This window comes from Curtobacterium sp. NPDC089991 (genome assembly GCF_044748425.1).
GTDB lineage: Bacteria > Actinomycetota > Actinomycetes > Actinomycetales > Microbacteriaceae > Curtobacterium.
Map to the genome: position 1 here is coordinate 115,344 of NZ_JBIVGB010000002.1, position 56,598 is coordinate 171,941.

The 56,598-nt window shown below is 70.9% G+C and carries 52 protein-coding genes and 1 pseudogene (2 of these 53 running past the window's edge); 22 read left to right on the plus strand and 31 right to left on the minus strand.

Features of this window, described 5'->3' with window-relative positions; genetic code table 11:
- Nucleotides 1-42: the beginning of a biotin--[acetyl-CoA-carboxylase] ligase gene (locus ACIPV1_RS05665; RefSeq protein WP_402725919.1), read on the minus strand. The gene continues 759 nt to the left of window position 1, outside the view; only the first 42 of its 801 coding nucleotides appear in the window; the start codon lies at nt 40-42; its stop codon lies off the left edge, out of view.
- A gap of 74 nt (nt 43-116) precedes the next feature.
- On the opposite strand from ACIPV1_RS05665, the gene ACIPV1_RS05670 reads away from it, so the two are divergent.
- Nucleotides 117-1,712 carry an acyl-CoA carboxylase subunit beta gene (locus ACIPV1_RS05670; RefSeq protein WP_123292198.1) on the plus strand — a complete coding sequence of 532 codons (1,596 nt, stop codon included), beginning with the start codon at nt 117-119 and terminating at the stop codon, nt 1,710-1,712.
- A gap of 13 nt (nt 1,713-1,725) precedes the next feature.
- The gene (locus tag ACIPV1_RS05675; RefSeq protein WP_123292197.1) at nt 1,726-1,980 is read left to right on the plus strand and encodes an acyl-CoA carboxylase subunit epsilon; all 255 of its coding nucleotides are present in this window, start codon (nt 1,726-1,728) and stop codon (nt 1,978-1,980) included.
- Between the two features lie 588 nt (nt 1,981-2,568).
- On the opposite strand, the gene ACIPV1_RS05680 is transcribed toward ACIPV1_RS05675, so the two are convergent.
- The 4 genes from ACIPV1_RS05680 to ACIPV1_RS05695 all read right to left on the minus strand — a co-directional run bounded on the left by ACIPV1_RS05680 (nt 2,569) and on the right by ACIPV1_RS05695 (nt 7,140).
- On the minus strand, nt 2,569-3,618 hold the full coding sequence (locus tag ACIPV1_RS05680) for a hypothetical protein (RefSeq protein ID WP_123292196.1): 1,050 nt from the start codon (nt 3,616-3,618) through the stop codon (nt 2,569-2,571).
- Nucleotides 3,615-4,790: a sensor histidine kinase gene (locus ACIPV1_RS05685; RefSeq protein ID WP_402725920.1), complete on the minus strand. Its 1,176-nt coding sequence runs from the start codon at nt 4,788-4,790 to the stop codon at nt 3,615-3,617. Before ACIPV1_RS05685 ends, ACIPV1_RS05680 begins: the two co-directional genes overlap by 4 nt.
- 242 nt (nt 4,791-5,032) lie before the next feature.
- The gene (locus tag ACIPV1_RS05690; RefSeq protein WP_111086608.1) at nt 5,033-5,749 is read right to left on the minus strand and encodes a response regulator transcription factor; all 717 of its coding nucleotides are present in this window, start codon (nt 5,747-5,749) and stop codon (nt 5,033-5,035) included.
- A gap of 131 nt (nt 5,750-5,880) precedes the next feature.
- On the minus strand, nt 5,881-7,140 hold the full coding sequence (locus ACIPV1_RS05695; RefSeq protein ID WP_131845634.1) for a class I SAM-dependent RNA methyltransferase: 1,260 nt from the start codon (nt 7,138-7,140) through the stop codon (nt 5,881-5,883).
- A 14-nt stretch (nt 7,141-7,154) separates the two neighbouring features.
- Between ACIPV1_RS05695 and ACIPV1_RS05700 the strand changes: the two genes are divergently transcribed.
- Both ACIPV1_RS05700 and ACIPV1_RS05705 read left to right on the plus strand, forming a co-directional pair.
- Nucleotides 7,155-7,949 (plus strand): Maf family protein, encoded by a 795-nt coding sequence (locus ACIPV1_RS05700; protein ID WP_402725921.1) that lies wholly within the window; start codon nt 7,155-7,157, stop codon nt 7,947-7,949.
- A gap of 79 nt (nt 7,950-8,028) precedes the next feature.
- Nucleotides 8,029-9,813 (plus strand): biotin carboxylase N-terminal domain-containing protein, encoded by a 1,785-nt coding sequence (locus ACIPV1_RS05705; protein WP_111086611.1) that lies wholly within the window; start codon nt 8,029-8,031, stop codon nt 9,811-9,813.
- An 81-nt stretch (nt 9,814-9,894) separates the two neighbouring features.
- On the opposite strand, the gene ACIPV1_RS05710 is transcribed toward ACIPV1_RS05705, so the two are convergent.
- From ACIPV1_RS05710 to ACIPV1_RS05770, 13 genes are all read right to left on the minus strand, one after another.
- Complete coding sequence (locus ACIPV1_RS05710) at nt 9,895-10,848, minus strand: hypothetical protein (RefSeq protein WP_402725922.1); 954 nt, start codon at nt 10,846-10,848, stop codon at nt 9,895-9,897.
- A gap of 194 nt (nt 10,849-11,042) precedes the next feature.
- Nucleotides 11,043-12,719 carry a phospho-sugar mutase gene (locus ACIPV1_RS05715; protein WP_402725923.1) on the minus strand — a complete coding sequence of 559 codons (1,677 nt, stop codon included), beginning with the start codon at nt 12,717-12,719 and terminating at the stop codon, nt 11,043-11,045.
- Nucleotides 12,716-13,558, minus strand: coding sequence for a purine-nucleoside phosphorylase (locus ACIPV1_RS05720; RefSeq protein ID WP_123938689.1), 843 nt, complete (start codon nt 13,556-13,558; stop codon nt 12,716-12,718). The genes ACIPV1_RS05715 and ACIPV1_RS05720 overlap by 4 nt, the downstream gene beginning before the upstream one ends.
- A 53-nt stretch (nt 13,559-13,611) precedes the next feature.
- Complete coding sequence (locus ACIPV1_RS05725; protein WP_123292189.1) at nt 13,612-13,890, minus strand: PTS sugar transporter subunit IIB; 279 nt, start codon at nt 13,888-13,890, stop codon at nt 13,612-13,614.
- Complete coding sequence (locus ACIPV1_RS05730) at nt 13,887-14,333, minus strand: PTS sugar transporter subunit IIA (RefSeq protein ID WP_123938688.1); 447 nt, start codon at nt 14,331-14,333, stop codon at nt 13,887-13,889. Before ACIPV1_RS05730 ends, ACIPV1_RS05725 begins: the two co-directional genes overlap by 4 nt.
- A gap of 3 nt (nt 14,334-14,336) precedes the next feature.
- Nucleotides 14,337-15,449: an adenosine deaminase gene (locus tag ACIPV1_RS05735; RefSeq protein WP_123938687.1), complete on the minus strand. Its 1,113-nt coding sequence runs from the start codon at nt 15,447-15,449 to the stop codon at nt 14,337-14,339.
- Nucleotides 15,450-15,627: 178 nt separating this feature from the next.
- On the minus strand, nt 15,628-16,926 hold the full coding sequence (locus ACIPV1_RS05740) for a thymidine phosphorylase (RefSeq protein ID WP_402725924.1): 1,299 nt from the start codon (nt 16,924-16,926) through the stop codon (nt 15,628-15,630).
- A gap of 5 nt (nt 16,927-16,931) precedes the next feature.
- The gene (locus ACIPV1_RS05745) at nt 16,932-17,330 is read right to left on the minus strand and encodes a cytidine deaminase (protein ID WP_123339066.1); all 399 of its coding nucleotides are present in this window, start codon (nt 17,328-17,330) and stop codon (nt 16,932-16,934) included.
- Between the two features lie 166 nt (nt 17,331-17,496).
- Nucleotides 17,497-18,786: an ABC transporter permease gene (locus ACIPV1_RS05750; protein WP_123338926.1), complete on the minus strand. Its 1,290-nt coding sequence runs from the start codon at nt 18,784-18,786 to the stop codon at nt 17,497-17,499.
- Nucleotides 18,783-20,144 carry an ABC transporter permease gene (locus tag ACIPV1_RS05755; RefSeq protein ID WP_173169379.1) on the minus strand — a complete coding sequence of 454 codons (1,362 nt, stop codon included), beginning with the start codon at nt 20,142-20,144 and terminating at the stop codon, nt 18,783-18,785. The genes ACIPV1_RS05750 and ACIPV1_RS05755 overlap by 4 nt, the downstream gene beginning before the upstream one ends.
- Nucleotides 20,145-20,199: 55 nt before the next feature.
- Nucleotides 20,200-21,720 carry an ABC transporter ATP-binding protein gene (locus ACIPV1_RS05760; RefSeq protein WP_123292184.1) on the minus strand — a complete coding sequence of 507 codons (1,521 nt, stop codon included), beginning with the start codon at nt 21,718-21,720 and terminating at the stop codon, nt 20,200-20,202.
- Between the two features lie 87 nt (nt 21,721-21,807).
- A complete protein-coding gene (locus ACIPV1_RS05765; RefSeq protein ID WP_123292183.1) occupies nt 21,808-22,872 on the minus strand; it encodes a BMP family protein in 1,065 nt (354 codons plus the stop codon).
- Nucleotides 22,873-23,070: 198 nt separating this feature from the next.
- Complete coding sequence (locus tag ACIPV1_RS05770; protein WP_123672266.1) at nt 23,071-24,186, minus strand: mannose-1-phosphate guanylyltransferase; 1,116 nt, start codon at nt 24,184-24,186, stop codon at nt 23,071-23,073.
- Between the two features lie 187 nt (nt 24,187-24,373).
- Between ACIPV1_RS05770 and ACIPV1_RS05775 the strand changes: the two genes are divergently transcribed.
- From ACIPV1_RS05775 to ACIPV1_RS05800, 6 genes are all read left to right on the plus strand, one after another.
- Nucleotides 24,374-25,609: a glycosyltransferase family 1 protein gene (locus ACIPV1_RS05775; RefSeq protein WP_235035928.1), complete on the plus strand. Its 1,236-nt coding sequence runs from the start codon at nt 24,374-24,376 to the stop codon at nt 25,607-25,609.
- A gap of 78 nt (nt 25,610-25,687) precedes the next feature.
- Nucleotides 25,688-26,137: a succinate dehydrogenase, cytochrome b556 subunit gene (gene sdhC, locus ACIPV1_RS05780; RefSeq protein ID WP_131881384.1), complete on the plus strand. Its 450-nt coding sequence runs from the start codon at nt 25,688-25,690 to the stop codon at nt 26,135-26,137.
- A gap of 11 nt (nt 26,138-26,148) precedes the next feature.
- Nucleotides 26,149-26,595: a succinate dehydrogenase, hydrophobic membrane anchor protein gene (sdhD, locus tag ACIPV1_RS05785; RefSeq protein WP_111086628.1), complete on the plus strand. Its 447-nt coding sequence runs from the start codon at nt 26,149-26,151 to the stop codon at nt 26,593-26,595.
- A gap of 49 nt (nt 26,596-26,644) precedes the next feature.
- The gene (gene sdhA / locus ACIPV1_RS05790; protein WP_123338916.1) at nt 26,645-28,438 is read left to right on the plus strand and encodes a succinate dehydrogenase flavoprotein subunit; all 1,794 of its coding nucleotides are present in this window, start codon (nt 26,645-26,647) and stop codon (nt 28,436-28,438) included.
- 1 nt (nt 28,439) lies between these two features.
- Nucleotides 28,440-29,210, plus strand: coding sequence for a succinate dehydrogenase iron-sulfur subunit (locus ACIPV1_RS05795; RefSeq protein ID WP_123292177.1), 771 nt, complete (start codon nt 28,440-28,442; stop codon nt 29,208-29,210).
- A 52-nt stretch (nt 29,211-29,262) separates the two neighbouring features.
- Nucleotides 29,263-29,907, plus strand: a complete 645-nt coding sequence (locus tag ACIPV1_RS05800; protein WP_111086631.1) for a TNT domain-containing protein — start codon at nt 29,263-29,265, stop codon at nt 29,905-29,907.
- Nucleotides 29,908-29,977: 70 nt separating this feature from the next.
- Here the strand turns inward: ACIPV1_RS05800 and ACIPV1_RS05805 are convergent, their stop codons facing one another.
- The 5 genes from ACIPV1_RS05805 to ACIPV1_RS05825 all read right to left on the minus strand — a co-directional run bounded on the left by ACIPV1_RS05805 (nt 29,978) and on the right by ACIPV1_RS05825 (nt 34,226).
- Nucleotides 29,978-30,727, minus strand: a complete 750-nt coding sequence (locus ACIPV1_RS05805) for a DUF805 domain-containing protein (protein WP_402725925.1) — start codon at nt 30,725-30,727, stop codon at nt 29,978-29,980.
- On the minus strand, nt 30,724-31,302 hold the full coding sequence (locus ACIPV1_RS05810; protein WP_123292176.1) for a DUF805 domain-containing protein: 579 nt from the start codon (nt 31,300-31,302) through the stop codon (nt 30,724-30,726). The genes ACIPV1_RS05805 and ACIPV1_RS05810 overlap by 4 nt, the downstream gene beginning before the upstream one ends.
- Before the next feature lie 70 nt (nt 31,303-31,372).
- Complete coding sequence (locus ACIPV1_RS05815) at nt 31,373-31,897, minus strand: DUF805 domain-containing protein (protein ID WP_123338914.1); 525 nt, start codon at nt 31,895-31,897, stop codon at nt 31,373-31,375.
- 120 nt (nt 31,898-32,017) lie between these two features.
- Nucleotides 32,018-32,950 carry an NADP-dependent oxidoreductase gene (locus ACIPV1_RS05820; RefSeq protein ID WP_131845643.1) on the minus strand — a complete coding sequence of 311 codons (933 nt, stop codon included), beginning with the start codon at nt 32,948-32,950 and terminating at the stop codon, nt 32,018-32,020.
- Nucleotides 32,951-32,960: 10 nt separating this feature from the next.
- Complete coding sequence (locus ACIPV1_RS05825) at nt 32,961-34,226, minus strand: ice-binding family protein (protein ID WP_402725926.1); 1,266 nt, start codon at nt 34,224-34,226, stop codon at nt 32,961-32,963.
- Between the two features lie 186 nt (nt 34,227-34,412).
- On the opposite strand from ACIPV1_RS05825, the gene ACIPV1_RS05830 reads away from it, so the two are divergent.
- Complete coding sequence (locus ACIPV1_RS05830; RefSeq protein WP_402725927.1) at nt 34,413-35,372, plus strand: diacylglycerol/lipid kinase family protein; 960 nt, start codon at nt 34,413-34,415, stop codon at nt 35,370-35,372.
- 72 nt (nt 35,373-35,444) lie between these two features.
- Here ACIPV1_RS05830 and ACIPV1_RS05835 read toward each other — a convergent pair whose 3' ends face one another.
- The 4 genes from ACIPV1_RS05835 to ptsP form a co-directional block, all read right to left on the minus strand.
- Nucleotides 35,445-36,611 carry a mannitol-1-phosphate 5-dehydrogenase gene (locus ACIPV1_RS05835; protein WP_123938677.1) on the minus strand — a complete coding sequence of 389 codons (1,167 nt, stop codon included), beginning with the start codon at nt 36,609-36,611 and terminating at the stop codon, nt 35,445-35,447.
- Nucleotides 36,608-37,045, minus strand: coding sequence for a PTS sugar transporter subunit IIA (locus ACIPV1_RS05840; RefSeq protein ID WP_027466426.1), 438 nt, complete (start codon nt 37,043-37,045; stop codon nt 36,608-36,610). Before ACIPV1_RS05840 ends, ACIPV1_RS05835 begins: the two co-directional genes overlap by 4 nt.
- Before the next feature lie 90 nt (nt 37,046-37,135).
- The gene (locus ACIPV1_RS05845) at nt 37,136-38,674 is read right to left on the minus strand and encodes a PTS mannitol transporter subunit IICB (RefSeq protein WP_165903544.1); all 1,539 of its coding nucleotides are present in this window, start codon (nt 38,672-38,674) and stop codon (nt 37,136-37,138) included.
- A gap of 65 nt (nt 38,675-38,739) precedes the next feature.
- The gene (gene ptsP / locus ACIPV1_RS05850; RefSeq protein WP_173169371.1) at nt 38,740-40,395 is read right to left on the minus strand and encodes a phosphoenolpyruvate--protein phosphotransferase; all 1,656 of its coding nucleotides are present in this window, start codon (nt 40,393-40,395) and stop codon (nt 38,740-38,742) included.
- 252 nt (nt 40,396-40,647) lie between these two features.
- On the opposite strand from ptsP, the gene ACIPV1_RS05855 reads away from it, so the two are divergent.
- The 10 genes and pseudogenes from ACIPV1_RS05855 to ACIPV1_RS05900 all read left to right on the plus strand — a co-directional run bounded on the left by ACIPV1_RS05855 (nt 40,648) and on the right by ACIPV1_RS05900 (nt 50,157).
- Nucleotides 40,648-41,418: a DeoR/GlpR family DNA-binding transcription regulator gene (locus tag ACIPV1_RS05855; protein ID WP_111086639.1), complete on the plus strand. Its 771-nt coding sequence runs from the start codon at nt 40,648-40,650 to the stop codon at nt 41,416-41,418.
- A gap of 69 nt (nt 41,419-41,487) precedes the next feature.
- Nucleotides 41,488-41,760 carry an HPr family phosphocarrier protein gene (locus ACIPV1_RS05860; protein ID WP_111086640.1) on the plus strand — a complete coding sequence of 91 codons (273 nt, stop codon included), beginning with the start codon at nt 41,488-41,490 and terminating at the stop codon, nt 41,758-41,760.
- Nucleotides 41,761-42,018: 258 nt separating this feature from the next.
- Entirely contained in the window at nt 42,019-42,861 is an 843-nt protein-coding gene (locus ACIPV1_RS05865; protein ID WP_402725928.1) for an exodeoxyribonuclease III, read from the plus strand.
- A gap of 42 nt (nt 42,862-42,903) precedes the next feature.
- Nucleotides 42,904-43,914 carry a tryptophan--tRNA ligase gene (gene trpS / locus ACIPV1_RS05870; RefSeq protein WP_111084195.1) on the plus strand — a complete coding sequence of 337 codons (1,011 nt, stop codon included), beginning with the start codon at nt 42,904-42,906 and terminating at the stop codon, nt 43,912-43,914.
- A gap of 2 nt (nt 43,915-43,916) precedes the next feature.
- Nucleotides 43,917-44,474 carry a GNAT family N-acetyltransferase gene (locus ACIPV1_RS05875; protein ID WP_402725929.1) on the plus strand — a complete coding sequence of 186 codons (558 nt, stop codon included), beginning with the start codon at nt 43,917-43,919 and terminating at the stop codon, nt 44,472-44,474.
- A gap of 150 nt (nt 44,475-44,624) precedes the next feature.
- The gene (ribD, locus tag ACIPV1_RS05880; protein WP_402726242.1) at nt 44,625-45,689 is read left to right on the plus strand and encodes a bifunctional diaminohydroxyphosphoribosylaminopyrimidine deaminase/5-amino-6-(5-phosphoribosylamino)uracil reductase RibD; all 1,065 of its coding nucleotides are present in this window, start codon (nt 44,625-44,627) and stop codon (nt 45,687-45,689) included.
- Nucleotides 45,690-45,718: 29 nt separating this feature from the next.
- Nucleotides 45,719-46,372: pseudogene (ribA, locus tag ACIPV1_RS05885) on the plus strand (GTP cyclohydrolase II); the annotation flags it as partial.
- A gap of 188 nt (nt 46,373-46,560) precedes the next feature.
- Nucleotides 46,561-47,940, plus strand: coding sequence for an MFS transporter (locus tag ACIPV1_RS05890; RefSeq protein ID WP_402725930.1), 1,380 nt, complete (start codon nt 46,561-46,563; stop codon nt 47,938-47,940).
- A gap of 140 nt (nt 47,941-48,080) precedes the next feature.
- Nucleotides 48,081-48,296, plus strand: coding sequence for a helix-turn-helix domain-containing protein (locus tag ACIPV1_RS05895; protein WP_123292166.1), 216 nt, complete (start codon nt 48,081-48,083; stop codon nt 48,294-48,296).
- Nucleotides 48,297-48,303: 7 nt separating this feature from the next.
- Nucleotides 48,304-50,157 (plus strand): ABC transporter ATP-binding protein, encoded by a 1,854-nt coding sequence (locus ACIPV1_RS05900; RefSeq protein WP_123938670.1) that lies wholly within the window; start codon nt 48,304-48,306, stop codon nt 50,155-50,157.
- Nucleotides 50,158-50,176: 19 nt separating this feature from the next.
- Here ACIPV1_RS05900 and ACIPV1_RS05905 read toward each other — a convergent pair whose 3' ends face one another.
- The 4 genes from ACIPV1_RS05905 to ACIPV1_RS05920 form a co-directional block, all read right to left on the minus strand.
- Nucleotides 50,177-51,646 carry an NAD-dependent succinate-semialdehyde dehydrogenase gene (locus ACIPV1_RS05905; protein ID WP_402726243.1) on the minus strand — a complete coding sequence of 490 codons (1,470 nt, stop codon included), beginning with the start codon at nt 51,644-51,646 and terminating at the stop codon, nt 50,177-50,179.
- A gap of 62 nt (nt 51,647-51,708) precedes the next feature.
- Complete coding sequence (locus ACIPV1_RS05910) at nt 51,709-52,329, minus strand: isochorismatase family protein (protein WP_123938669.1); 621 nt, start codon at nt 52,327-52,329, stop codon at nt 51,709-51,711.
- Nucleotides 52,330-52,352: 23 nt separating this feature from the next.
- Complete coding sequence (gene dacB, locus ACIPV1_RS05915; protein WP_123938668.1) at nt 52,353-53,861, minus strand: D-alanyl-D-alanine carboxypeptidase/D-alanyl-D-alanine-endopeptidase; 1,509 nt, start codon at nt 53,859-53,861, stop codon at nt 52,353-52,355.
- Nucleotides 53,862-53,934: 73 nt separating this feature from the next.
- A complete protein-coding gene (locus ACIPV1_RS05920) occupies nt 53,935-54,930 on the minus strand; it encodes a Gfo/Idh/MocA family protein (protein WP_123938667.1) in 996 nt (331 codons plus the stop codon).
- 129 nt (nt 54,931-55,059) lie between these two features.
- Here ACIPV1_RS05920 and ACIPV1_RS05925 point away from each other — a divergent pair, with 129 nt between their 5' ends.
- Nucleotides 55,060-56,598, plus strand: partial view of an HAD family acid phosphatase gene (locus ACIPV1_RS05925; protein WP_123938666.1) — the 5' portion only. Its footprint extends 141 nt past the window's final position; 1,539 of the gene's 1,680 nt are visible here — the first part of the coding sequence; it begins with the start codon at nt 55,060-55,062; its stop codon lies off the right edge, out of view.

Below are 56,598 nucleotides of genomic sequence, written 5' to 3' on the forward strand. Positions count from 1 at the left end.
TTCGCTGGTGGCGGGGAACGACGACGACGGGGATGTGGACATGCACGCAAATGTACGGGCAGGAACCGTGGGGGTCCTCCAACCGGCCCCGACGTCGCCGCCGGTAGGGTGAGCGGGTGACTTCAGGAGACACCCCCGATCTCTCGACGACGGCAGGCCGGCTGGCCGACCTCCGCGAGCGGTACCACGAGGCCGTGACCGCTGCGGGCGAGTCCGCGATCGCCAAGCAGCACGCCAAGGGCAAGGGCACCGCGCGCGAACGCATCGAGCAGCTGCTCGACGAGAACTCCTTCGTGGAGTTCGACGAGTTCGTCCGCCACCGCACCACCTCGTTCGGCATGGACGCCAAGCGCCCCTACGGCGACGCGGTCGTCACCGGCGTCGGCACGATCCACGGCCGCAACGTCGCCGTGTACGCGCAGGACTTCACCGTCTTCGGCGGTTCGCTCGGCGAGGTCGCCGGCGAGAAGATCATCAAGGTGATGCAGCACGCGCTGAAGACGGGCGTGCCGATCATCGGCATCCTCGACTCCGGCGGGGCCCGGATCCAAGAAGGCGTGGTCGCGCTCGGCAAGTACGGCGAGATCTTCCGCCTCAACACCCAGGCGTCCGGCGTCATCCCGCAGCTGTCGATCATCATGGGCCCGGCGGCCGGCGGCGCGGTGTACTCCCCCGCCCTCACCGACTTCGTGATCATGGTCGACAAGACCAGCCACATGTTCGTCACCGGCCCCGACGTCATCAAGACCGTCACCGGCGAGGACGTCGGCTTCGAGGAGCTCGGCGGCGCACAGACCCACAACGCGGTCTCCGGCGTGGCCCACTACCTGGCCGAGGACGAGACCGACGCGCTCGACTACGCCCGCTCGCTCATCGGGTTCCTGCCGGACAACAACCTCTCCGACGCCCCCGCCTACGACGTCGCCCCGGAGCTCGAGACCACCGACGCCGACCACGAGCTCGACCTCGTGATCCCGGACTCGACGAACCAGCCGTACGACGTCACGACGATCATCGAGCACGTCGTCGACGACGGCGAGTTCCTCGAGGTCCAGCCGCTCTTCGCGCCGAACATCCTGATCGGCTTCGGCCGGGTCGAGGGCCGCACCGTCGGCATCATCGCGAACCAGCCGCAGGCCATGGCCGGCACGCTGAACATCGATGCCGGTGAGAAGGCAGCCCGCTTCGTGCGGTTCTGCGACGCGTTCGGCATCCCGATCCTGACCCTGGTCGACGTGCCCGGCTACCTGCCCGGCACCGACCAGGAGTGGACCGGGGTCATCCGCCGCGGCGCGAAGCTCCTGTACGCCTACGCCGAGGCCACCGTCCCGCTCGTCACCGTCATCACGCGCAAGGCCTACGGCGGCGCGTACATCGTGATGGGGTCGAAGCAGCTCGGCGCCGACATCAACCTGGCATGGCCGACCGCCGAGATCGCGGTCATGGGCGGTCAGGGCGCCGTCAACATCCTGTACCGCGCCGAGATCAAGCGCGCCGAGGAGTCCGGCGAGGACGTCGCTGCGGTCCGCACGAAGCTCGCGAACGAGTACACCTACAACGTCGCGTCGCCGTACCTGGCGGCCGAGCGCGGTGAGCTCGACGGCATCATCCAGCCGCACGCCACCCGCGTCTCGGTCATCAAGGCCCTGCGTGCCCTGCGCGGCAAGCGTGCGACGCTGCCGCCCAAGAAGCACGGGAACATCCCCCTCTGATGGGTGCGCACTGATGGGTCGTCACGCAGCACCGGTCCCCTCGGACGAGCCCGCCTCGGTGGCCGACGTCCGGGTGGTCTCCGGTGAGCCCACCCCCGAGGAGCTCGCAGCGGTCGTCGCCGTGCTGCAGCGCCAGGCCGACGAGGCCGCAGCAGCCGGTCGCGCCGAGGTCGTCGACGAGCCGCGCACCGGGTGGCAGGCCTCGGCCCGCGGCCTGCGTCGCCCGCTCGACCACGGTCCCGGCGCTTGGGGCCGCTCGCTCCGCTGACGGACCTTGACCTCGCTGTACCCCTGGTGTCCCCGACCCGGCGGACGTTGCAGGCTGCACTTCCCGGTCGGTATCCCCTCGCACGGGGGACACGAATCGCCGAAGAGGACCGGAAATGCCGAATTTGTCCCCCATAATGACGACTGACACAGGGGTTGTGGGTTGGCATAGTTACTGGTGTTCGGTGTCCTTCAACGAAGAACATCGCAGGTCGGTGGCCGACTAGGGTACGACGCCACCGCCCGCTGCGAGGCAGGGCGACATTCGGGTTGTCGCTCAGCCTCGGGTCGTGAACGGGCCGGTCGGATACGACCGGCCCGTTCCCCGTTTCCGGGGGCGTTCGCGCGCACCCCATTCGCGACACTCCACGCGTCGAACGACTCGTGTGTTGTCGGAATGGTCGTGTCAGCCGTCGGCGCCAGCCCGGCGCGACCACGGAGCGGCCGGGAGGCCCGTGGCGGCGCCGCCCCGTGCCTCCCGGCCGCCACGCCCCGCGTCCACCGCCGCGCGCACCCCTTTCGCGACATTCCACGCGTCGATCACCTCGTGGTCCGTCGGAGCATGCGTACGCACCGGGCGCAGCGCGCCTCAGGCGGGCTCGTGCCGCGGGATCTCGAGCCAGAGGGCCACGGAGTCGTCCTCGTCGCCGTCGTCGTCCTCCATGCCCGCTCCGAGGGCGGCGGACTCGCTCGCGGCCGTGTCGAGCTTGAGCCCGACGACCGTCACCGCGGAGTCGGACCCCTCGCTGACGGTGCGGACGATGACGTTGTCGGCCTCGCGGGCCTGGCGGAGCGCCTCGGCGATGCGGGCGTGGATGCGGCGGACGTCGTCGACCTCGAGCTCGTCGAGACCGCCGTCGTCGTGCAGCTGCACCGTCGCACCCCGGCGGCGCAGGCGCATGACCTCGTCGCGGACGTCCTCGGACAGCAGGGAGCGACCGCGGATCTCGTCGCGGATGGCCTGCTCGAGGTGCAGGCACTCGGCCCGGTCCGCGTCGTCGAGGTCACCGCACGAGTCGATGATCCGCTGCAGCATCGGCAGGGCCATCCGCGTGGTCTGGCTCAGGCGGAACTGCCGCTCGAAGACGTGGGCGTCCTGCGCAGCCTGCCAGTCGGCGGTCTCCTGTTCAGCGCGCATGAGCTCGCGGGTGTTCCGGATGGCGCGGTTCATGGCGATGGCGAACACCGTGGCGATCGCGACCCAGGCCACGCTGCCGAGCACCCCGAGTGTGCCGAGCGCATCGAGACCGGCCCAGGCGACCGTGTACACGGCGAGGAACAGGACCCCGGCCCAGGCGAACGGGCCGCGTCCCCGCACGACGAGCACGACCATCAGGGTGCCGACGGCGGCGATCCACCACGTGGCGGACCCCGGGCCCTTCGCCAGGTCGACGACCGGCGCCGCGACGAGCGGCATCATGATCGCGGTTGCGAGCGAGAAGCACGCCGTCCAGACCGGCAGGACCTTGCCGGGCACGAACAACGCGGTGCCGGTGGCCGCGGCGTAGAGGACCATGCAGGCGATCACGGGGCCGACGTCGTGCACGCGCTGCAGCGACGCGACGGCGAGGACCAGGTGGTAGACGGAGAACAGCGACGCCAGGCCGAGCGCGATGCTCGCGGGCAGGGAGACCTTCACGCTGCGGCTCCCGTCGTCGTGGGCGTGGACGGCGTGTTCGGCGACCAGCTCAGCTCTATTCGCGTGCCCTCGCCCGGGGCGGTGTGCACCTCGGCGAGGCCGTCGACGGAGGCGACGCGCTCGATGATCGACCGCCGCACCCCGAGTCGTTCGGACGGGATCGTCGCGACCTCGAACCCGCGACCGTCGTCACCGACCTCGATGTGCACGCCGTCGTCGTGCTGCTCGACGCGGACCCACCGGGCGACGTCGGGCCCACCGGCGTGCTGGACGCTGTTGACAGCCGCCTGCAGTGCTGCTGACGCGAGGGCGTCGGCGACCGACGCCGGCAGCCGGACCGACCCAGACGGGGCAGGGACGAGCCGGACGGGCGCCGCGAGGGCACCGATCGCCTCGCCGATGCGGGTGCGGAGGTCGGCGAGCGTGACCGGGGTGTCGTCGTCCGGACCGTCGGCCGCTGCGGCCTCGAGGTGGTCGATGGCGTTCCGTGCCATGCGGGCGGCGAGGGTCTTCGCCTCGAGCGTGTCGGCCCGCGCGGCGGAGAGCAGCGTCGTCAGCACGCTGTCGTGCACGATCGCGTCGACCTGCACGCGCTCCACCTCGACCGCGTGCTCGCGGATGGCGTGCGAGTACCGGCGGACCGCGGTCGACTGCGCCGTGTCGACCGACGAAGCGGCACGGCGCAGGACCACGGCGATGACGAGCACCGCACCGCTGAGCAGCGCCGTGTAGACGCCGTCGAGCAGCGCACGGACGAGCCCGGCGTCGCCACCGACCGGGGTGAGGCGGAGGACGACGTAGATCGCCGGCACGAGTGCGGTGTAGATCGTGGCCCGCCAGGTGGCGAAGCCCATGGCCGCCGCGGTCGAGCCGACGGTGCAGAACCACCACGGCCACGGCTGCTGCGTGGACGGGATCGAGTCCTGCACCGTGAGCGGCCACGTGGTCAATGCGACCAGGAAGAGCAGGGCGCACAGGATCTGCGCGAACTGCGCCACCCGCGGCACGAACGCCGAGACCCCGACCAGGACGAACGACGCCCCGAGCGCGATCGCGACGACCGGGCCCCAGAACGGGTCGAGGTACGGCAACTGGGCGAGGACCGCCGGGGTGTCGACGATGCCGAGGCCGACCGCGGTCATCGCCAGCAGGATCGCGAAGGCACGCTCCACCGACGCCTGCGTGATCGACGCGCGGACGCTGCGTGACGGGTCGGCACCGAACGGCGCGCCGTCCCCGAAGCCGACCGGGTCGCCACCGGGAGCACGACTCGAGCCTGCTGGGACGCGGCCGGCATGGCCAGACGCCGCACCAGCGCCGCCCGACCCGCGGCCGAACCACCGACCGGTCCCCCGACCGGTCCCCGGGCCGCTCCCCCGGCGCGACGCCGGCTCAGCCGCGCTCGCCATCGTGTTCAGCGACCGTCACCGTCGGGGTCGATGCCCGAGTCGAGCCCGGGGAGGATGCCGTCCTCGACCGCCCGTCGCAGGAGGTCGACCTTCGTCGGGGCGGGGCGACCGACCTCGACGTACTTCACGCGGATGCGGTCGAGGTACTCACGAGCCGTGGAGTACCCGATGCCGAGTTGCTGCGCCGCCAGCTTGAGCGGCAGGCCCGAGGCGTACAGGTGCAGGATCTCGCGCTCGCGCCGGCCGAGCTGGGCCTTCGCGAAGTCGCGGTCGGCGTCGATGGCGCTTGCCCACTCGAGGTTGTTCAGCACGTCGCCGCGGGCGACGGTGGCGACCGCTGCCATCACCGTCTTCGTGGCGGACGACTTCGGGATGACACCGGCAGCCCCTGCTGCGAGTGCCTCACGGACGTTGGCGACGCGGTCCGCGATGGAGTGCACGAGCACGGCGGAGCCGGTCCCCTGCACACCCTTGACGTTCTCGGTGACGGTCGAGCCGTCACCGAGGGACAGGTCGAGGACGACGACGTCGACCTCGCGCCCGTCGAGGTTCTGGACGTACTCGGGCACGCTCGCGGCGGTGAGCACCACCTCGAAGCCCTCGTTCTGGCACGCCGCCTGGATCCCGAGTCGCACGGACTCGTGGTCGTCCACGATCGCGACCCGGACCGGCCTGGTGGCCGTGCCCGACGTCTCGGCTGCGGTTGTCGTTCCTGCTCCCACTGTGGCCTCTCGTTCCGATGTGCGTCCCCGGCCCCTGAAACCGGATCGCCATCAGCGCCCAGGATACCCAGGCTGGACTCAGGTCCGGGGAAACCGGACGCGCCACGCGGACGAAACCGCCCGGTTGCCCGTCAGCGCGCGGGCGTCAGGCGCGCCACGGCCTCCATGTGGTGGGTGTGCGGGAACAGGTCGAACGCCCGCAGCGCCTCGAGCTTGTACCCCAGGTCGGCGAACGTCGCGACGTCGCGGGCGAGCGCGACCGGGTCACAGGCGACGTAGACGACCTGCGACGGGTGCAGGGCCGCGATCTGCTCGACGACCTGACGACCGGCACCGGCGCGCGGCGGGTCGAGGACGATCGTGCCGGCGCGGAACCGGTCCTTCTCGGCGCGCGAGGCGTTCGCCACCGTGTTCGCGAGCCAGCGGTCGACCCGGCCGGTCTCGGCGCGCGCGCCGAGCCACTCGGCGAGGTTCTCCTGCGCGTGCTCGGTCGCGCGTGCGGCGCTCTCGACGCTCGTGAGGCGCGCCTTCGGCCCGACGAGGTCGCCGAGTGCGGCGGCGAGCAGGCCGACGCCGCCGTACAGGTCCAGGTGGGTGCCCTCGGGGTCGAGTCGGTCGCGGTCGACCAGGTCCTGCACGGCCTCGGTGAGCACCGACGCCGCGGCACGGTGCACCTGCCAGAAGCCGTTGTCGTCCACCGCGAAGGTGCGCTCCCCCACGACCTCGGTCACCACGGTGGGCTTCTGCTCGTCGATGACGAGGCGCGCCCCCTCGGAGCCGCTCGGTGCCAGCACGTCGATGACCGACGAGCCGGGCATCACGCCACGGCCGAGCGGCGCGCTCTCCTGCACGGCGTCGTTCGCGAGCGGCAGGCTGGTGACGGGGATGACGGAGTGCGAGCGCGCGGCGAACGGGCCGGCGGTGCCGTGCTCGTCGACGTGCAGCCGGACCCGGGTGCGCCAGCCGAGGCCGTTCGCGGCGTCGTCACCGGGTGCGGCCTCGACGACGACGTCCGAGCCGAGCACCGATGCCAGGTCCGTGTGCGCGAACCGCGAGAACGAGTCGACGAGCACGTCGTGCTTCAGCGTGCGCTGGTGTGCGAGGGCGATGTGGCCGAACTCGGCACCGCCCGGGCGCGTCTCGGGGTCGCGGTCGAGCGCGGCCTCGGCCCAGACGTGGTCGACGCGGTGCTCGCTCGGGGTGACGACACTGACCGTGTCGGCGCGCCAGAACGACTTCTTCCGGTCCTCGGTCACCCGGGCAACGACGCGCTCCCCGGGGATCGCGTCCGTGACGAAGACCACCCGGCCTTCGTGCCGTGCCACCGAGATGCCGCCGTGGGCGATCCCAGTGACGTCGAGTTCGAGCAGCGTTCCGACGGATTCACCCATGGTTCGATGGTCCCATGCGTCTGTACCTCGCGAGTACATCCCCCGCCCGCCGAGCACTCCTCGCCCAGTCCGGGATCGAGCCCGTGCTCGTGTCGCCCGGGGTCGACGAGGACGCCGCGGCGTCCGCTGCCGCCGCCGCGCTCGGCCGTGACCTGACCGGCCCGGAGCTCGTGTCGCTGCTGGCCGTCGCCAAGGCGTCGGCCGTCGCGGACGCCGACGTCGGCGGGTCGCCGGTCGACGGCTTCGTGTTCGGCGGCGACTCCGCCTTCGAGGTCGACGGGCGCCTGTACGGCAAGCCACACGACCCGTCGGTGGCCCGGGAGCGCTGGCGGCAGATGCTCGCCGCCGGCGGCGGGACGCTGTGGAGTGGACACTGCGTGATCGATCGACGACGCGACGACCGGCGCCGCGACCTGGACCCGGCCACGGGACGGACGGGAGGCCCGGATGCGGCCCGCCCCGTGCCTCCCGTCCGCAGCCTGGTGACGTCTCCTGCCGGCGTGCCGGAGCTGGGGGACGTCGCGCCCGGCGGGTCGGCCCTGGCCGCCGGTGGCGACCGCGTGGTCGCCGTGGACAGCGCCGTGCTGACGTTCGCTGACGACCTGTCCGCCGAGGAGATCGACGCGTACGTGGCGACGGGCGAGCCGCTCGAGGTCGCGGGGGCGTTCACCATCGACGGGCGGGCGGCGGCGTACATCTCGCGCATCGACGGGGCACCGTCGGCGGTGGTCGGGCTGTCCCTGCCGGTGCTGCGGTCGATGCTGCTCCGCGGCTTCGGCGTCCGCTGGCACGAGTTCTGGTCACTGTAGACATCCGCACTTGTTCGGCACGGTTCTTTGTGGGTGCCAGTCAATTCGTGCTCCCGTTGCACGAATACGCTGATGTCTCATGCCCCGTATCAGCAAGGTCCTCATCGCGAACCGCGGCGAGATCGCCGTCCGCATCATCCGCGCGGCCCGCGACGCAGGCAAGGCATCGGTCGCCGTCTACGCCGACCAGGACCGTGACGCCCTGCACGCCCGCCTCGCCGACGAGGCCTACGCGCTGAACGGCACCACGAGCGCCGACACCTACCTCGTCATCGACAAGATCATCTCGGTCGCCCGACGGTCCGGCGCGGACGCCGTGCACCCGGGCTACGGGTTCCTTGCCGAGAACGCCGACTTCGCCCGTGCCGTCATCGACGCCGGACTGACCTGGATCGGCCCGTCGCCGGACTCGATCGAGCGCCTCGGTGACAAGGTCTCCGCGCGCCACGTGGCCGAGAAGGTCGGCGCGCCGCTCGCCCCCGGCACCATCGAGCCCGTCAAGGACGCCTCCGAGGTCATCGCGTTCGCCGACGAGGTCGGCCTGCCGGTCGCCATCAAGGCGGCCTTCGGCGGCGGTGGCCGTGGCCTGAAGGTCGCACGGACGCGCGACGAGGTCGCCTCGCAGTTCGAGTCGGCGACGCGTGAAGCCATCGCGGCGTTCGGTCGGGGCGAGTGCTTCGTCGAGAAGTACCTCGACAAGCCGCGCCACGTCGAGACCCAGTGCCTGGCGGACGAGCACGGCAACGTCGTCGTCGTGTCGACGCGTGACTGCTCGCTGCAGCGCCGGCACCAGAAGCTCGTCGAGGAAGCACCCGCGCCGTACCTGACGGACGCGCAGCAGGAGCGCCTGTACGAGTCGTCGAAGGCGATCCTGCGCGAGGTCGGCTACGTCGGTGCCGGCACCTGCGAGTTCCTGATCGGCGCCGACGGCACGGTGTCGTTCCTCGAGGTCAACACCCGACTGCAGGTCGAGCACTGCGTGTCCGAAGAGGTCACCGGCATCGACCTGGTCCGCGAGCAGTTCCGCATCGCCGAGGGCGGCGTGCTCGACTACTCCGACCCGACGCCCCGCGGGCACTCGTTCGAGTTCCGCATCAACGGCGAGGACCCGGGCCGCAACTTCTTCCCCGCGCCAGGCCCCGTACACGCGTTCAACGCACCGTCCGGCCCCGGCGTCCGCGTCGACTCCGGCGTCGTGAGCGGCGACGTCGTGTCCGGTTCGTTCGACTCCATGCTCGCGAAGCTCATCGTCACCGGCGCCACCCGTGCCGAGGCGTTGGAGCGCTCGCGTCGTGCACTGGCCGAGTTCGAGGTCACCGGCCTGCCGACCGTGCTCCCCTTCCACCGTGCGGTCGTGTCGGACCCGGCGTTCGCGACGGACGACTCCTCGCCGTTCTCCGTGTACACGCAGTGGATCGAGACCGACTTCGTCAACGAGATCCCGGCGTGGAGCGGTTCTCCTGAAGAACTGCCGGCGCCGGCTTCGCGCGACTCGGTGGTCGTCGAGGTGCAGGGCAAGCGCATCGAGGTCACCATGCCGTCGATCGTCGGTGGCGGTGCCGCCGCCGGTGTCGCCGGTCGTCGTCCGGCCGGTCCCTCCGCTCCCCCGAAGCGCCGCTCGTCGGCGGTCAAGGGCGGCATCGCAAAGTCCGGCGGGTCCGTCGCGTCGCCGATGCAGGCGACCGTCGTGAAGCTCGCGGTCGCCGAGGGTGACACCGTGGTGAAGGGCGATCTGCTCGTCGTGCTCGAGGCCATGAAGATGGAGCAGCCCGTGCAGGCCCACAAGGACGGCGTCGTCACCGGGCTGAACGCCCCGGTCGGCCAGACGGTGTCCTCCGGTCACGTGCTGCTCGAACTGGCGTAGGCGCGCGCGGCGGGGTTCGCTCCGCTCGGGTTGCGCCCCGCTGCGGTCATCGCACCCCGACTCTTCGGGGCGCGATGACCGTCAGAGGGCGCGGCTCGCAGCATGACGCCAGGCGGTACCCCAGTTCGGACCGAGCGGCACCCCGGCATCGTGCAGGATCCGCGGGAGCTGCCCCGCGGGCATCGCGTCCGACCACATCACCCGTGCGAATCCGTTGACCCCCCGACGACGGCGGAGACGGTCCTCCCGGCGCTTCTCGTCGACCAGGGCATCTGCCGCCGTGCGCCCTCGCCGCGGGTCGTCGTACTTCACCCGGCCGTCGAATTCGACGATCACCCCGGCCTCCGCGAACCACAGGTCCACCCGGTCACTGAGCAGGCCGTCGTGCCGGAACTCCTGCTGCAGTACCGGGTCCGGTGCGCCGAGCACGTGCGCACCCCACCGTGTGATGCTCTCCCCCGGTGACTCGGCGAGCGGATCCGCGTGCTCGACCAGTTCCCGCGCGCGTCGATGCCCGCGAGCACGGCGACTCCCGAGCGCTTCGAGGATCGTCGCCCGCTCGACGCCGCGCCGCAGGACCGCGTCGAGCACGACGATTGCACGCCACGGGTGTTCGCGAAGGGCGACGTCGACCGCGGTCTCGGTCAACGTCGTGACGGGTACACCGTCGACCTCGACGGAGGACGGTCGCCGGCCGGCGCTGCCGATGCGCTGGATGCTCCGCTTGACCTGGCCCCGGTCCCGGGACGGGTCGGTCACGGTGACACGCTCGCCGAACGCCCCGATCCACGGCAGTCCGAGCATGGCGACCGCTGACCGGTGCGACACCACGACGGAGCCCGTCCCGCCGGCGAGCACACTCCGCACGAGCATGCGATGTCGTTCGCGTTCCGTCATCGACGCCCACTCGCCCGACCCGATGTACGTGCCACGGTGCACCCGGACGAGGGCGCCGGCATCCGCTGCGCGACGGATCGCCGACGCACGACCGGGGTCCTGCGCGAGGCCGACGGTCGAGATGGGTTCGTGTTCCATGCTCCGATGATCGCGACGCCCGGTCCGTCGCGAGCGGGGTCTGCGCGATCTGTGGACAGGCCACGGGGCAGCGCACCCGCTTGCAGGCATCGCGCCCCGAAGAGTCGGGGCGCGATGCCCGCAGCGGGGCGCAACACGAACGAGCGGAGCGCTACCGGGGCGCGACGCGAACGAGGGGGCGGCGGGCGGCGGCGCTACGAGACCAAGGGGCGGACGGACGCCGCGAGGGCGTCGACGAGGCGCTGGGCCTCGGCGGGGGTCTCGGCGACGGTGTCGATGTAGACCTTGACCTTGGGCTCGGTGCCGCTCGGTCGGACGATCACCCGCGCGTCACCGGTCAGGTCGTACCGCAGGATGTCCGACGGCGGGAAGCCCTCCACCCCGTCGACGTAGTCCGTCACGGCGAGGACGTCCAGCCCGCCGAGCGACGACGGCGGCGCGGACCGCAGCGAGGCCATGATCTCGCCGATGCGGGACAAGTCGTCCACGCGGGTCGCGACCTGCCCCGACGCGAACGCCCCGAACTCGGCGGCGAAGGCGTCCAGCTGCCCGGCGATCGACGATCCGGCAGCGGCCAGGTCCGACGCCAACGACAGCAGCGACAGTGCCGCCGAGATGCCGTCCTTGTCGCGCACGACCGACGGGTCCACCAGGTAGCCGAGAGCTTCTTCGTACCCGAAGAGCAGCCCGGGGACCCGGGAGACCCACTTGAAGCCGGTCAGGGTGTCGCGGTACTCCAGGCCGTGGCGGGCGGCGACGCGGGCCAGCGCCGGCGACGAGACGATCGACGCCGCGAGGGTGCCCGTGGCGCCGGTCTCCGACGCACGGACGGCAGCCTGCCACCCGAGCAGCCACCCGACCTCGTTGCCCGACAGGCGGCGGTAGGTCGGGTCCCCGGAGTCGGACACCGTTGGGATCGCGAGCGCGAGCCGGTCGGCGTCGGGGTCGTTCGCGATGACGAGATCAGCGCCGACGGCGAGCCCGCGGGCGATCGCCAGGTCCATCGCGCCGGGCTCTTCGGGGTTCGGGAACGACACGGTCGGGAACGCACCGTCCGGCTCGATCTGCTCCGGCACGACCGCGGGCGACGCGAACCCGGCGGCGGCGAACACCGCGCGTGCGGTCTCCCACCCGACACCGTGCATCGCCGTGTAGACGACCTTCGGCTGCTCCTGCGGCGCCAGGGTCGGGGTCGGCACGATGGCGGCGGTGGCGGCCACGTAGGCGTCGAGCAGCGCGGACGACGCGACGGTGTAGTCGGTGCCCCGGGGCAGGTCCGTGATCGACCCCGCCGCGACGGCGTCGATGGCGTCCGCGATTCGGCCGTCGACCGGCGGCACGATCTGCGACCCGTCGTCGTCCTGTCCGAGGTAGACCTTGTACCCGTTGTCGCGGGGCGGGTTGTGGCTCGCGGTGACCATCACCCCGGCGCCGACGTCGAGGTGCCGCACGGCGAACGCGAGCACCGGCGTGGGCAGGGCGACCGGCAGCAGCGTGACCTCGAGCCCGAGGCCGCGCATGACCTCGGCGGAGTCGCGTGCGAAGACGTCGGAGTTCACCCGGCCGTCGTAGCCGATCACGACGCTGCGCGACCGGCCCGTGTCGATCAGGAAGCGTGCGAGACCGGCAGCGGCCTGCGACACGACGACCCGGTTCATGCGGAGCGGGCCGTAGCCGAGCTCGGCGCGGAGTCCGGCGGTGCCGAACTGCAGCCGGCCGCCGAACCGCGCGGCCAGGGCCTGCACGGCCGGACCGGAGCCGTCGGACGCGGCCTCGATCGCGGCGGTCAGCTCGTCGCGGGTCTGCGGATCCGGGTCCTGCGCGAGCCAGGACCGAGCGGTCCCGAGCACGTGGTCGAGGTCGATCTTCACGACGCCGGCTGCCCGAGGGCGGTCACCACGCGGGCGAGCAGGTCCGCGATCACGGGCTCGGCCTGCTTGCCGGCCTCGAGCACCTCGGTGTGCGACAGCGGCGTCTTCTGGATCCCGGCGGCGAGGTTCGTGATGAGCGAGAACCCGAGGACCTCCATGCCGGCCTGTCGGGCGGCGATGGCCTCGAGCGCGGTGGACATGCCGACGATGTGTCCGCCGATGGCCTTGGCCATCTGGACCTCTGCAGGGGTCTCGTAGTGCGGGCCGCGGAACTGCGTGTAGACGCCCTCGTCCAGGGACGGGTCGACCGACCGCGCCACGTCACGCAGCCGGGACGAGTACAGGTCGGTGAGGTCGATGAACGTCGCGCCCTCGAGCGGGCTGTCGGCGGTCAGGTTGATGTGGTCGCTGATGAGCACGGGCGTGCCGGGCGTCCAGTGCTCCTTGATGCCACCGGCACCGTTCGTCAGCACCATCACCGTGGCACCCGCGGCCGCGGCGGTGCGGACGCTGTGCACGACCCGGCGGACACCGTGGCCCTCGTAGTAGTGCGTGCGTGCGCCGATGACGAGCGCGTGGCGGCCGTCGGCGAGGCGGATCGACCGGATGGTGCCGGAGTGCCCGGGCACGGCCGAGGCGCTGAACCCCGGGACCTGGTCCGCCGGGATCTCGGACACGGTCTCACCGATGATGTCGGCGGCCTTGCCCCAGCCCGAGCCGAGGGTCAGGGCGATGTCGTGCCGCTCGATGCCTGACTTCGCGGCGATGACGGCGGCGGCGTCCCGCGCGACCTCGAACGGGTCGGCAGCGGGGTCGTTCAGCGGGTTCTCGGTGCTCATGCCCCAACTCTAAAGGGCAGACGCCCGCCCCAGCGGCCGCCGCCGCACCCGCCTCAGTGCTCGCCGAGCGCCCGGTCCACCGCCGCCGTGATCTCGCCCTGGTCGAAGTGGTTCCGGATCACGATGACCTCGGCGTAGGTGTCGCCGATCGCCTCGACGAACTCCTGGCTGGTGAGGATCACGTTGGCGTCGTCGGACACGTCGCGCACCGAGGCCACGTCGGCCGCGACGACCGATGCCTGCAGGCCGAGGGCGGACAACGCCTTCTCGGCGTTCACCTTCAGGATGCCGCTCGAGCCGATGCCCGCACCGCAGATGGTCACGATCTTCACGCGGACACCCCCATGATCGTGCGGACCTCGTCCGCCGTCGTCGCGTCGGCGATCCGCCCCGTGACGGCCTGGTCGTTGAACAGGTTCGCGATCTCACCGATGGACTCGAGGTGCGTGCCGACCCCGGCGACCGCGAGCCCCAGGACCACACGGACCGGGTCGTTGTGCGGGTGGCCGAACGCGACCGGTGTCTCGAGGGTCACGACGGCGAGCCCGTCGCGCAGGACCGCGCCGCCCGGTCGGGCGTGGGCGAACGCCAGACCCGGGGAGATCACGATGTACGGCCCGTGTTCCTCGACCATGCCGATCATGGCGTCCGTGTACTCGTCGGTCGCGGCTCCGGACGCGACGAGCGCGCCGCCGGCCAGGCGCATCGCGTCACGCCAGGTGGGCGCGGTGGCCCCGAGGAGCACGGCGGCGTCCGGCAGCGGCGGCAGTCCCATGCGTCAGGCCTCCGAGTACCCGGAGGTGATGGTCGCGATGATCTCCTCGCGGTCCTCGAGCGGCAGGAAGGAGCCGAGCGCCGCGTTGATCTGGAACGCCGCCAGGTCGTCGAGGTCGTAGCCGAACGTGCCGGCGAGCAGTGCGAGCTCCTTCGACAGCGACGTCCCGCTCATCAGGCGGTTGTCGGTGTTCACCGTGACCCGGAAGCCGAGCTGGTAGAGCACGTCGAAGGGGTGGTCGGCGAGGTCGTCGCCCCAGGCCGCGATCGCACCGGTCTGCAGGTTGGAGGACGGCGAGACCTCGAGCGGGATCTCGCGGTCGCGGACCCACGACGCGACCTCGCCGAGGGAGGCCAGCGTCGAGCCGTCACCGGCGTCGGAGAGGGTGACGTCCTCGAAGATCCGGACGCCGTGCCCGAGGCGCAACGCGCGGCCGTCGACGAGCGCGGACCGGATCGAGGCGAGTCCGTCGGCTTCGCCCGCGTGGACGGTGACGGGGAACAGCTCGGATGCGAGGTAGTCGAACGCGGCACGGTGGTTCGAGGCGGGGAACCCGGCTTCGGCACCGGCGATGTCGAAGCCGACCACCCCGTTGTCGCGGTGCCGGACGGCGAGCTCGGCGATCTCGAGCGAGCGGTCGGCGTGGCGCATCGCGGTGACGAGCTGGCCGACCCGGATGCTGCCGCCCGCGGCGTCGACCGCTTCCTCGATGCCGGCCTGCACGGCCTCGACCGTCTCGTCGAGCGTCAGCCCGCCCTGCAGGTGCTGTTCCGGGGCCCACCGGACCTCGCCGTAGACGACGCCGTCGGCGACCAGGTCCTCGACGAACTCACGGGCGATGCGCGTCAGCTGCGGTGCCGTCTGCATGACCGAGGTGGTGACGTCGAACGTCTTCAGGTACTCGACGAGCGAGCCCGAGTTCGACTGGTCGGCGAACCACTGCCCGAGCTCGGACGGGTCGGTGGTCGGCAGCGTCACACTCGAAGCAGCAGCCAGCTCGACGATCGTCGCGGGGCGCAGTCCGCCGTCGAGGTGGTCGTGCAGCGAGACCTTCGGCAGGTCGTTGATGACCGCTCCGGCGTCGGGCAGGCGGTAGGTCGGGGCGTCGGCGCTCATGCGACCAGGCTATCGGTGGTCACCGACCACGCGCAGGCACCTGTGCACAACAGACCCCTGCACAGACTGGCGCATCCCACTCAACGGGATCGCGAAGCGATCCGTGGGATGCGCGGGCGAGCCTGCGAGCCCGGTCCACACGTGTGCGGAGAGCCTCCAGCCGGTCGGACGGTCGCGTTCAGCCCGCGATGCGCTCCCGCACGATCGGCCCGCGGGCCGCCACGGCAGCATCGGACGAGCCGATCGACCACGCACCCTCGAGCGACTCGAGCGCGCGCGGGATCCGCGAGGCGTCGTCAGTGTGCAGCGTCCAGAGCGGCTGCCCCTCGGTCACGGGGTCACCCGGCTTGACGTGCAGCTCGATGCCCGCCCCGGCCTGCACCGGGTCCTGCGCGCGGGCACGACCGGCACCGAGGCGCCAGGCCGCGACGCCGAACGGCAGGGCGTCCTGCTGCGCCAGCACACCGGACGACGGCGCCGTGACGACGTGCTGCTCGCGGGCGACCGGCAACGCGGCGGAGGGGTCCCCACCCTGCGCGGAGATCATCCGGCGCCAGGTGTCCATCGCGCGACCGTCGGCCAGCGCCGCAGCGGGATCGGCGTCCGGCATCCCGGCGAGCGTCAGCATCTCCGAGGCCAGTGCCAGGGTCAGCGAGACGACATCGGCCGGCCCGCCACCCTCCAGTACCTCGATCGACTCCCGCACCTCGAGCGCGTTGCCGATCGTCAGGCCGAGCGGGACCTCCATGTCGGTCAGCAGCGCCGAGGTCTTCACCCCGGCGTCGTTCCCGAGGTCGACCATCGTCTGCGCGAGCTCGCGCGACGCCTCGTAGGTCGGCATGAACGCACCGGAGCCGAACTTCACGTCGAGCACGAGCGCACCGGTGCCCTCGGCGATCTTCTTCGACATGATGCTCGACGCGATGAGCGGGATGCACTCGACGGTGCCGGTGATGTCACGCAGGGCGTACAGCTTCTTGTCGGCCGGTGCGAGACCCGAGCCGGCGGCGCAGATGACCGCACCGACGTCGGACAGGATCTCCATCATCCGGTCGTTCGACAGCGCAGCCTGCCACCCGGGGATCGACTCGAGCTTGTCGAGCGTCCCGCCGGTGTGGCCGAGGCCACGGCCGGACAGTTGCGGCACCGCGACGCCGAACGACGCCACCAGCGGTGCGAGTGGCAGCGTGATCTTGTCGCCGACCCCACCGGTGGAGTGCTTGTCGACGGTCGTCTTGCCGAGCGACCCGAACGACATCCGCTCCCCGGACGCGATCATCGCGAGCGTGAGGTCCTTGACCTCGCGCCGCTCCATCCCGTTCAGGAAGATCGCCATCGCCATCGCCGCCATCTGCGGGTCCTCGACGTAGCCGCGTGTGTACGCGTCGACGAGCCAGTCGACCTCGGCGGTGCTCAGGGCGCCACCGGATCGCTTCGTGCGGATGAGGTCGACGGTGTCGAACGGCTCGACGGCCATGGGGATCAGTGCTCCTGTTGGTAGGTGGCGAGGGTGCGCGGCCCGAACGCGTCGGGCAGGACCTCGTCGATGGTGCGGATGCCGGAGACCGTCTCGAGGAGCATGCCCTCGGTCGAGTGCTCGAACAGCAGCTGGCGGCAGCGGCCGCACGGCATGAGGGTCGCCCCGTCGCCGTCGACGCACGTGAACGCGACGAGCTTGCCGCCGCCGGTCATGTGCAGCTGCGACACGAGCGAGCACTCCGCGCAGAGCGTCACCCCGTAGCTCGCGTTCTCGACGTTGCAGCCGGAGACGATCCGACCGTCGTCGGTGAGCGCCGCGGCGCCCACCGGGAACGACGAGTACGGCGCGTAGGCGCGCCGCATCGCGGCTGTGGCGGCGTCCCGGAGAGCGCCCCAGTCCACGTCGTCGACCGGGAGGCCCGTGGCTGCGTCCGCCCCGTCGGCGGCGGTGTCGCCGCCTCCCGCGCGCAGGGCCGTGGCCGGGTCCGTCCAGGCGATCGCGTCGGTGGACGCGGCCGTGCCGTCGTCCGCAGCGTGCGTGTCGGTCATGTGCCGTGCCTCCTGGCCGTCAGCTCTTGATGTACGGCTTGCCGGACGCGGCGGGACCGCGCGACTGCCCGACCAGGCCGGCCACCGCGAAGATCGTCACCACGTACGGCAGCATCAGCAGGAACTCGCTCGGCACGGGCGAGTCGATCGCACCGAGCGTGTTCTGCAGGTTCGACGCGAAGCCGAACAGCAGCGCCGCCAGCGTGGCCTTGATCGGATCCCAGCGACCGAAGATGACGGCGGCCAGGGCGATGTAGCCGGCGCCCGCGGTCATGTCCTTCGTGAACGGTCCGACCGCGTCGAGCGTGAAGTACGCACCGCCGAGGCCGGCGATCGCGCCGGCGAGCGACACGTTCCAGAACCGGGTGCTCGTGACGTTGATGCCCACCGTGTCGGCCGCCTGCGGGTGCTCGCCGACCGCACGGAGGCGCAGGCCCCAGCGGGTCTTGAACAGGCCGAAGGTGACGACCGCGACGGCCACGTACGCCAGGTAGACGATGACGCTCTGCTCGAAGAACACCGGACCGATGACCGGGATCTGGTGGAGCAGCGGGATCTCGAACTTCGGGAACCGGACGCCGACGTTGAGCGTGGTCTCGTTCGGGGACAGCACCTGCGAGTACAGGAAGCCGGTCAGCCCCGAGATGAGGGCGTTGATGACGACACCGACGATGACCTGGTCGACGAGGTACTTGATGCTGAACGCAGCCAGGATGAACGAGACGAGCACACCGGCGACGAGCGCGCCGACGAGTCCGACCCACGCGGAGCCGGTGAGCGACGCGATGAGTGCCGAGGTGAACGCACCCGCGAGGAACTGGCCTTCGATGGCGATGTTGACCACGCCGACCCGCTCGGAGATGACGCCGCCGAGGGCACCGAACACGAGCGGGACGCTCAGCCCGAGTGCGCCGACCAGCAGGCCGGGCAGCGGGATCGTGGCGCCGGCCGCTGCCCAGGTCAGGAAGCCGACGACGAAGACGATGGCGAAGACCGACGTGACCCAGAGCGGGACGTGCCGGTAGGCGCGGACCTCGACGAAGGCGTAGACCGTGGCGATCGCCAGGAGCACGACCACGACGTAGCCGGTCGGTGCGGCCGACAGCGGGACGTTCGGCAGCGCGACGAAGTCGCCGGCGTTCGCGAGCCGGAAGGTGGTCGTGCCGGCGCGGCTGAGCAGGACGAAGAACACGACCGCGAGCAGCGTGAACACGGCGTACCCGATCGGGAGCTTCCAGCTGCGGGTCGTCTCGACCGGACGGTCGGACAGGGGCGACGCGGGCGCCGCGGTGGGGCTGAGGGTGCTCACGCGGCGACCGCCTTCTTGCTGTTCTTGCTCGTCTTCGTGCGCTGGCGGGCCCCCGGCTGCGGGATCCGGAAGATCGCGCGGACGAGCGGCGGCGCCGCGATGAACAGGACGATGAGGGCCTGGATGACACCGACGATGTCGATCGGGATGCCGTTGGCGGCCTGCATGGCGTAGCCGCCGTTCTTCAGCACGCCGAACAGGATCGCGGCCCAGAACACACCCCACGGCTTCGAGCGGCCGAGCAGCGCGACGGTGATCGCGTCGAAGCCGATGCCGGCGTCGATGCCCGAGGTGAAGCCCGTCGTGACCGCACCCTGCACCTGGTAGGCACCGGCGATGCCGACGAGGGCACCGGAGATGACCATCACCCAGATCGTCAGTGCCGGCACGCTCATGCCGGCGACACGGGCGGCACGGGGGTTCTCACCGATGGTGCGGAACCGGAAGCCGAGCGACGACTTGTTGACGAGCCACCAGACGACGACGACCGCGATGATCGCGACGATGAAGCCGAGGTCCACGCCGTACCGCACGCCGAACAGCTGCGGCAGGAGCGCGCTGTCCTTCGTGGCCGGGGAGATCGGGTTGCTGCTGCCGGGAGCCTGCAGCAGACCGGGGGTCCGGAGCAGGTAGCTGACCAGGTAGAGCGCGACGTAGTTGAGCATGATCGTGACGACCACCTCGTTCGCACCCGTGCGCGCCTTGAGGACACCGACGATTCCTCCCCAGACCGCACCGCCGACGATGCCGGCGACGATCGTGAGCGGGATGTGGATCGCGGCAGGGCCGTCGAACGAGAACCCGACCCAGCCGGCGGCCGCGGCCCCCATCAGGATCTGGCCCTGGCCGCCGATGTTGAACAGCCCGGCGCGGAAGGACAACGCGATCCCGAGGCCGGCGACGACGAGCGGCACCGCGTAGTCGATCGACCGGGTGAGCGGGGCGATCGCCTGCTGGAAGCTGGTGGCGCCGAAGTTGACCACCGAGCCCTGGAACAGCGAGGCGTAGGCGCCGCCGACCGCGGTGCCGATGGCCTGGAGCATGTCGGCGGGACGGGCGAAGAAGTAGCCGGCCGTGGCGCGGACGTTCTCGTCGGTCAGGGCGATGAGGATGCCGCAGGCGACGAGGGCGAGCACGACCGCGAGGACCGTGACGAGCACGGAGCCGTTCAGGATGCTCTGCATCGCGGCGTGCCAGCGGTCGGTGCCGGGGGCGCCGTTGCGGCGCTCGGTGTCGTCCGCCGAGTCCGTCATCAGGTGCGGGGTCTCCGGGGCCTCCTGCAGGCGGTCGTCGGTGAGCGGGGCGTCTGCCTCGGTGCCGGCAGTGGGCTGCGTGTTGTCTGGGTCCTGCGCGGTCACGCTGCCAGCTCCGTTCCGGTCGTGGATGTGGCTTGGATCTCGCCGGCCGAACCGGTCATGCGGCCAGCTCCGTTCCTTCTGGGATCTCGCCGGCCATCATGAGGCCGAGGACGTCTCGCGGGGTGGTCGCCGGCACGATCCCGACGATGCCGCCGCGGTACATGACGGCGATGCGGTCGGCCAGTGCCACGACCTCGTCGAGCTCGGTGGAGACGACGATGACGGGCACACCGGTGTCGCGGGTGGCGACGATGCGCTTGTGCACGAACTCGATCGACCCGACGTCGATGCCGCGCGTGGGCTGCGCGGCGACGAACAGCCGGAGCTCGCGGCTGAGCTCCCGGGCGAGGACGATCTTCTGCTGGTTGCCGCCGGACAGCCGACCGGCAGCGGTCGCGCGGCCCGGCGTGCGGATGTCGAACTCGGCGATCTTCTCGTCGGCGAAGGCGTCGCGCTCGGCGGCACGGATGGTGCCGGCGCGGACGAACGCGTCGTGGTCGGACCGGTCGAGCATGAGGTTCTCCGCGATCGTGAACTCGCCGACCAGGCCGTCCTCCTTGCGGTCCTCGGGCACGAAGCCGACGCCGGCGTCGAGCACCTGCTTGACGCTGCGGCCGGTGAGCTCCTTGCCGTCCAGCGTGATGCGGCCGGCGTGGACGGGCTCGAGACCGAGGATCGCCTCGGTGAGCTCGGTCTGCCCGTTGCCCTGCACCCCGGCGATCGCCAGGACCTCGCCACGACGGACCGAGAACGACACGTCGTCGACGAGCACGATGCCGGACGGGTCGGTCACGGTGAGGCCCTCGACGACCAGGGCGTCCTCGCCACCGGTCGACGGCGTCTTGTCGACGACGAGGGAGACCGCGCGGCCGACCATCATCGCGGCCAGCTCGTTGTTGGTCGCCGCGGGCGAGGCCTCGCCGACGACCTTGCCGAGCCGGATCACCGTGATGCGGTCGGCGACCTCGCGGACCTCGCGGAGCTTGTGGGTGATGAAGACGATCGCGGTGCCGGCCTCGCGGAGCTGCCGCATGATGCCCATCAGCTCGTCGGTCTCCTGCGGGGTGAGGACGGCCGTCGGCTCGTCGAACACCAGCACGGAGGCGTCGCGGGAGAGCGCCTTGATGATCTCCACACGCTGCTGGACGCCGACGGGCAGGTCCTCGATCTTGGCGTCGGGGTCGACGTCGAACCCGAAGCGGTCGGAGATCTCCTTGACCCGCTTGCGGGCGCCGGCCAGGTCGAGCCGCCCACCGAAGGTGGTCTGCTCCTGACCGAGCATGACGTTCTCGGCGACGGTGAAGACGGGGACGAGCATGAAGTGCTGGTGCACCATGCCGATGCCGGCGCGCATGGCGTCACCGGGGCCGTCGAAGTCCTGGACCACGTCGTCGAGCAGGATCTCGCCCTCGTCGGCGTCGTACAAGCCGTAGAGGACGTTCATCAGGGTGGACTTGCCGGCGCCGTTCTCACCCAGGAGGCAGTGGACCTCACCCGGCTCGACGGTGAGCGAGATGTGGTCGTTGGCGACCAGGGCGCCGAACCGCTTGGTGATGCCGCGGAGTTCGAGCTTCATGTTCGGGAGTCTATTTCTGTCTCGCGCGCGCCACGCGGGCGCACGAGAACGCGGGCGAGGGAAGATCCCCCGCCCGCGTCCATCGGGTTAGGACTGGGTCTTGACCTTGATCGAGCCGTCGATGATGCCGGCCTTGATGTCGTCCAGTTCGCCCTGCAGGCCCTTGTCGACCTTGGACTCGTAGTCGTGGAACGGCGCGATGCCGACACCCTCGTTCTCGAGCGTGCCCACGTACGGGGTCTTCGAGAACTTCTTGTCGGCCGCCTGCTCGACGACGTCCTTCACGGCCGGGCGCATGCCCTTCTCGACCGAGGTGAAGGCGATGTCCTTGTAGCGCGGGTCGGCTTCGTAGAGGTCGCTGTCCGCACCGATCAGGACGGAGCCGTTGTCGGCGTCCTTGATGGCCTCGGCAGCCGACTGGTAGATCGGACCGCCGACGGGCAGGATCACGTCGGCGTCCTGGTCGAGGAGCGTCTGCGCGACCGACTTGGCCTGCGTGCCGGCCTCGAAGCCACCGGTGAAGGAGCCCTTGCCGGTGTCGACGTTCCAGCCCTTGACCTGGACGTCCTTGTCCTTCTGCTCGTTGTAGTACTTCACGCCGTCCGCGAAGCCGTCCATGAAGATGGTGACGGTCGGGATCTGCATGCCGCCGAAGGTGCCGACGACGCCGGTCTTCGAGTAGGACGCCGCTGCGTAGCCGGCGAGGAACGCGGCCTGCGAGGTGTCGAACGTGATCGGCTTGACGTTCTTCGCGTCGATCGAGCTGTCGTCGATGATCGCGAAGTCGGTGTCGGGGTTCGCCGCGGCCTGCTTCTTCGTGGCGTCGGCGAGGTTGAAGCCGACGGTCACGACGAGGTTGCAGTTCTGGCCGATGAGCTGCTGGATGTTCGAGTCGTAGACGGTGGCGTCCTTCGACTCGGCTTCCTTGTAGGTGGCACCGAGGTCCTTGGCGGCGTCCTTCATGCCCTCGTAGCCGAGCTGGTTGAACGACTTGTCGTCGAAGCCACCGGCGTCGGAGACCATGCAGGGGCGGAAGTCGGTCTTCTTGGCGGTCGTCGTGTCGGACGGCGCCGAGGCGCAGCCTGCGAGGACGGCGGCGGTGCCGAGGAGCGCGAAGCCGCTGAGGACGACGCGTCGGGTACGAGATGTCACGGGTGGGTTCCTCCGGGGAGCGTGCCCGGACCACGTGCGTTCCGGGCGATCGTGGCGACAGTACACGACCGCCCGGCCGGTACAGGACCCGTTCTGAGCACCGGACGGATCAGTTACGGGATCGCGACCGCGCCGAAACGCGCCCGTAACGCGGGGTCACGCTCAGACCCCCAGTTCGAGGGGTTTGTCGGTGGAGCGCTACAGGACGTCGCCGCGGCCGCTGATCTTGAGCGCATCCACGACGCCCTTGACCCGCTGCGCGTTCGCGCTGGTCGTCACGAGCAGCGCGTCGGGGGTGTCCACGACGACGATGTCCTCGACCCCGATGAGCGAGATGAGCCGCTGGCTGTGCGAGATCACGATGCCGCTCGACGAGTCGGCGAGGATCCGGGCGCCGTCACCGAGCACGGCGAGGTTGTTCGGGCGACCACCGGACTGCAGCTTGGCGAGCGAGGCGAAGTCGCCGACGTCGTCCCAGTCGAAGTCACCGGGCACGACCGCCATGCGTCCGGCCGCGGCAGCAGGCTCGGCGACCGTGTAGTCGATCGCGATCTTCTCGAGCGTGGGCCACACCGCGTCGACGACCGCGCCGCGGGCCGAGGTGTCCCAGGCGTCCGCCAGCTCGTTGATGCCGGCCAGCAGCGTCGGGTTGTTCCGGCCGATCTCCTCGAGCAGCACGTCGGCGCGGGCGATGAACATGCCCGCGTTCCACAGGTACGTGCCCTGTTCGACATAGGAGCGTGCGGTGTCCAGGTCGGGCTTCTCGACGAACGACCGGACGGCGTGCGCGGTCGGTGCGCCCTCGATGTCCAGGGTGTCGCCGTGCGCGTGGATGTACCCGAAGCCGATCGCGGGCTCGGTCGGCGTGATGCCGATGGTGGTGATGTACCCGGCGCGGGCGACGGCGACGGCCTCGCGCACCGAACGGCGGAAGCCGCGGGCGTCACCGATGACGTGGTCGGCGGCGAAGGAGCCGATGACGACGTCGGGTTCGCGGCGCACGAGGATCGCCGCGGCGAGGCCGATGGCCGCCGTGGAGTCCTTCGGCTCGCTCTCGAGCACCACGTTGTGGTCCTCGACCCCCGGCAGTTGCGACTCGACGGCGACGCGGTGCGCCCGTCCGGTCACGACCATGATCCGCTGCTCGCCCGCGAGCGGGGCGAGCCGGTCCCAGGTCTGCCGGAGCAGCGAGGTGCCGGACCCGGTCAGGTCGTGCAGGAACTTGGGTGCGTCCGCGCGCGACAGCGGCCACAGGCGCGATCCGATGCCCCCTGCGGGGATGATCGCGTAGAAGTCTTCGAGAGCGTCAGCCACGCGCTCACCGTACCGGTCCTGCCGCGCGGATCCTGGGTGGTCTCCGCACGATTCCCGCATGCGGGCTCCCGCAGGGCATCGTCGGCGTGCGCGCGGCGACGGCGTCGCGTTGTTCACCCGTCGCCTCCGCCCCGTTCACGTCGTCGGCCCCGCGGGGTCACGTGACGCCCGGAGCATGGGCAGCACCATGAGCGCACGCAGCGTGGAGCGCGGCACGTCCCCCCGGACCGTCGCCGTCGTGACCGAGAGCTTCCTGCCCACCCTCAACGGCGTGACCACCAGCGTCCTGGCGGTCCTCGACCACCTGGAACGCCGAGGCCACCGCGCGGTCGTGATCGCACCGGACACCCCGGGGCTCGCGCAGTTCCGGTCCCGCAGCAGTGTCGAGCGCTACCGCTCCTTCGACGTGCACCGGATCCCCGCCGTCGCGTACCGGCAGTTCCCCGTCGCACTCCCCCACCCCGTCCTCGACACGATCCTCGCCGCCTCCGGCGCCGACGTGCTCCACGCCGCGAGTCCGTTCCTGTTGGGCGGGCGCGCGATCACGGCAGCCGGGAGGCTCGGCATCCCCTCCGTCGCCGTCTTCCAGACCGACGTGGCCGGTTTCGCCCGCCGCAACGGCTTGACGGCGACCGTCCCGTTGGTCCGCAGGATCCTCGGCCGCATCCACGCCGGCGCCTCGCTGACGCTCGCGCCGTCGAGCGCGACCGCCGCGATGCTCGCCGAGGACGGGGTCCCCCGCGTCGCCCGCTGGGGGCGCGGGGTCGACACCGAGCTCTTCCACCCGGCCCGACGGGAGTCCGCCCACGTCCGAGCGCTCCGACGCCGGATCGCGCCGCACGGCGAGACGATCGTCGGCTACGTCGGACGGCTGGCCCCGGAGAAGGAGGTCGAACGGCTCGCCGAGCTCGGCGGGATCCCCGGCATCCGCGTCGTCGTGGCCGGCGGTGGACCGTCCCGCGCGCTGCTCGAACGGCGACTGCGGCACCTCGACGTCACCTTCACCGGACCGTTGCGCGGCGACGCCCTCGCCGACGCGTACGCCTCGCTCGACCTCTTCGTGCACACCGGTCCGGCCGAGACCTTCGGGCAGACCCTCCAGGAAGCGCACGCCTCGGGGCTGCCGGTGATCGCGCCGGCGTCGGGTGGTCCGCTCGACCTCGTCGCCCCCGGACTCGACGGCGAGCTCTACGACACCGACGCACCACAGGCCCTGCGACAGGCGGTCCTGCGGCTCCACCACGACCGCGCACTCGCGGAACGGATGGGATCGGCGGGCCGTCTCCGGGTCGAGGGCACCACGTGGGAGGCCGTCGGCGACCAGCTCCTGGGGCACCACGACACGGCCAGGAACATCGGCGCGCCGCCCGTGGGTCGGGGCCTGCGGGCCGGTCGGGACGAGAAGGTCAGCACCCGCGCATAGGATGGGACGTGTTCCACACGAACACGAACGGCAAGGGCTCGCCGATCGGGCGAGCCCGTCCTATGGAAGGACGAGCTCATGGCTGAGCCCACCGGCGGCGGTACGGCGACCGCCGTCCCCGACGTCACGATCGAGGCGCCCCGCGCCTCTCGGAAGCTCGAGGGCACGCTGTACCGCGGATCGACCGGCATGTGGTCGTGGGTCCTGCACCGGATCACCGGTGTCGCGATCTACTTCTTCCTGCTCGTGCACATCCTCGACACGGCACTCGTGCGCCTCTCACCCGAGGCGTACAACGCGGTCATCGGCACGTACAAGACCCCGATCATGAACATCGGCGAGATCGCCCTGGTGATGGCCATCGTGTTCCACGCGTTCAACGGGCTCCGGATCATCCTCGTCGACTTCTGGTCCAAGGGGCCGAAGTACCAGCGGGCCATGTTCTGGGTCGTCATCGTCCTGTGGGCGATCGCGATCGCGGGCTTCCTGCCCCGCCAGCTCATGAACCTCTTCGCGGACTTCAACTAGAGGGGCACCTGATGACCACGCAGATCGTCGAACCTCCCCGTTCCGCCTCGGCCGCCCGCCGCTCCACCAACTGGGAGAAGTGGGGCTGGATCTACATGCGCGGCTCGGGCGTCCTGCTCGTCGTGCTGATCTTCGGCCACCTCTTCGTCAACATGGTTGCGGGCGAGGGCGTCAAGCAGATCGACTTCGCCTTCGTCGCCGGCAAGTGGGCCAACCCGTTCTGGCAGGTGTGGGACTCCCTCATGCTCGTCCTGGCGCTCATCCACGGCTCGAACGGCATGCGCACGATCGTCAACGACTACGTGTCGAAGCCGGGCATCCGGAAGACGCTCCTCGCCGCGATCCTCATCGCGTGCGTCGTGCTGATCGTCCTCGGCCTGCTCGTCTGCTGGACGTTCGACCCGTGCCCCGCCGGCGCAGCCGCCGCGGACCTGCCCTCCTTCTGCCCGGCGCAGTAGCACCATCCCCGCTGCCGACCGCCTTCCCACCGTCTACGGAAAGACCCCTGTGACCGAGACCACCGTGCACCACCACCAGTTCGACATCGTCATCATCGGCGCAGGAGGCGCGGGCATGCGTGCCGCGATCGAGGCCGGCCCGAAGGCGAAGACGGCCGTCATCTCGAAGCTCTACCCGACCCGCTCGCACACCGGTGCGGCGCAGGGCGGGATGGCCGCGGCCCTCGCGAACGTCGAAGAGGACTCGTGGGAGTGGCACACCTTCGACACGATCAAGGGCGGCGACTACCTGGTCGACCAGGACGCCGCCGAGATCCTGGCGAAGGAAGCCATCGACGCCGTCATCGACCTCGAGAACATGGGCTTGCCGTTCAACCGCACGCCCGAGGGCAAGATCGACCAGCGTCGCTTCGGCGGCCACACCCGCGACCACGGCAAGGCACCGGTCCGTCGCGCTTGCTACGCGGCTGACCGCACGGGCCACATGATCCTGCAGACGCTGTTCCAGAACTGCGTCAAGCTCGGCGTCGAGTTCTACAACGAGTTCTACGCGCTCGACCTCATCATGGTCGACGTCGTGGGCGAGGACGGCGTCACGCGCAAGCAGCCGGCCGGCGTCGTCGCGTTCGAGCTCGCCACGGGTGAGCTGCACGTGTTCCACGCCAAGGCGATGATCTTCGCGACCGGTGGCTTCGGCAAGATGTACAAGACCACCTCGAACGCGCACACCCTGACCGGCGACGGCGTCGGCATCGTGTGGCGCACGGGTCTGCCGCTCGAGGACATGGAGTTCTTCCAGTTCCACCCGACCGGCCTCGCAGGCCTCGGCATCCTGTTGACCGAGGGTGCTCGTGGCGAGGGTGCGATCCTGCGCAACGCCTCTGGTGAACGCTTCATGGAGCGCTACGCCCCCACCATCAAGGACCTCGCCCCACGCGACATCGTCGCCCGGTGCATGGTGCAAGAGGTTGCAGAGGGCCGCGGTGCCGGCCCGAACAAGGACTACGTCCTGCTCGACTGCACGCACCTCGGTGCCGAGGTCCTCGAGACCAAGCTCCCGGACATCACGGAGTTCGCCCGCACCTACCTCGGCGTCGACCCCGTCGTCGAGCCGGTGCCGGTGATGCCGACCGCGCACTACGCGATGGGTGGCATCCCGACGAACACCGACGCGCAGGTGCTTTACGACAACACCACCGTCGTCCCCGGCCTCTACGCCGCCGGCGAGTGCGCCTGCGTCTCGGTGCACGGCTCGAACCGTCTCGGCACGAACTCGCTCCTCGACATCAACGTCTTCGGCAAGCGCTCGGGCAACAACGCCGCCGAGTGGGTCAAGACCGCCGAGTTCCTCCCGCTGCCCGAAGACCCCGCTGCCGGCGTCCGGGCGATGCTCGACCAGCTGCGCGCCTCGACCGGCACCGAGCGCATCGCCGTCCTGCGCAAGGAGCTGCAGGACGAGATGGACAAGAACGCCCAGGTGTTCCGCACCGACGAGTCCCTCGCCCGCGTCACCGAGACCATCCACACGCTCCGGAACCGCTTCATGCAGGTCTCCGTGCAGGACAAGGGCAAGCGGTTCAACACCGACCTGCTCGAGGCCGTCGAGCTCGGGTTCCTGCTCGACCTGGCCGAGGTGGTCGTCTACTCGGCCCGCAACCGCAAGGAGAGCCGCGGCGGCCACATGCGCGACGACTACCCGAAGCGCGACGACGAGAACTACATGCAGCACACGATGGCGTACCTGACGGGCGACCCGCACTCGTCACTCGCCGACGACCACATCACGCTGGACTGGAAGCCGGTCGTCGTGACCCGGTACCAGCCGATGGAGAGGAAGTACTGAGATGACCGACACCCTGGTCTCCGACGCACCCCGGACCGACACCACCGACGCGCCTCCCGGGTCCTTCTCCGTCACGCTCATCATCCGGCGCTTCGACCCGGACGTCGACGACGAGCCGCGCTGGCAGGACTTCGACGTCATGATGCTGCCGACCGACCGCATCCTCGACGCCCTGCACAAGATCAAGTGGGACCAGGACGGCTCCCTGACGTTCCGACGCTCCTGCGCCCACGGGGTCTGCGGCTCGGACGCGATGCGCATCAACGGCCGGAACCGGCTGGCGTGCAAGACCCTGATCAAGGACCTCGACGTCTCGAAGCCGATCTACGTCGAGGCGATCAAGGGCCTGCCGCTCGAGAAGGACCTCGTCGTCGACATGGAGCCGTTCTTCAAGTCCTTCCGCGAGGTCCAGCCGTTCCTGCAGCCGAAGACGGCGCCCACCCCGGGCAAGGAGCGCATCCAGTCAGTGGCCGACCGCGCACGCTTCGACGACACCACGAAGTGCATCCTCTGCGCCGCGTGCACCTCGTCGTGCCCGGTGTTCTGGACCGACGGGCAGTACTTCGGCCCGGCCGCGATCGTGAACGCGCACCGCTTCATCTTCGACTCGCGTGACGATGCCGCCGAGGTCCGCCTCGACATCCTCAACGACAAGGAAGGGGTCTGGCGCTGCCGGACCACCTTCAACTGCACCGACGCCTGCCCCCGTGGCATCCAGGTGACCAAGGCGATCTCCGAGGTCAAGCAGGCCGTCATGCGGGGCCGCGCCTGACACTCGGGGTCGTCCAAGACTCGACATCGACTCCACCGATAGGCTCCGCTCCATGACGTTCGCGGCCACCCGCCCCATCCTCGACCAGCTCGGCTACACGATCCGCTACGTGCAGCTCCCCGGAGAGACCCTGCACGAGCCGCCGGTCGAGGGCGCGCTCCGCGTGGTCCCGGCCGAGGCGTCCGACGAGTTCGCGCTCGAGGTCGTCGACTACGGCACGGCTCGTCGCCTCGCCACCGCGCGCGGTGAGGAGGACGCGGTCGAGATGCTCCGTCGGTTCCTGAACCGGCCGTTCCCGGCTCCGCGCGACATCGCCCGGCACGAGCTCGACGGACTCCGTGACCGTGCAGCGTCGACGTACCCGCAGCTGGCACAGCAGGTGTCGCAGGCCGGCGAACAGGGGCTGACCATCCAGATCCCCGCGGGCGTCCCCGTCGACCGCATCGGTGGTCCGGACGGCTACCTGCTGCACCCGCTCGACACCCCGCTGCCGAGCCGGTCGCTGCCGCCGCACGTCGCCGGCGTCCCGGAGACCCACCGCTACCTGGTCGAGCGCCCGTTCATGGTGAACGTCCGCTTCGTGCAGCCGTGGTTCGAGCAGCCGGGCGGTGCGCTCCGCTTCCAGATCGCCGATCCCACGGTCACCGTGCGCGACCTCGTCGTCGACGGTGCACTGGCTCGACTCCGCGTGGTCTGACCCCGCGCACGACGCAGATCGGCCCGCACCGCGCTTTCGCGCAGTGCGGGCCGATTGCCGTTGTGTGGAGTTACGCCTGGTCGGGGCGGTCGTACTGCGCACCAGCCGGGTTCGGCGGCAGGCAGCCGAACACGATCGCGGCGATGCCGACGAACATCCCGATGAGCCAGAGCGGACCGGCGAGGTTCGCGTCGTGCACGCGGCGCCACCCCAGTGCGATGTTCGGGATGAGGGTCGCGAGCCACCACAGGCCGTACAGGACGAGCAGGATGAAGATCCACGCCGGGGGTGCACCCTCGGTCTGGGTGTAGCCGTACTCGTCGGTGGTCGAGGCCGAGACGCTCCACGAGATGATGCCGGCGATGAACCCGCCGTACAGAACGAGGGTCACGATCGCGTTCGCCAGGATCCAGTACCAGTACTCACTGCGGCTGGCGCGCCCGTCGAACCGGGCGTACTTCTTGAAGAAGCGCGTGAAGGCGTCGAGGAAGCCGGCACCGTAGAAGGGTGCCCACAGCGGCGGAGCTCCGTCGGGCCCGACCGGGATCGGCGGACCGGCCTGCGGGTACGGGTCGGCGTACTGCTGGCCGTACCCGGGCTGCTGGCCGTACTGGGCAGGCTGCTGGCCGTACTGGGCAGGCTGCTGGCCGTACTGGGCAGGCTGCTGGCCGTACGGACCAGGCTGCTGTCCGTAGAGTCCGGGCTGCTGCCCGTAGGCACCAGGCTGCTGCCCGTACCCCGGCTGCTGTTGCCCAGGGTCAGGCTGCCCCGACGGCTGGTCGCCGCCGGGCTGGCCCCACTGCGGTGTGTCGTTGCTCATCGAGCGCCGGTCGGTCGGTCGTAGCGCTCGCCCTGCGGGTTCGAGGGCAGCAGGCCGAACACGATGCCGACGATGCCGACGAAGATCGCGATGATCCACAGGGCACCGGGCAGGTTCGCGTCGTGCAGGCGTCGCCAGCCGAGGGCGAGCGTCGGGATGATGATCGCGAGACCCCAGAGTCCGAGCAGGATGCCGGCGATCACGAAGAGCGCTGACGGGCTGGTCACCGTCGACTGCACGCTCGCCGAGGTCGCGGTCGACATCGACACCGTCGAGCGCTCCGACGTGGCGAAGCCGATGCCGTACAGGATGCCGAGGACGATGCCGACGATCGCGTTCGCCAGGTACCACCACCAGAACTCGCTGCGGCTCGCGCGGCCGCTGAAGGTCGCGTACTTCTTGAAGAAGCGTCCGACGGCCTTGCCGAAGGAGATCCCGTACCAGGGGGCCCAGATCGGCGGCTCGCCGTTCGGGCCGGTCGCCGGCTGCTGGCCGTACTGCGGCGTTCCGTTGTACGGGTTCGGCTGGCCGCCCGGCTGCTGGCCGGACGGGTTCTGCGGGTACTGGTCACTCACGGTGTCCCCCTCGATCGTTGGCTGGTAGTCGGGTCCGAGTCAACCAGAACCGTCGCGCGGCCGTCGCTCGCTACCCGCGGTGGGGTTCGTCGTACCGCTGCCCCTGCGGGTTCGAGCCCATCAGACCGACGATGAGCGAGAACAGGACGCCGAGCGGCGGGATGATGAAGAGGAAGGCGAAGTACCCGCTCAGGTTCACGTCGTGCAGTCGTCGCACCGTCAGGGCGATGAAGCCGAGGGCGCAGGCCAGGGCCCAGAGCCCGCTCAACCCGTTCGACGCGTCGTCGAAGAACGGCAGCACGTTGAAGAACCCACCGACGATGCCGGTGGCCGCCGAGCCGATGACGTACCAGAGGGCCCAGAACCAGAACTCCGACTGGCTCGCGCGGCCGTCGAACCGGACGTACTTCTTCCAGAAGCGCGGGAACGCCTGCACGAACGGGATCCCGTACCAGGGCGCCCACAGCGGGGGCTGGCGCGGGCCGGTCGGCTGCTGGCCGTACGGTCCGGGCTGCTGGCCGTACGGTCCGGGCTGCTGGCCGTACGGTCCGGGCTGCTGGCCGTACGGGTTCTGCGGCGGGTACTGGTCACTCACTAGTTCGTTCCTTCCGAGGCCGACTGCGATCACCGTCGAGTCTGGCAGCGGCGGCGGCAGGACGCGTCCCCCCAGCGGAGGACAGCGCAGCGACTGCGCTCCCACAGCGCTCCGACCGACTCACGGCACCAGCGCCAGCTTGCCGCCGGGGTGCCCGGACTCCAGCAGCTCCGCGGCCGCCTTCGCCTCGGCGAGCGGGAACGTCCGCGCCACCGGGACCTCGAGCTGTCCGGCCCCGGCCAGGTCGATCAGTCGCTGCCGCACCGAGTCGCGGAACGCCTTGCTCGCGGGCTGCGCCCCACCGACGGCGGCGAACCCCGCCTCGGCGGCGCGCGCCTGCGCGGCAATGGTGACGATCCGGTCGCGGTCCGCGACCACCGCGAGCGAGACGTCGACGGCCTCGTCGGTGCCCACGCAGTCCAGTGCCACGTCGATGCCGGAGGGTGCGAGCGACCGGACCCGTGCCTCCAGGCCGTCGCCGTACGCGACCCACTCGCCGCCGAAGCGTCGCACGACGTCCGCACCCCGCTCGGAGGCGGTGCCGATGACGCGCGCGCCGAGCAGGCGGAGCTGCTGCAGCAGGCTGACGCCGACTGCTCCGGAGGCACCGTGCACCAGCACGGTGTCGCGGCCCGCGGCACGGGTGACGCGCAGCATGTCGGCTGCGGTGGTGCCCGCGAGCAACAGGTTCGCCGCCTCGGGGAAGCCGAGCCCGACGGGCTTCGCGAAGACGTCCGCAGCCGGGACGGTGAGGGACGACGTCCAACCGCCGGCGACCCGGAACGCCAGGACCTCGTCGCCGACCGCTCCCCCGCCGGACGCGATGGTGGTGTCCGGTCCGACCGCAGTGAGCACGCCGGCGACCTCGTAGCCGACGGGCACGGGCAGGTCGGCCGGGTCGCCCTGCCGCGTGTGCTTCGTGTCGGCGGGGTTCATGCCGGCGGCGCGGACCGCGATGGTGACCTCGCCGGGTCCCGGTGCGGCGACCTCGGTGTCCACGAATTCGAGGACCTCGCTGCCGCCGAACCGCGGTGCCACCCAGTGCTTCGTCATGCGGCCGACGCTACGCCCCGATCCGCCGGCGGCGTGCGCGGAGGGTCCGCGCACGGAGCACCATCACGGCGGTGCCTCCGAGCAGCATCGCGCCTGCCGCGGCCAGCGGGATCGTCGGGTCGCTGCCGGTGAAGGCCAGTTCCGTCGTGCCGCCGCCGGTGTCGCCTCCACCGATGACCGGGACCGCGGGTGCTGTCGACGTGGGAGCGGTGGGCACGGGAGCCGTTGCGGTCGGCGTCGCCGTGGGCGTCGGTGCCGGCGCACGGACGGTCACGACGTAGGTCTCGGTGTCCGGCGGTGCCGTGCCGTTGTCCACCGTGATCGTCACCGTCGTGGTGCCGGGCGTGGTCGGCGTGCCGGAGATGACGCCCGTGTCCGGGTTGATCGTGAGTCCGGGCGGGAGGGTTCCGCCATCGGAGTACGTCGGTGCCGGGTTGCCCGTCGCGGTGACGGGGAACGAGTACGGCGTGCCGGCGGTCGCGTCGGTCGGGGTGCCCGAGGTGATCGTCGGTGCGACGCTCTCGGACGGCGTCCCCGCAGCCGGGCAGTTCGTCGGCCGGGTGATGGTGTTGTCGTCGAGCGTCACCGCTGCGTTCCGGGCGAGCAGTCGGCCCACGACCGTCGCACCCGTCGTGGCGGTCACGGACTGGTCGGCGAGGACGGTGCCCTGGAACTGGGCGGCGCTGCCGATGGTCGCTGAGCTGCCGACCTGCCAGAACACGTTGCACGAACTCGCGCCACCGGTGATGACGATCCTCGTGCCGGACCCGATGGTCAGGGTCGACGCGGCCTGGAACACCCAGACGGAGTCCGCGCTGCCGGCCAGGGTGAGCTGGCCGGTGTTCGCGAGCTGCAGCGTGTCGCCGTTGTAGACGCCCGGGCTGAGGCTGAGCCCGTTGAGCTCCTGGAGGCCGGTCTGCGTCGGCGTCAGCGAAGCGGCCACGTTGTAGGCGGTCGTGGTGTCCGACTGGGCCTGCGCGGCCGCCGCGTCGGTCTGGTGCACGGTGCCGTTCACGGTCCCGTTGCCGGTGCCGCCGAAGCCGGTGATCGAGGTACCGGGCGAGACGCCGAGGTCACCGTTGACCACGGTCGGCCCGGTGTTCGTCACGGTCTGCGCGCCGAGGACGCCGTAGCTCGCTGCGGTCCCGAGACCGACGGGGCCGTCGATGATGGTGGCGGCGGACGCGGCCGAGGAGGCGCCGAGGGCGAGCGCTGCGGCCAACCCGATCCCGGTGCTGACGACGATGAGCGGACGGAGGATGGGCGTTCTGGCCACGGAGGCCCCTGCCTGAGATGGCGAAGAGCCGATCGGGCATCGGAGACACCCGGCGTTCACCGTGTCCCGAGTGTGTCCGGATCGCATGTGTTCCGAGGTCCTGACTCCCAGGTTCGCCCGGATCAGCCGATACCGGACAGGACCCGTCCGTTCCGGTCGACGACGGCTGTTCGGTATCGTCCTCACATGCCGCGCGCCGCGATCGTCGTCAACCCGTCCAAGGTCGACCTGCGGGTGCTCCGCAACACCGTCGCGGCTGAGGAGGATCGGACCGGTTGGGCTCCCACGACCTGGTTCGAGACCGCGGCGTCCGACGACGGCCGTGCCGCTGCGGTCGACGCCCTCGCCACCGCGCCGGACGTCGTCCTGGTCGTCGGCGGCGACGGCACGCTGCGCGTCGCAGCCAAGGTGCTGCACGGCTCCGGCGTGCCCCTCGCCGTGCTCCCCGTCGGCACCGGGAACCTGTACGCCCGGAACCTGCGCATCCCGCTGAACGACGTCGCCGGCTCGGTCCGTGCCGCCTTCACCGGGACGGATCGACGGGTCGACCTCGCGTTCGCCGAGCTCACCGACCCGCAGGGCACGACGACGCGCCACGCCTTCCTGGTGATGGCGGGCATCGGCCTCGACGCGAACATGGCGGCCAACACCAACGCACGCCTCAAGAAGCGGTTCGGGTGGCTCGCGTACTCCGACCCGATCATGCGGTCCGTCATCGGCAACCGGCAGATCGACCTGCGGTACCGCCTCGACGACGGTGACACCCGGACGATGCGGGCGCACACCGTCATCGTCGGGAACTGCGGCACCCTGACCGCCGGCGTCCTGCTGCTGCCCGCCGCGAAGCCGGACGACGGCGTGCTCGACGCGGTCGCGTTCCGCCCCGGTCGGACGGTCGGCTGGGCCGGCGTCGGCTACGGCCTGTCGCTGAACCGCTTCTTCCACCGGACCGGGTTCGGCCGGTTCCTGTCGTGGCTCATCCCGGCCACCCGGACGCTGCGGTACACGGGCGCACGGGTCCTCGACCTCGAGCTGGACCAGCCCGAGCAGGTCCAGCTCGACGGCGACCCCTTCGGCACCGTGGTGGCGGTGCGGCTGACGGTGGACCACGGCGGGCTCACCATCCGGGTGGGGCCGTCGCGGTGACCACGTGAAGACGGGAGGCCCGGTGCCAGCTGGCACCGGGCCTCCCGTCTTCACCGGGCCACGTCGAGAGCGTCAGCCGCGCGCGACACGCACCCGGTCCGCGAACGCTGCGTGCAGCGGGTGCTCCGCGGCCAGGCCGGTGATCTGCGTCACCACGTCGGCATCGGACGCGTCCGAGGCCAGGAGCGCCTGCAGCTCGACGCTCTGCTCGTCGTCGGCGACGTCGAAGCGGAGTGCCGCGCCCATCGCGTCGAGCAGTGCGGTCGGCTCGGTGCCGTCCTCGGCCAGCGCCGCGGCGGGCGAGACGAAGCGCTCGTCGCGCGACAGCTTGCGGAGCGGCTGCCGGCCGACGCGCGTCACCGTGTCGGGCAGGTGCGGGTTCTCGAACCGGGCGATGATCGCCTGGACGTAGGCGCGGTGCACCTCGGGGTCGAGTTCGTGGCGGCGGACGAGCAGGTCGCTCGTCTCGGCCAGGACGGACTCCAGCTCGGAGCGCACCGCGGGGATCGCGATGGCGTCGGAGATCTTGTCGGCCCCGGCGACGAAGCCGTGGTACGCGACGGTGGCGTGCCCGGTGTTCACCGTGAAGAGCTTGCGCTCGATCGAGGCAGCGAGGCCGTCGACGTAGTGCGCGCCGGGGATCTCCGGCTCGTTGCCGCCGAACGGCGTGCGGTCGATGGCCCACTCGAAGTAGGTCTCGACGGTGACGTCGAGGCCGGCGCCCTCGGGCTGGGCCGGCACGATGCGGTCGACGGCGGTGTTCGCGAAGACGGCCTTCGCGAGTGCCGCGTCACGGCCCTCGGCCGGGAGCGCGTCGACGATGAACTCGCGCAGACGGTCCGTGGCGTTCAGGGCGTTCTCGCACGCCATCACGGCGATGGGCGCAGCGTCCGCGTCGCGCTGCTGCAGCGCCCGCGCGATCACCGGGGCGATGAACTTCAGGACGTTCGGGCCCACCGCGCAGGTGACGATCGCGGCAGTGGCGATCTCGGCGACGACACCGTCCTCGTCCTGCGCGCTGTTCAGGGCGCGGAAGTTCGTGACCTCGTGGTCCTGCGCTCCGGTGCCGACCTCGTGCACGGTGTACGAGTCGGCGGCGGCGAGGGCGTCGATGAGCGGCGCGGCGACGTCGGCGAAGACGACCTCGTAGCCCGCTTCGTGCAGGAGGAGCCCGACGAAGCCGCGGCCGATGTTGCCGGCACCGAAGTGGACGGCGGTGCCCCGGTCGGTGGTGCTCACTCGTTGACCTCGCCGAGGATCGACAGGATCGCGCTGGTGTCGGCCGCGTCGGTGAGCTTCTGGACCTCGTCCTCGTCCGAGAACACGATCGCGATCTTGGACAGGATGTCGAGGTGCTCGTTGTTCACGCCGGCGATGCCGACGACGAAGCGCACGGGGTTGCCGTCCCAGTCGATCGGGCTGGCGTAGCGGATGAACGACAGCGCGGACGACTTGATGGCGTCCTTCGCGTCGTTCGTACCGTGCGGGATGGCGAGGAAGTTGCCCATGTACGTGGACACGCTCTTCTCACGCTCGAGCATCGCCGGGTAGTAGTCAGCGGTGACCGCGCCCGCAGCTTCGAGGATCTCGGCCGCCTCCTTCATCGCCTCCGACTTGGTCGGCGCGGTGTCCTCGGTGTGGATCCGGATCTGGCTCTCCTGCAGGACGGGCATCGTGGTTCTCCTTGGTGTTCGAGGACGTGACGGAGGGGACGGGGATGTCCCCGTCCCCTCCGATACTGCACTTCGTTACTGGTGGTGGCGTTACTGGTTCTTGAGCTGGTCGACGACCTGGTCGTACTGCGGCGCGTTCATGAAGTTGCCGACCGACACGTGCTGTGCGTTCGGGTTCTTCTGCTTGGCGCGGTCCGTCAGTTCTTCCTGCGTGATGATCAGGTCCTCGTCACCGGACAGGTTCGCGATCGCCTTGTTGGTGACCGTGACCCCTTCGATGCCCGCCTTCTTGATCTTGTTGCGCAGGACGCTGGCGCCCATGGCGCTCGACCCCATGCCCGCGTCGCAGGCGAACACGAGGTTCTGGACCTTCGTCGCGGTGGCGGTGGTTCCGGCGGCGGCTGCCTCTTCCGAGTTGGCCGGGGCGGTGCCGCCGAAGAGCCCTGCGGTCGCGGCGTTCGCGTCGCGGCCCTTGGTGGCCTGCATCTTGTCGAACGCTGCGGTCATGTCGCCGCCGCCGTTGGCGAGGTCGCGCTTGCGGCTGGCCAGCAGGAAGAACGACGCGACTGCGAAGGTGACCGCTGCGGACAGGATGACCGACAGGATGACGCCGACGTAGCTGTCCTTCGCCGTCGCCGTCAGCACGGCGAAGATCGATCCGGGCGAAGCCGGGGCGACCAGGCCGGAGCCGAACAGGACGTTCGTGCCGACGCCCGTCGCACCACCGAGGATGACGGCGATGAACAGGACCGGCTTCTGCAGCACGTACGGGAAGTAGATCTCGTGGATGCCACCGAAGAACTGGATGAGGATCGCACCGGGAGCGGTCGAGCGGGCGATGCCGACACCGAAGAAGGTGAAGGCGAGCAGGATGCCCAGACCGGGGCCGGGGTTCGCCTCGAGCAGGAACAGGATCGACTTGCCGGAGTCCTGCACCTGCTGGGCGCCGAGCTGGTCGAGCACACCGTGGTTGATGGCGTTGTTCAGGAAGAACACCTTGGCCGGCTCGATGATGACGCTGGCGAGCGGCAGCAGCGAGTGCTGGACGAGGAAGTTCACCGCGTCGCCGAGGCCCTCGGCGATGAGCTTGAACAGCGGGGCGAGCCAGAAGAACCCGACCATCGCCAGCCCGAAGCCGAGGATGCCGGCCGCGTAGTTGTTGACGAGCATCTCGAAGCCCGGCTTGATCTTGCCGTCCCAGATCTTGTCGATCTGCTTGATGAGGTACGCGCCGAGCGGCCCGCAGATCATCGCGCCGAGGATCATGATCGTGCCGTTGGCGCCGAGGATGACGCCCATCGCCATGATCGAGCCGACGACGGCGCCGCGGGTCTCGTAGATCATCCGGCCGCCCTGAAAGGCGATCGCGAGCGGGATCAGGTACGTCAGGATCGGGCCGACGAGACCGATGTTGGCCACACCGTCCGTCTCACCGAACCCGCCGAGGATCCCGACGGGGGTCCATCCGGTCTCGATGAAGAAGGCGGTGATCAGGCCCCACGCGATGAAGATCGCGATGTTGGGCATGACCATGCCGGAGAGGAACGTGCCGAACTTCTGAACGGCGACGCGTGCGCCGCCCCGCGACTTCGCGGGTGCGTCGGGCGCTGCAACGGACGACGTTGTCATGTGCGGTGACTTTCTGTGTGGTGGAGCTGCTGCTGGTGCGGACGGGGTGTTGGGGATGGTGCGGCTCAGACGGCGTGCGCAGCCGCCGCGGCGGACTTCGCGGCCGCCGCCGTGGACGCGGCGAGTGCCGCCTGGGCCATCTCGCGGGCCTGCTCGAGCGTGTGCTGACCGAGTTCGGCGCGCACGTCGGCCAGGGCCGCGGGGGTCATGGAGAGGGTGGTGGCGCCGAGGCCGACGAGCACGACGGCGAGCAACGGGTCGGCTGCGGCCTCACCGCAGATGCCGACGGGCTTGCCCGCGTCGGCACCGGCCGCACCGAGCTGCGCGACGAGGCGCAGGACGGCGGGGTGCCACGGGTCCTGGTACGACGCGACGGTGCCGAGCATGCGGTCGGCGGCCATCGTGTACTGGGTCAGGTCGTTCGTGCCGATCGACACGAAGTCCGCGTTCTGGAAGACCTGTTCGGCCATCAGGGCGAGCGACGGCACCTCGGCCATCACGCCGGCGGTGCGGATGCCGAGCTCGCGGGCCAGGGTGACGAAGTACTCGGTCTCCTCGGCGTCGGCGACCATCGGGGCCATGACCCAGAGGTCGGCCTCGGTCGCAGCGTCCGCCTGGGCCAGTGCGACGAGCTGGTCGCGCAGCACCTCGGGGTGGTTGCGCAGCGCACGGAGTCCGCGACGGCCGAGCGCCGGGTTCTCCTCGTCCTTGTCGGTGAGGAACGGCAGCGGCTTGTCGGCACCGGCGTCGAGCGCACGGACGACGACCTTCTTGCCCGGGAACGCGGCGAGGAGCTGACGGTAGGACTCGGTCTGCTCGTCGACGGTCGGCGCCTTCGGCGAGTCGAGGAAGAGGAACTCGGTGCGGAAGAGCCCCACGCCCTCCGCACCGAGAGCAACGGCGCCCGCGGCGTCGGCGGGGCTGCCGAGGTTCGCGAGCAGGGGCACGACGTGGCCGTCGGCCAGGGCACCGGCGGTGAGTGGAGCGGCGGCCGCGGCGAGCCGGTCGGCGATGCGCTGCTCGACGTCGGCCACCAGGGCTTCGGACGGCTCGGTGACGACGGTGCCGGCGACGGCGTCGACGACGATCGACTGCCCGTCGACCAGGTCGTCGGCACCGGTGACGCCGACGATCGCGGTGATGCCCTTGGCGCGGGCGAGGATCGCGGTGTGCGAGGTCGGGCCGCCGTCACGGGTGACCAGCGCGAGGACCTTGTCGAGGTCCAGCAGTGCGGTGTCGGCCGGAGCGAGGTCACGGGCGACGAGGACGAACGGGGTGTCCGACTCGGGGACACCGGGGGCGTGCACGCCGCGGAGCTTCGCGATGATGCGCTGGGCGACGTCGTCGAGGTCGGCTGCGCGCTCCCCCATGTAGCCGCCCATGCCGACGAGCAGGTCGCGGAACTGCGCGAACGCCTCGTACACGGCACGCTCGGCGTTGGTGCCGCCGTCGATGCGCGTGTGCACGTCGTCGAGGAGGGTCGGGTCCTGCGCCATGAGCGCCTGCGCCTCGAGCACGGCCTGGGCGTCGCCGCCGGCGAGCTGTCCGCGCTTGTTGAGGTCCTCGGCCACCGCGGCCAGTGCGTCGTGCACGGCCTGCTTCGCGTCGTCCGCCGAACCGGTCAGGGCGTCCTTCGACGGTTCGCCGAGCGGGTCCGCCATGCGGAGCACGGGGCCGTGGGCGACGCCACGACCGACGCCGGTGCCGAGCAGTTCGGACATTCGAGACTCCTTCATCTCACACGCGCTTGCGGTGGGGTGTTCGTTCGGTGCGCGCACGGCTGAGACGGGACCTCGCCGGTGCGGCTGAGCAGCACACTACCCCGATCCGCGTTGACAAACAAACACATCCGGGGATAAAAATGCAGAAACAGATGCCCGTTTGCGTCTGGCGGCCAGCCGCTCCGGCTCGGTTCCGTCAGGTTCGTGCCCGGTCATGTCCGTTCCGTTCCGACCAGGAGACGACGAGGTCCGATGTACGCACCAGAACGCCACCAGCGCATCGTCGAGCAGGCGCGCGCGCAGGGGCGGGTCGACGTCAAGGACCTCGCCGAGCTGCTCGAGGTCACGCCCGAGACCATCCGCCGCGACCTCACCTCGCTGGAGCGACGAGGATTGGTCCGACGTGCCCACGGCGGGGCCATCCCGGTCGAGCGCATCACGATCCACCCCGGTGTCGGCGACCGGGGCGGCATCAACCAGGCCGAGAAGATGGTCATCGCCGAGGCCGCGCTCGAGGAGCTGCCGGAGAACGGCTCGATCATGATCGACGCCGGCACCTCCACCATCTGCCTCGCCGAGATGCTGCCGACCGACCGCGGACTCACCGTCGTCACCCACTCGCTCCCCGTCGCGATGGCCGTCGCGAACCGGCCGGGCATCGACCTGCACCTGCTCGGCGGCAACATCCGCAGCGACTCCCTGGCCGGCGTCGGCACGTGGACGCACCAGCTCATCGGCATGGTGAGCGTCGACGTCGCCTTCGTGAGCATCAACGGCATCACGCCGGAGCGCGGCCTGACGACCCACAACATGGCCGAGGCCGCGGTGAAGTCGGCGATGATCAAGTCCGCCCGCCGCAGCATCCTGCTCGCCGACCACACCAAGTTCGGCCGCGAGGAGTTCGGCCGCGTCGCACCCCTCGCCGCCATCGACACGATCATCACCGACCCCGCCGTCAACCTCGACCTGGTCCGCGAGGTCGAGGCCGCCGGCACCGAGGTGTTCTGGCCCGGTCGACCCTGACCGCTCGCCCGACCCGCCCATCCGGCGCTCGCTAGCATGAGCGCACCACCCATCGACAGGAGTACATCGATGTCCGAAGCCACCCGCACCGTGACCGTCGCCAGCGCGTCCGGCCTGCACGCGCGCCCCGCGTCCCTCTTCGTCCAGACCGTGACGGCCTCCGGCCACCAGGTCACGATCGCCAAGGGCGACAAGTCCGGCAACGCCGGCAGCATCCTCGCCCTGCTCGGCCTGGGCATCGAGAACGGTGACGAGGTCAGCCTCACCGTGACCGGCGACGACGCCGAGACCACCGCCGACAGCCTGGTCGAGTTCCTGCAGACGGACCACGACGCGGCCTGACGCCGCACTGCGACGGACGGGAGGCACGGTGCCAGCTGGCACCGTGCCTCCCGTCCGTCCTGCGGTCCCCCGCACTGCCGGGCCCGCGCCCGCCCCGTCCGTCCGGCCCCGTCCGGCCCCGCCGAGGTTCCGAAATCTCGGCATCTCGACCCGCCACGGGCCGGTCCGTGGAACCTCGGCGGACGGCACGCGGCGAGTCGTGGAACCTCGGACCGGTGCGGTCCGGGGCTGTCGGCGCCCGCCGATAAGGTGGTCGGCATGACACGCCTGCGCCTCGCATCCGTCAACGTGAACGGCGTCCGCGCCGCCTTCCGCAAGGGCATGGGCGATTGGCTCGCCACCCGCGACGTCGACGTGCTCGCCCTGCAGGAAGTCCGTGCGTCGAGCGAGGACCTGGCCGGTCTGCTCGGCGACGAGTGGGACATCGTGCACGACCCCGCGACCGCCAAGGGCCGGGCGGGTGTCGCGATCGCGTCCAGGCACTCGGCCCAGATCCACCGCGTCGCCCTCGGACCGGACGAGTTCGACTCCGCCGGCCGCTGGCTCGAGGCCGACTACGAGATCGGCGGCACCACGGTCACGGTCGTGTCCACCTACGTCCACTCGGGCGAGGTCGACACCCCCAAGCAGGACGAGAAGTGGAAGTTCCTCGACGCCATGACCGAGCGGCTGCCCGCCCTCCGCGCGCACAACCCGCTCGCCGTCGTCGTCGGTGACCTCAACGTCGGGCACGACCAGCGCGACATCAAGAACTGGAAGGGCAACGTCAAGCGAGCGGGCTTCCTGCCGGGCGAGCGTGCCTACTTCTCGCGCTTCTTCGGTGCCGACGGCGAACCGGTCGAGGGCGCTGACGGCTCGACGGGCCAGGGGCTCGGCTGGGTGGACGTCGGGCGTGCGCAGGCCGGCGACGTCGAGGGGCCGTACACGTGGTGGTCCTGGCGCGGCCAGGCGTTCGACAACGACACCGGCTGGCGCATCGACTACCAGATGGCCACGCCCGACCTCGCGGCGAAGGTCACGGAGTACACGGTCGACCGCGCCGCGGCGTACGACCAGCGATGGTCCGACCACGCCCCCGTGGTCGTCGACTACGAACTCTGATCCCCACTCGTTGCGCTCCACCTGACCCACAGGAACACCACCATGACCAAGACCCGCATCTTCTCGGGCATCCAGCCGTCCGCCGGCTCGCTCCACCTCGGCAACTACGTCGGGGCGCTCATGCAGTGGCGCGACCTGCAGGACGACTTCGACGCCATCTACTGCGTCGTCGACATGCACGCGATCACCTCGCCGCAGGACCCGGCCGAGCTCCGCGCGAGCACCCGGGCGACGGCCGCGCAGTACATCGCGTCGGGCATCGACCCGACGAAGTCGACGCTGTTCGTGCAGTCGCACGTGCCGGCCCACGCCGAGCTCGCCTGGGTGCTCAACACCCTCACCGGTTTCGGTGAGGCGAGCCGGATGACCCAGTTCAAGGACAAGTCGGCGCGGCAGGGGTCCGAGGCCGCGTCGGTCGGGCTCTTCACGTACCCGGTCCTGATGGCCGCCGACATCCTGCTGTACGACACCAAGGTCGTGCCGGTCGGCGACGACCAGCGCCAGCACGTCGAGCTCACCCGCGACCTCGCCGGACGCTTCAACTCGCGGTTCGGCGACACGTTCGTCGTGCCCGAGGCCCGCATCGGCACCGAGACGGCGCGCATCTACGACCTGCAGGACCCGACGAGCAAGATGAGCAAGTCGGCGGCGTCCGACAGCGGCCTGATCCGGCTGCTCGACGACCCGAAGCGCACCGCGAAGAAGATCAAGTCGGCCGTCACCGACGACGAGCGCGAGATCCGCTCCGACCGGCAGGCGAAGCCGGGCGTGACGAACCTGCTCGCGATCCTGTCCGCCTTCAGCCGGACCCCCGTCGCCGAGCTCGAGGCATCGTTCGCGGGCAAGGGCTACGGGGACCTCAAGGGCGCGGTCGCCGACGCCGTCGTCGCCGAGCTGGAGCCGGTGCGCACCCGCACGCTCGAGCTGCTCGACGACCCGGCGGAGCTCGATCGACTGCTCGCCGTCGGAGCGGACCGTGCCGAGTCCATCGCGCAGGAGACCCTGGCGCGTGTGTACGACCGGATCGGGTTCGTCCCGCGCTCGCGCGGCTGACCGTGCTGCCGGTCACGCTGGAGTCCGCCCGGGTCCGACTCGACGTCCCGACCCGGTCGGACACCGCGGCGATCACCGACGCCTGTCAGGACCCGGACATCGTCCGCTGGACGACGATCCCCACGCCCTACCGCGAACAGGACGCACGGACCTTCGTCGACGCCCTGGTCGGACCCGGCTGGGCGTCGGACCGCGAGTACACCTGGGCGATCCGTCGCCGCGGGTCGACCTGGCTCGAGGGGATCATCGGCTACCGCACCGCCGGCCGCGACCTCGGCTTCTGGCTGGCGCCCTCGGCCCGCGGTGCCGGCCTGATGCACGATGCGGTCGAGCTCGTCGTGGACTGGGCGTTCGAGGACGGTGCTCGGGACGTCTACTGGGAGTGCTACGAGGGCAACACGGCGTCGGCCGCGGTCGCACGCAGCGCCGGGTTCTCGTTCACCGGCGCCGGGCCCGCACGGATCCCCGGACGCGACGGCGGACCGACGACCGCCTGGACCGCCCTGCGCCGGGCCGACGGCGCGCCCGCATCGGACCTCTCGTGGCCCGACGCTCCGTGACGCAGCGCTCCGTGACTCGGCCCTTCATGACGCAGCGCTCCGCGACCAGGTCCCGCATGACGCCGCGTTCCCGACGATGACGCGTCACCGATCCACCGCCGGTAGGCTCGATCCGTGAGCGACACGGCACGACCCACCGAGGTCCGGGCGATGCGCCGCGGGCTCGAACTCGCGGCCCTCGGGCCCGTCGTGGGCGACCACGCTCGGGTCGGCGCGGTGATCCTCTCCCCCGCCGGCGACGTCCTCGCCGAGGGGTGGCACAAGGGTGCCGGAACCCCGCACGCCGAGGTCGACGCGATGGCGAAGGTCGATCCGACTCAGCTCCGCGGCGCAACGGCCGTCGTCACCCTCGAGCCCTGCAACCACACCGGCCGCACCGGCCCCTGCGCCGTCGCCCTGATCGAGGCCGGGGTCGCCCGTGTCGTGTACGCGATCGACGATCCGGGCGCGGACGTGCACGGCGGTTCCGACCGACTCCGCGCCGCCGGTGTCGACGTCGTGTCCGGTGTGCTCGCCGACGAGGCCGAGGCGTTCCTCGAACGGTGGCTCCTGTCGGTCCGCCTCGGACGCCCGTGGGTGACCGTGAAGTGGGCCTCGAGCCTGGACGGCCGGGCTGCGGCTGCCGACGGGACGAGCAAGTGGATCACCGGCGCCGCAGCCCGGCAGCACGTCCACGAGCAGCGTGCCGCGCACGACGCGATCCTGATCGGCACCGGCACCGTGCTCGCCGACGACCCGAGCCTGACCGCTCGGGGTGACGCGGGCGAACTCCTCGCCGACCAGCCGCTCGCGGTCGTGCTCGGTGACCGCGCCGTCCCCGACGACGCCGCGGTCCGGCGACACCCCCGTGGGCTCGTGACGCTGCCGGGGCACGACCTCGCCGCGTCGCTCGCCGCCCTGCGTGGGCACGGCGTGCACTCGGTGTTCGTCGAGGGCGGCCCCACCGTCGCGTCCGCGCTCATCGCCGCCGGGCTCGTCGACGAGTACCTCGTGTACGTCGCCCCGATCCTGCTCGGCGGACCCCGGGTCGCCCTCGACGACCTCGGGGTGGGAAGCATGTCCGGGCGTCGGCGGTTGGACGTACTATCGACCACCAGCCTGGGCCCTGACCTGCTGGTCCGAGCCCGACCGCAACGCAGCGCGACAGCGCAGCAGCACGACGCAGCACCCGGGTTCGGAGACGACGGGCCCACGAACGACCGGAGCACCCCATGACCGACGCGCTGACCTCCTCCACCCCGGGCAGCCCCGTCCAGTTCGAGGTGTCGACGAACGTCCCCACCACCCACGGCACGTTCCAGATGCGCGCCTACCGCGACCTCGTGACCGGCGCGGAGCACGTCGCGATCATCGGCGCGCTGCCCGACGGGTCCGCCCCGTCCGACGGCGCCCTGGTCCGCGTGCACTCCGAGTGCCTGACCGGCGAGGCGTTCGGCTCGCTGAAGTGCGAGTGCGGGCCCCAGCTCGACGCCGCGCTCGACACCATCGCTGCCGAGGGCGGAGTGGTGGTCTACCTGCGCGGGCAGGAAGGACGCGGCATCGGGCTCATCAACAAGCTCAAGGCCTACCGCCTGCAGGAAGACGGCCTCGACACGCTCGACGCCAACCTGGCGCTCGGGCTGCCGGCCGACTCCCGTGCGTACGGCGGCGCCGCGGGCATCCTCGCCGAACTCGGGATCACCCGCGTGCGACTGCTCTCGAACAACCCCGAGAAGCGTCGCCAGCTCGAGGAGCACGGCATCACCGTCGAGTCGCTCGTGCCGCTGGTCGTCGGCGTCTCGGCGCAGAACGCCGGCTACCTCGACACCAAGCGCGACCGGATGGGGCACCAGCTGCCCGCGCACCTCGAGGCCGGCGCCAGCGCCGGGGCGGGCGCCGGCGCAGGAGCCGCCAGCTGACTCTGGGCTGATTCGCAGGTGGGCGACATCTGTCGTACGATGTTGTCTTCCGTCACAAGCGGTCCCCCACCAACCGAACGCACCCGATCGGTGCCCGCGCCACCCAGCGCGAACCGATCGGTGTCCGCCGTTTCGGGTATCCGTGCTCCCTGCCAGGAGCGCGCACCACGGAAGACCACACGACACCCATGACCGCCGCACCGGCACCAGCAACCCCGACTTCAGCTCCGGCACCAGCAGGCAACCCGCGCTCGCGCGTCGTCATCGCCAGCCTCGTCGGCACCTCGATCGAGTTCTACGACTTCTACGTCTACGCGACGGCCGCGGTCCTCGTCTTCCCGACGCTGTTCTTCCCGAACGAGGACCCCACGGCATCGCAGCTGTCGTCGTTCGTGACGTTCGCCCTCGCCTTCTTCGCGCGGCCGATCGGGTCGATCATCTTCGGGCACTTCGGTGACCGGGTGGGCCGCAAGACCACCCTCGTCGCGTCGCTCCTCGTCATGGGCACCGCGACGTTCCTGATCGGCTGCCTGCCGACGTTCAACACCATCGGCGTGTGGGCGCCGGTCCTGCTCGCCGTGATGCGCTTCGCCCAGGGCGTCGGCCTCGGCGGCGAGTGGTCCGGTGCGGCACTGCTCGCCACCGAGAACGCCCCCAAGGGCAAGCGCGGCGTGTTCGGTTCGATGCCGCAGCTCGGCGCACCGATCGGCTTCCTGCTCGCGAACGGCCTGTTCATCGCGATCAACGCCGCGATGCCCGCCGGTGCCGACGGCACCCCGAACGCCGACTTCCAGGCGTGGGGCTGGCGCATCCCGTTCCTGCTCTCCTCGGTCCTGGTCATCGTCGGGCTCTACGTGCGCTTCAAGCTCGTCGAGTCGCCGGTGTTCCGCGGCGTCCAGGAGTCCGGCACGGTCGCGAAGATCCCGCTGGGCCGGGTGTTCCGCACCTCGTGGAAGGCGCTCATCGTCGGCACGTTCGGCATGGTCGCGACGTACGTCCTCTTCTACTTCATGACCACGTTCACGCTGTCGTACGGCACCACCGGTGCCGAGGCCGGTCCGCTCGTCCCGAAGGTCGGCCTCGGCTACAGCCGCGGTGAGTTCCTGACGCTGCTCATGATCGGCGTCGTGTTCTTCGGCATCTTCACCCCGATCGCCGGCATCCTGGCCGACAAGTTCGGGCGCCGGAAGACCCTCATCCCGACCACGATCGGCATCGCGCTGTTCGGTCTGACGTTCCAGTTCTGGTTCGCCGCGTCGCAGGGTCCGATCACGGTGGTGACGTTCCTGATCGTCGGGCTGTCCCTGATGGGGCTGACCTTCGGGCCGATGGGTGCGCTGCTGCCGGAGCTGTTCCCGACGAACGTCCGGTACACCGGCTCGGCGATCGCGTACAACGTCGCGTCGATCCTCGGTGCCTCGCTCGCACCGACGATCGCCCTGGCGCTGTGGAAGGCCGACGGCAACATCTTCCTGGTCGGGCTGTACCTGACGATCGCCGCCGTCGTGACGCTCGTCGCGCTGCTCTTCGTCCGCGAGACGAAGAGCAAGGAGTTCGCGGACGCCTGAGACGCGACCACCTGTGGGACGGGAGGCCCGGTGCCAGCTGGCACCGGGCCTCCCGTCGGTCGTCGCGTCCACCGCACGGCGCGACCCTGTCCGTCAACTCAGGTTGACAGATGTCGGCGCGTCAATGTAGGTTGACAGCCATGGATCGACCGACCATCACGAGCCTCGCGGCCGGAGCCTCCGGGGACGACCCGTTCTCCGCCCTCGCGAACGTGCGCGAGCTCCGCCGTGAACTCGACCGGACCGAAGAACTCGCTGCCCGTGCCGCCCGCAACGCCGGGGCGTCGTGGCAGGAGATCGCGACCCTGCTCGGTGTCAGCCGACAGGCAGTGCACAAGAAGTACGGCAGAAACTAGGAACACGATGAGTCTCCCCTTCGCGCGCCCCAAGAAGACCGACGGCCCCCGCGCCACCTTCGGCCGCCTGTTGTCCTACCTGTTCGAGAACAAGCCGGCGATGGTCGTCATCATCGTGCTGAGCATCCTCGGCGCCGGGGCGTCGCTCGCGCAGCCGCTGCTCGTCAACCAGGTCGTCACGGCGGTGCAGCAGGGCAACACGCTCAGCACGCTCGTCTGGCTGCTCGTCGGGCTCGTCCTGGTCGCCGGCGTCCTGAACGGTGTGCAGCACTTCCTGCTCCAGCGTGCGGGCGAGGGCGTCGTGCTCTCGACGCGCCGCAAGCTCATCGCCCGCATCCTCAACCTGCCGATCTCGGAGTTCGACACCCGCCGCACCGGCGACCTGGTGTCCCGCGTCGGCAGCGACACCACGCTCCTGCGCGCCGTCCTGACCCAGGGCCTGATCGAGTCGATCGGCGGCGCCCTCACCTTCATCGGCGCGATCATCGCGATGGCGATCATCGACCCGCTGCTGCTCGTGATCGTGGTCGTCATCGTCCTGGTCGCGATCGTGGTCGTCGGCGGACTGAGTCGGCGCATCCGGATCGCGTCGAAGCGTGCGCAGGAGAAGGTCGGCGACCTGACCGCGGCGGTCGAGCGCGGCATCGGCGCCGTCCGCACCATCCGCGCGGCGGGTGCCACCGAGCGTGAGGTGCACGAGGTCGACGGACACGCGACCGAGGCCTACCAGCGCGGCCTCGACATCGCGAAGATGTCCGCCTTCGTCGTGCCGGTGGCGAGCATCGTCATGCAGGTGGCGTTCATCGCCGTGCTCGGCGTCGGCGGGGCCCAGGTCGCCGCGGGCACCATCACCATCGCCACGCTCATCACGTTCATCCTGCTGCTCTTCATGATGATCATGCCGCTCGGCCAGGCGATGGGCGCCGCCGTCGCGGTCGCCCAGGCGCTCGGTGCGCTCGGCCGGATCGAGGAGATCCTGCACCTGCCGACCGAGGCGCAGGACGACGCCGCTGCGCGCCCCGCCGCCGCGGTCGCCTCCGACGACGCCATCACGTTCGAGCACGTCACGTTCCGGTACGCAGCTGCAGCGGATGCGTCCGGTCCGGACGGCGCCGTCGCGTCCGGCGCGGTGGACCGACCGGGAGGCCCGGATCGCCTCGCCGACGAGCGTCCGGTCGACGACGTGGTGCTCCACGACGTGTCGTTCCGCGTTCCCCGCGGCTCGCGGGTCGCACTCGTGGGTCCGTCGGGTGCTGGCAAGTCGACGACCCTCGCCCTGATCGAGCGGTTCTACGACCCGACCGAGGGCGTCATCCGGCTCGGTGGCATCGACGTCCGGGGCATGGACCGCCAGGAGCTCCGCGCCCAGATCGGCTACGTCGAGCAGGACGCCCCGGTGCTCGCCGGCACCATCCGCGCCAACCTGCTGCTCGGTTCGCCGGACGCGACCGAGGACGACTGCGTCCGCGTGCTCGAGGCGGTCAACCTCGGCGAGGTCCTGCACCGCGACCCGCGTGGGCTCGACGCCCAGGTCGGCGAGGACGGCGTGATGCTCTCCGGCGGCGAGCGTCAGCGGCTGGCCATCGCCCGCGCGCTGCTCGCCGCTCCCCCGATCCTGCTGCTCGACGAGTCGACGTCGTCGCTCGACGGCGTGAACGAGCAGAAGATGCGGCTGGCGATCGACGCCGTCGCCGAAGACCGCACCCTGCTCGTCATCGCGCACCGGCTGTCCACCGTGGTGGACTCCGACGTCATCGTCGTGCTCGAGCACGGCCGGGTCGTCGGCGCCGGCACGCACTCCGAGCTGGTCGAGTCGACGCCGCTCTACCGCGACCTGGCGAAGCACCAGCTGCTGGTCTGAGCCCCGCCGCCGGGCCCGTTCAGGCGGCGAACGGGTCCGGGGTGAGCACGTACACGGTCTCGAGGTACTCCTCGATGCCCTCGTGCGAGCCCTCGCGGCCGAGCCCGGACGACTTCACCCCGCCGAACGGGAACGCTGCGTTCGACACGACGCCCGTGTTCAGCCCGAGCATCCCGGTCTCCAGGCGTTCGGCGAGCCGCTGCCCGCGCGGGAAGTCCGTCGTGAACGCGTAGGCGATGAGCCCGAACTCGGTGTCGTTGGCGAGCCGGATGCCCTCGTCCTCGGTCGCGAAGCGGGTGATCGACACGACCGGTCCGAAGATCTCGGTCGTCAGGATCTCCGATCCCGGCTGGACGTCGTCGAGCACCGTGGGCGCGTAGTAGGTGCCGGGCCGCTCGACGCGGTGTCCGCCGGTGACGAGCCGTGCGCCGCGGGTGACCGCGTCGTCGACGAGTCCAGCGGCCTTGTCCACCGCACGGTCGTCGATGAGCGGGCCCATCGTCGTGCCGTCCTCGGTGCCCCGGCCGATGCGGAGCGCGTCGACCTTCGCGGTGAGGGCTGCCACGAACGCGTCGGCGATGCCGTCCTGCACGAAGAACCGGTTGGCGGCCGTGCAGGCCTCGCCGACGTTCCGGAACTTCGCGAGCATCGCAGCGGTGACGGCGGCGTCGAGGTCGGCGTCGTCGAAGACCAACAGCGGGGCGTTGCCGCCGAGCTCCATGCTCGTCCTGAGCACGTTGTCCGCCGCCTGCTTGAGGAGCGCGGACCCGACCGGCGTCGACCCGGTGAAGGTGAGCTTGCGGAGGCGGCGGTCGGCGATGATCGGCTCGGACAGGCCCTTGGCGTCGAGGGACGGCACCACGTTGAGCACGCCGTCCGGCAGCCCGGCACGGCGGAACAGCTCGACCAGGAACAGCGTGGTCAGCGGCGTGAGCTCCGCCGGCTTCACGACGACCGTGCAGCCGGCCGCCAGTGCGGGGCCGATCTTGCGGGTCGCCATGGCGAGGGGGAAGTTCCACGGGGTGATCGCGTACACCGGGCCGACCGGACGCTTCAGGACGATCGCGCGTCCGGTGCCCTCGGGGTTGGTGCGGTAGTCGCCGCCGATGCGGACGGCCTCCTCCGAGAACCAGCGGAGGAACTCGCCGCCGTAGACCACCTCGCCGCGGGCCTCTGTCAGGGGCTTGCCCATCTCGAGCGTCATCAGGGCGGCCAGGTCGTCCTCGTGGGCGCGGACGAGGTCGAACGCGCGGCGCAACACGTCGGAACGCTGGCGTGGTGCGGTCGCCGCCCACTCCTGCTGTGCGGCCACCGCGGCGTCGAGCGCGGCGATGCCGTCCTCGGGGGTGGCGTCGGCGACCTCGGCCAGGACGTCGCCGGTCGAGGGGTCGCGGACGGCGAACGTCGCGCCGCTCGTCGACGGGCGCCAGGACCCGCCGATGAACAGGCCCGTCGGGACGCCCTGCACGGTGACGTGGTCGTCGCCCACGGTCGTGGTGAGGTCGCCGGTCGTGGCGCTCGTGTCGGTGCTGGTCTCGGTGCTGGTCTCGGTCACAACTGTGCTCCTCCGGGGTTCGCGAGCCCCTCGTCCATGTCGCTGCGGTCGACGTGCCCGCCGGCCGCTCGGATGTCGTCGAGCGCGCGGGCGCTGCGCTCGTCGTCGACGCCGGCGACCAGGTCCTCGTAGACCGCGACGTCGATGCCGGCGGCGCGGGCGTCGAGGGCCGAGGCCCGGACGCAGTGGTCGGTGGCGATGCCGACGATGTCGACGGAGTGCACCCGGTGCTCGGTCAGGATGTCCGGCAACGGCACGCCCGCCTCGGTCCGCGCCTGGAACGCCGAGTAGTCCGGCGTGCCCTGGCCCTTGAAGACGTCGACGTCGATCGGCTCGGTGTCGAGCTCCGGGTGGTACTCGGCGCCCGGTGTGCCGGCCACGCAGTGCACGGGCCACGTGTCGACGAAGTCGGGGCCCTCGGGTCCGGCGAAGTGTCCGCCGTTGTCGTCGTCGCCGTGGTGCCAGTCGCGGGAGCCGACGATCAGGTCGTACTCCTCGGCGTGCCGGCCGAGGAACGCGCTGATCCGTTCCGCGAGGGCCGCACCCCCGGTCACCCCGAGCGCACCGCCCTCGGTGAAGTCGTTCTGGACATCGACGATGAGGAGAGCCCGTGCCATGGGCCCATCCAACACCCGGTGACTCAGGAGTCGGTGAGCTTGCTCCCGCACGAGTAGGCCGCCGCGGTCACCGCGTCGAGCGCCGGCAGCGCGGCCGCGCGCGACGAACCGATGGCGTAGAACGCGAAGGTCAGGCGCGATCCGTCCGCGGCGTCGATGTACCCGCCGAGGGTGTTCGCGCTGTCGATCCACCCGGTCTTCGCGTGCACCTTGCCGCGGGCGACGGCGTTCGCGCCGGTGAAGCGGCTGGCCAGCGTGCCGGACTGCCCCGACACGGGCAGAGCGTTCGCGAGGGTACCGAGGCCCTTCGCACCGGCGGCGACCTGCACCATGAGGTGGGCGACGAAGTTCGGCGACACCGCGTTGGCGGCGCTCTCGCCCGAGCCGTCCTTGATGACGATGCCGGCCGGGTCGACGCCGTAGGAGCCGAGCGCCGACTGGTACACCGAGGTCAGCGACGCCGCCGACCCGTTCGAGCCGGACTCCTTCGACGACACCCGGGCGAGCATCTCGGCGAGGGTGTTGTCCGAGTTCGGGATCATCTGCCCGATCAGTGTCGACACCGGCTGCGACGACACCGTCGCGATGGTGTCCGTGCTGGTCGTGGCGCGCTTGACGATCTGTGCCGACCCCGCCCCGGCGACCCCGGCGTTCGCCAGTGCCGTCCGGAACGCGGTGCCCGCACGGCCGACCGGGTCCTCGGACCGGGGCGAGGTCGCCGCCGCCGGGTTCGCCCGGTCACCGTCGACCATGAGCGCGGTGATCTCCGGCTGGTACCCGATCGTGCGCTCGGACACCGGCCACGTGGGGTCCCACGCGTCGGCGTCGCTCCAGTACGTGTCGTCGGTGACGATGGTGGTGACGGGGGTGTCGCCGACCTTCGCCTTGACCTGCTGGGCGAGCTGCGCGAGCGTCGGGGCCCCCGGGTAGACCGTGCCGTTGCCGGCGGACAGGGTGGCGTCGCCGTGCCCGACCAGCGCGATGGTCCCGCCGGACTCCTGCGTGACCGTGGTCGGGATGCGGTGGTCGCCGCCGAGCACCGCGAGCGCCGTCGCCGTCGTCAGGGTCTTCATGACGCTGCCGGTCTGGGCGGCCTTGTCGCCGTCCTTCGAGAACAGGACCTCGCCGGTCTTCGCGTCCATGACGTACCCCTCGAACGCACCGAGACCACTCGCCGACGCCGCGCCGGCGATCGAGCAGGTGCGCAGGGCGGAGGGGCCGGCCGGGTCCTTCGGCACGGCGCGGGCGTCCGGGGTGGGTGTCGGCGTGCTCGTCGGTCGCTTCGCGGTGGCGGTCGATCGGCTCGGCGTCGAGGTCGCGCGCGACGTGGTCGCCGGCGCGGCCGTCGTGCCCGTGTCCGGTGTCATCGCCGCGGCGACCGCGACGGCCCCGCCCGAACCGACCACGAGCAGGGCCGCGAGCCCACCGGCGATCCAGGGCACCGGGCGGCGCACGGCGGAGGCGCGCGCGGCTGCGACGGCGGCGCGGACACGCTCCGGTACGGAAGGCGGGGTGGGCTGCTGCTCGGACATCGCGACCGATCCTACGGAACTGCGGCAGGAGCCTCCAGGCCGGATCGTCCCGATGTGGACGACGCGACCCGGATCAGGGCGCTGTGGAGGCGTCGTCCGCGGGGTAACGCACGCCGACCTGGTGGCGGGCCTCGTCCATGACGGCCATGATCGCGACCGACTGTTCGGCGTCCATCGGACCGCCCTCGTGCACGCCGGACGTGACCATCGCCTCGAACGCGCGCGCCTCGTGGCCGTAGCCGGCGAGCTCCTCGCGCGCGTCGAACTCCTCGACCACGACGCCGTCGCGGTCCCGGATCCGCCACGTCGTCGGGGTGTACCAGGTCGAGTCGACGTCGATGCGCCCCGACTCGCCGATCACCGAGGCCGTGTTCGGGCTGCGCACGTCCATCCCGAAGTGGATCACCGACTGTGCACCGCCGTCGTGCGTCAGGACGATGCCCATCTGCGTGTCGACACCCTGCTCGCTCAGCGTGCCGGCCGCGACGAGCGAGGTGGGCACCCCCAGCACGTCGACGGCGAAGGACACCGGGTACACGCCCAGGTCCAGCAGGGCTCCACCGCCGAGGGCGGGATCGCGCAGCCGGTGCGACGGGTCGGTGGGCAGGGCCTGGTGGTGCGTCGCCTCGACGAGCACCGGCCGGCCGATGCGCCCCTCGGCCAGGACCTCGCGGATCATCGCCATCTGCGGCAGGAACCGGGTCCACATCGCCTCGGTCACCGCGACGCCCGCTCGACGGGCAGCATTGACCACGGTCCGCGCCTCGGCCGCCGTCATCGTGAAGGCCTTCTCGACGAGGACGTGCTTGCCGGCGCGGATCGCGAGCAGGGCGTCCTCGGCGTGCCGGACGTGCGGGGTCGCGACGTACACGGCGTCGACCGTGTCGTCGGCGACGAGGTCCTCGTAGGAGCCGTGCGCCCGTGGGATGCCGAACTCCGCCGCGAACGCCTCGGCACCGTCGCGGGTGCGGCTGCCGACCGCCGTGAACTCGATGCCCGCGGCGACGCAGTCGCCCACGAAGGACCGGGCGATGCCGCCCGTGCCGATGACTCCCCAGCGAACCGTCATGCGGCCATGTCTACCAGGACTGGCCGCAGCACTTTGGTATGGACTCCACTGGTGATTGCCAGCTAACGTGCTCCACGATCCCCCATCCGGGGGTCACTCCTCCCCGAGTCGAAGGTGTGCAGGTCCTCCATGCGCCGTTCCGTCCTCTCCGTCGTCGCCACCAGCGCCGCGATCGTCCTCACGTCCACCCTCGTCGGCGGTCCGGCCAACGCACACGGGTGGGGCGACCCAGGACACGGACCGGGACACTCGCCGGGGCACTCCGCCGACGCCGGCCTGACGCCGCGGACGCACTTCACGATGGCTGCCGACGGCACGTCCGGTGCGACGCAGGGCGGCGAGGGCATCCCGAACATCGACTCCGTCAAGAAGACCATCGCCACCTACTACGGCGACCCCGGCACCGGACTCGCGAACCGCACCGACTCCCCCTACATCCGCGAGATGCGATCGATCGTCGCCCGCCAGGGAGCGTCGCTGCAGCGCATCCACGACCATGCCGTCCGGCACGGCGAGAAGCCCGCGATCGTCCTCGACGCCGACGACACCACCCTGTGGACGTACGACATGGAGGTCGCGGACATGCACTTCGTCTTCGATCCCGCACGGCAGGACGAGTGGGTGCAGGACGAGCGCTTCGCCGCCACCCCGTCCATGGTCGGCTTCGTCAACCGCGCCGCCGCGATGGGCTTCACCGTGTTCGGACTGACCGGCCGGAACGACGACCAGAAGACCGCGACCGTGCAGAACCTGTCGAAGGTCGGCTACACCGCCTTCACCGAGGACCGCTTCTTCACGAAGTGGACCGGCAAGGGCGCCTCGCAGCAGCCGTCGTACGTGACCTGCGCCGCCGCGAGCTGCACGACCGTCGAGTACAAGGCGCTGACCCGCAAGCACATCGAGCAGGACCTCGGCTACGACATCACGCTGAACATCGGCGACCAGTGGAGCGACCTGCAGGGCGGGTACGCCGACCGGTCCCTCAAGCTGCCGAACCCCACCTACTACCTCCCCTCGGCCGACCTGCCCGGCGTCTCCGAGCCCCGGCTCGCGCCCCGCACACAGTTCACGATGGCTGCCGACGGCTCCTCCGGTGCGACCCAGTCCGGTGAGGGCATCCCGAACATCGACTCCGTCAAGAAGACCATCGCCACCTACTACGGCGACCCCGGCACCGGACTCGCGAACCGCACCGACTCCCCGTACATCCGCGAGATGCGGTCCCTCGTCCGGCGGCAGGCCCCCGTCGTCGCCGCCCAGTGCGCCGTCGGCCGCAAGCTGCACCGCAACCCCGCGATCGTGCTCGACGCCGACGACACCACGCTCTGGACCTACGACATGGAGGTCGCGGACATGCACTTCGTGTTCGACCCTGCACTGCAGGACGAGTGGGTGCAGGACGAACGGTTCCCCGCGACCCCGTCGATGACCTCGCTCGTGTCGATCGCACAGCGTTCCGGCTGCACGGTCATCGGGCTGACCGGCCGGAACGCCGATCAGGAGACCGCCACCATCGACAACCTGCAGCGCGTCGGCTACCCGCAGTTCTCGGCGACGAAGCGCGGCACCGAGACGTACTACACGAAGTGGACCGGGGTCGGGGCGTCGCAGCAGCCGTCGTACATCACCTGCGCCACGGCGAAGTGCACCACCGTCGAGTACAAGTCG

Bases quoted from the DNA above. Each gene is read 5' to 3' on its own strand.
- ACIPV1_RS05855 (WP_111086639.1), top strand. From the start codon at position 40,648: ATGTACGCACCAGAACGCCACCAGCGCATCGTCGAGCAGGCGCGCGCG.
- ACIPV1_RS05695 (WP_131845634.1), bottom strand. From the start codon at position 7,140: ATGGGTGAATCCGTCGGAACGCTGCTCGAACTCGACGTCACTGGGATC.
- sdhC (WP_131881384.1), top strand. From the start codon at position 25,688: ATGGCTGAGCCCACCGGCGGCGGTACGGCGACCGCCGTCCCCGACGTC.
- ACIPV1_RS05735 (WP_123938687.1), bottom strand. From the start codon at position 15,449: ATGAGCGCCGACGCCCCGACCTACCGCCTGCCCGACGCCGGAGCGGTC.
- ACIPV1_RS05740 (WP_402725924.1), bottom strand. From the start codon at position 16,926: ATGGCCGTCGAGCCGTTCGACACCGTCGACCTCATCCGCACGAAGCGA.
- ACIPV1_RS05710 (WP_402725922.1), bottom strand. From the start codon at position 10,848: ATGGAACACGAACCCATCTCGACCGTCGGCCTCGCGCAGGACCCCGGT.
- ACIPV1_RS05775 (WP_235035928.1), top strand. From the start codon at position 24,374: ATGAGCGCACGCAGCGTGGAGCGCGGCACGTCCCCCCGGACCGTCGCC.
- ACIPV1_RS05795 (WP_123292177.1), top strand. From the start codon at position 28,440: ATGACCGACACCCTGGTCTCCGACGCACCCCGGACCGACACCACCGAC.
- ACIPV1_RS05895 (WP_123292166.1), top strand. From the start codon at position 48,081: ATGGATCGACCGACCATCACGAGCCTCGCGGCCGGAGCCTCCGGGGAC.
- ACIPV1_RS05800 (WP_111086631.1), top strand. From the start codon at position 29,263: ATGACGTTCGCGGCCACCCGCCCCATCCTCGACCAGCTCGGCTACACG.
- ptsP (WP_173169371.1), bottom strand. From the start codon at position 40,395: ATGTCCGAACTGCTCGGCACCGGCGTCGGTCGTGGCGTCGCCCACGGC.
- dacB (WP_123938668.1), bottom strand. From the start codon at position 53,861: ATGTCCGAGCAGCAGCCCACCCCGCCTTCCGTACCGGAGCGTGTCCGC.
- ACIPV1_RS05675 (WP_123292197.1), top strand. From the start codon at position 1,726: ATGGGTCGTCACGCAGCACCGGTCCCCTCGGACGAGCCCGCCTCGGTG.
- ACIPV1_RS05820 (WP_131845643.1), bottom strand. From the start codon at position 32,950: ATGACGAAGCACTGGGTGGCACCGCGGTTCGGCGGCAGCGAGGTCCTC.
- ACIPV1_RS05845 (WP_165903544.1), bottom strand. From the start codon at position 38,674: ATGACAACGTCGTCCGTTGCAGCGCCCGACGCACCCGCGAAGTCGCGG.
- ACIPV1_RS05840 (WP_027466426.1), bottom strand. From the start codon at position 37,045: ATGCCCGTCCTGCAGGAGAGCCAGATCCGGATCCACACCGAGGACACC.
- ACIPV1_RS05700 (WP_402725921.1), top strand. From the start codon at position 7,155: ATGCGTCTGTACCTCGCGAGTACATCCCCCGCCCGCCGAGCACTCCTC.
- trpS (WP_111084195.1), top strand. From the start codon at position 42,904: ATGACCAAGACCCGCATCTTCTCGGGCATCCAGCCGTCCGCCGGCTCG.
- ACIPV1_RS05910 (WP_123938669.1), bottom strand. From the start codon at position 52,329: ATGGCACGGGCTCTCCTCATCGTCGATGTCCAGAACGACTTCACCGAG.
- sdhD (WP_111086628.1), top strand. From the start codon at position 26,149: ATGACCACGCAGATCGTCGAACCTCCCCGTTCCGCCTCGGCCGCCCGC.
- ACIPV1_RS05705 (WP_111086611.1), top strand. From the start codon at position 8,029: ATGCCCCGTATCAGCAAGGTCCTCATCGCGAACCGCGGCGAGATCGCC.
- ACIPV1_RS05865 (WP_402725928.1), top strand. From the start codon at position 42,019: ATGACACGCCTGCGCCTCGCATCCGTCAACGTGAACGGCGTCCGCGCC.
- ACIPV1_RS05730 (WP_123938688.1), bottom strand. From the start codon at position 14,333: ATGGGACTGCCGCCGCTGCCGGACGCCGCCGTGCTCCTCGGGGCCACC.
- ACIPV1_RS05720 (WP_123938689.1), bottom strand. From the start codon at position 13,558: ATGAGCACCGAGAACCCGCTGAACGACCCCGCTGCCGACCCGTTCGAG.
- ACIPV1_RS05890 (WP_402725930.1), top strand. From the start codon at position 46,561: ATGACCGCCGCACCGGCACCAGCAACCCCGACTTCAGCTCCGGCACCA.
- ACIPV1_RS05805 (WP_402725925.1), bottom strand. From the start codon at position 30,727: ATGAGCAACGACACACCGCAGTGGGGCCAGCCCGGCGGCGACCAGCCG.
- ACIPV1_RS05900 (WP_123938670.1), top strand. From the start codon at position 48,304: ATGAGTCTCCCCTTCGCGCGCCCCAAGAAGACCGACGGCCCCCGCGCC.
- ACIPV1_RS05920 (WP_123938667.1), bottom strand. From the start codon at position 54,930: ATGACGGTTCGCTGGGGAGTCATCGGCACGGGCGGCATCGCCCGGTCC.
- ACIPV1_RS05760 (WP_123292184.1), bottom strand. From the start codon at position 21,720: ATGAAGCTCGAACTCCGCGGCATCACCAAGCGGTTCGGCGCCCTGGTC.
- ribD (WP_402726242.1), top strand. From the start codon at position 44,625: ATGCGCCGCGGGCTCGAACTCGCGGCCCTCGGGCCCGTCGTGGGCGAC.
- ACIPV1_RS05830 (WP_402725927.1), top strand. From the start codon at position 34,413: ATGCCGCGCGCCGCGATCGTCGTCAACCCGTCCAAGGTCGACCTGCGG.
- ACIPV1_RS05860 (WP_111086640.1), top strand. From the start codon at position 41,488: ATGTCCGAAGCCACCCGCACCGTGACCGTCGCCAGCGCGTCCGGCCTG.